Origin of the sequence: Nostoc sp. (assembly GCF_036918245.1) — a bacterium.
In the GTDB taxonomy this organism is placed as follows: domain Bacteria; phylum Cyanobacteriota; class Cyanobacteriia; order Cyanobacteriales; family Nostocaceae; genus Nostoc.
Genome location: NZ_JBALEF010000049.1, coordinates 115,343 through 173,013, shown reverse-complemented (window position 1 = coordinate 173,013; position 57,671 = coordinate 115,343). Strand labels below are relative to the sequence as shown.

At 41.6% G+C, this 57,671-nt stretch carries 54 protein-coding genes and 1 pseudogene (2 of these 55 running past the window's edge); 26 read left to right on the top strand and 29 right to left on the bottom strand.

The annotated features are described in order from the left end of the window. The 3 genes from secA to V7L12_RS13510 form a co-directional block, all read left to right on the top strand. Positions 1–2,040, top strand: the 3' portion of a protein-coding gene (gene secA, locus V7L12_RS13520) for a preprotein translocase subunit SecA (protein WP_335084724.1). 753 nt of this gene lie to the left of the window's left edge; only the last 2,040 of its 2,793 coding nucleotides appear in the window; its start codon lies beyond the left edge, outside the window; the stop codon is at positions 2,038–2,040. Between the two features lie 105 nt (positions 2,041–2,145). Then, positions 2,146–2,604 carry an aspartyl protease family protein gene (locus V7L12_RS13515; protein ID WP_335084723.1) on the top strand — a complete coding sequence of 153 codons (459 nt, stop codon included), beginning with the start codon at positions 2,146–2,148 and terminating at the stop codon, positions 2,602–2,604. A 269-nt stretch (positions 2,605–2,873) separates the two neighbouring features. Then, the gene (locus V7L12_RS13510; protein ID WP_335084722.1) at positions 2,874–3,725 is read left to right on the top strand and encodes a hypothetical protein; all 852 of its coding nucleotides are present in this window, start codon (positions 2,874–2,876) and stop codon (positions 3,723–3,725) included. Between the two features lie 365 nt (positions 3,726–4,090). Here the strand turns inward: V7L12_RS13510 and V7L12_RS13505 are convergent, their stop codons facing one another. The 6 genes from V7L12_RS13505 to V7L12_RS13480 all read right to left on the bottom strand — a co-directional run bounded on the left by V7L12_RS13505 (position 4,091) and on the right by V7L12_RS13480 (position 10,371). Then, entirely contained in the window at positions 4,091–6,634 is a 2,544-nt protein-coding gene (locus V7L12_RS13505; protein ID WP_335084721.1) for a penicillin acylase family protein, read from the bottom strand. 219 nt (positions 6,635–6,853) lie between these two features. Further along, positions 6,854–7,684: an ABC transporter permease gene (locus tag V7L12_RS13500; protein ID WP_335084720.1), complete on the bottom strand. Its 831-nt coding sequence runs from the start codon at positions 7,682–7,684 to the stop codon at positions 6,854–6,856. A 91-nt stretch (positions 7,685–7,775) separates the two neighbouring features. Then, positions 7,776–8,594, bottom strand: coding sequence for an ABC transporter permease (locus tag V7L12_RS13495; RefSeq protein WP_335084719.1), 819 nt, complete (start codon positions 8,592–8,594; stop codon positions 7,776–7,778). Continuing rightward, complete coding sequence (locus tag V7L12_RS13490) at positions 8,591–9,583, bottom strand: ABC transporter ATP-binding protein (protein ID WP_335084718.1); 993 nt, start codon at positions 9,581–9,583, stop codon at positions 8,591–8,593. The genes V7L12_RS13495 and V7L12_RS13490 overlap by 4 nt, the downstream gene beginning before the upstream one ends. A gap of 296 nt (positions 9,584–9,879) precedes the next feature. After that, entirely contained in the window at positions 9,880–10,143 is a 264-nt protein-coding gene (locus V7L12_RS13485) for a hypothetical protein (RefSeq protein WP_335084717.1), read from the bottom strand. A 72-nt stretch (positions 10,144–10,215) separates the two neighbouring features. After that, the gene (locus V7L12_RS13480) at positions 10,216–10,371 is read right to left on the bottom strand and encodes a hypothetical protein (RefSeq protein WP_335084716.1); all 156 of its coding nucleotides are present in this window, start codon (positions 10,369–10,371) and stop codon (positions 10,216–10,218) included. A 57-nt stretch (positions 10,372–10,428) separates the two neighbouring features. Between V7L12_RS13480 and V7L12_RS13475 the strand changes: the two genes are divergently transcribed. The 4 genes from V7L12_RS13475 to V7L12_RS13460 all read left to right on the top strand — a co-directional run bounded on the left by V7L12_RS13475 (position 10,429) and on the right by V7L12_RS13460 (position 14,434). After that, positions 10,429–11,316, top strand: coding sequence for a VOC family protein (locus tag V7L12_RS13475; protein ID WP_335084715.1), 888 nt, complete (start codon positions 10,429–10,431; stop codon positions 11,314–11,316). A 343-nt stretch (positions 11,317–11,659) separates the two neighbouring features. Next, entirely contained in the window at positions 11,660–12,400 is a 741-nt protein-coding gene (locus tag V7L12_RS13470) for an RNA methyltransferase (protein WP_334825970.1), read from the top strand. Between the two features lie 174 nt (positions 12,401–12,574). Next, positions 12,575–14,149 (top strand): serine hydrolase, encoded by a 1,575-nt coding sequence (locus V7L12_RS13465; RefSeq protein ID WP_335084714.1) that lies wholly within the window; start codon positions 12,575–12,577, stop codon positions 14,147–14,149. A gap of 147 nt (positions 14,150–14,296) precedes the next feature. Next, the gene (locus V7L12_RS13460; RefSeq protein WP_335084713.1) at positions 14,297–14,434 is read left to right on the top strand and encodes a hypothetical protein; all 138 of its coding nucleotides are present in this window, start codon (positions 14,297–14,299) and stop codon (positions 14,432–14,434) included. A gap of 29 nt (positions 14,435–14,463) precedes the next feature. On the opposite strand, the gene dprA is transcribed toward V7L12_RS13460, so the two are convergent. Further along, positions 14,464–15,579, bottom strand: coding sequence for a DNA-processing protein DprA (gene dprA / locus V7L12_RS13455; protein ID WP_335084712.1), 1,116 nt, complete (start codon positions 15,577–15,579; stop codon positions 14,464–14,466). Between the two features lie 218 nt (positions 15,580–15,797). Here dprA and V7L12_RS13450 point away from each other — a divergent pair, with 218 nt between their 5' ends. Then, positions 15,798–16,934: an alpha/beta hydrolase gene (locus tag V7L12_RS13450; RefSeq protein WP_335084711.1), complete on the top strand. Its 1,137-nt coding sequence runs from the start codon at positions 15,798–15,800 to the stop codon at positions 16,932–16,934. 95 nt (positions 16,935–17,029) lie between these two features. On the opposite strand, the gene V7L12_RS13445 is transcribed toward V7L12_RS13450, so the two are convergent. From V7L12_RS13445 to V7L12_RS13435, 3 genes are all read right to left on the bottom strand, one after another. Beyond that, the gene (locus V7L12_RS13445) at positions 17,030–17,719 is read right to left on the bottom strand and encodes a YdcF family protein (protein WP_335084710.1); all 690 of its coding nucleotides are present in this window, start codon (positions 17,717–17,719) and stop codon (positions 17,030–17,032) included. Continuing rightward, entirely contained in the window at positions 17,719–18,375 is a 657-nt protein-coding gene (locus tag V7L12_RS13440) for a DUF2301 domain-containing membrane protein (RefSeq protein WP_334825983.1), read from the bottom strand. The genes V7L12_RS13445 and V7L12_RS13440 overlap by 1 nt, the downstream gene beginning before the upstream one ends. Before the next feature lie 331 nt (positions 18,376–18,706). After that, positions 18,707–19,510, bottom strand: a complete 804-nt coding sequence (locus tag V7L12_RS13435; RefSeq protein ID WP_335084709.1) for an SAM hydrolase/SAM-dependent halogenase family protein — start codon at positions 19,508–19,510, stop codon at positions 18,707–18,709. Positions 19,511–19,619: 109 nt separating this feature from the next. On the opposite strand from V7L12_RS13435, the gene pirA reads away from it, so the two are divergent. Then, positions 19,620–19,775 carry an arginine synthesis PII-interacting regulator PirA gene (gene pirA / locus V7L12_RS13430; protein WP_335084708.1) on the top strand — a complete coding sequence of 52 codons (156 nt, stop codon included), beginning with the start codon at positions 19,620–19,622 and terminating at the stop codon, positions 19,773–19,775. Positions 19,776–20,766: 991 nt separating this feature from the next. On the opposite strand, the gene V7L12_RS13425 is transcribed toward pirA, so the two are convergent. The 3 genes from V7L12_RS13425 to V7L12_RS13415 form a co-directional block, all read right to left on the bottom strand. Further along, positions 20,767–22,806, bottom strand: coding sequence for a M12 family metallo-peptidase (locus V7L12_RS13425; RefSeq protein WP_335084707.1), 2,040 nt, complete (start codon positions 22,804–22,806; stop codon positions 20,767–20,769). Positions 22,807–23,097: 291 nt separating this feature from the next. Next, entirely contained in the window at positions 23,098–23,199 is a 102-nt protein-coding gene (locus V7L12_RS13420; RefSeq protein WP_335084758.1) for a hypothetical protein, read from the bottom strand. A gap of 568 nt (positions 23,200–23,767) precedes the next feature. Continuing rightward, complete coding sequence (locus tag V7L12_RS13415) at positions 23,768–23,953, bottom strand: hypothetical protein (protein ID WP_335084706.1); 186 nt, start codon at positions 23,951–23,953, stop codon at positions 23,768–23,770. A 358-nt stretch (positions 23,954–24,311) separates the two neighbouring features. Here V7L12_RS13415 and V7L12_RS13410 point away from each other — a divergent pair, with 358 nt between their 5' ends. From V7L12_RS13410 to V7L12_RS13395, 4 genes are all read left to right on the top strand, one after another. Further along, positions 24,312–26,396: a pentapeptide repeat-containing protein gene (locus V7L12_RS13410; protein ID WP_335084705.1), complete on the top strand. Its 2,085-nt coding sequence runs from the start codon at positions 24,312–24,314 to the stop codon at positions 26,394–26,396. A 190-nt stretch (positions 26,397–26,586) separates the two neighbouring features. Beyond that, a complete protein-coding gene (crtD, locus tag V7L12_RS13405) occupies positions 26,587–28,116 on the top strand; it encodes a C-3',4' desaturase CrtD (RefSeq protein ID WP_335084704.1) in 1,530 nt (509 codons plus the stop codon). Between the two features lie 101 nt (positions 28,117–28,217). Beyond that, on the top strand, positions 28,218–29,324 hold the full coding sequence (locus V7L12_RS13400; RefSeq protein ID WP_335084703.1) for a saccharopine dehydrogenase family protein: 1,107 nt from the start codon (positions 28,218–28,220) through the stop codon (positions 29,322–29,324). Between the two features lie 193 nt (positions 29,325–29,517). Next, positions 29,518–29,946 (top strand): hypothetical protein, encoded by a 429-nt coding sequence (locus V7L12_RS13395; RefSeq protein WP_335084702.1) that lies wholly within the window; start codon positions 29,518–29,520, stop codon positions 29,944–29,946. Positions 29,947–30,132: 186 nt separating this feature from the next. On the opposite strand, the gene V7L12_RS13390 is transcribed toward V7L12_RS13395, so the two are convergent. Beyond that, positions 30,133–31,431, bottom strand: a complete 1,299-nt coding sequence (locus V7L12_RS13390; protein WP_335084701.1) for a cation:proton antiporter — start codon at positions 31,429–31,431, stop codon at positions 30,133–30,135. A gap of 263 nt (positions 31,432–31,694) precedes the next feature. On the opposite strand from V7L12_RS13390, the gene V7L12_RS13385 reads away from it, so the two are divergent. Next, positions 31,695–31,964, top strand: coding sequence for a hypothetical protein (locus V7L12_RS13385; protein ID WP_069069307.1), 270 nt, complete (start codon positions 31,695–31,697; stop codon positions 31,962–31,964). Between the two features lie 539 nt (positions 31,965–32,503). After that, the gene (locus tag V7L12_RS13380; protein WP_335084700.1) at positions 32,504–32,875 is read left to right on the top strand and encodes a hypothetical protein; all 372 of its coding nucleotides are present in this window, start codon (positions 32,504–32,506) and stop codon (positions 32,873–32,875) included. A gap of 74 nt (positions 32,876–32,949) precedes the next feature. Here V7L12_RS13380 and V7L12_RS13375 read toward each other — a convergent pair whose 3' ends face one another. After that, entirely contained in the window at positions 32,950–34,089 is a 1,140-nt protein-coding gene (locus tag V7L12_RS13375; protein ID WP_335084699.1) for a glycosyltransferase, read from the bottom strand. Positions 34,090–34,152: 63 nt separating this feature from the next. Next, complete coding sequence (locus tag V7L12_RS13370) at positions 34,153–35,325, bottom strand: glycosyltransferase family 4 protein (RefSeq protein WP_335084698.1); 1,173 nt, start codon at positions 35,323–35,325, stop codon at positions 34,153–34,155. Between the two features lie 540 nt (positions 35,326–35,865). Between V7L12_RS13370 and V7L12_RS13365 the strand changes: the two genes are divergently transcribed. Next, positions 35,866–38,244, top strand: coding sequence for a hypothetical protein (locus V7L12_RS13365; RefSeq protein ID WP_335084697.1), 2,379 nt, complete (start codon positions 35,866–35,868; stop codon positions 38,242–38,244). Between the two features lie 331 nt (positions 38,245–38,575). Here V7L12_RS13365 and V7L12_RS13360 read toward each other — a convergent pair whose 3' ends face one another. After that, positions 38,576–38,860, bottom strand: coding sequence for a DUF2470 domain-containing protein (locus tag V7L12_RS13360; protein WP_335084696.1), 285 nt, complete (start codon positions 38,858–38,860; stop codon positions 38,576–38,578). 269 nt (positions 38,861–39,129) lie between these two features. Here V7L12_RS13360 and V7L12_RS13355 point away from each other — a divergent pair, with 269 nt between their 5' ends. Next, positions 39,130–39,885: a metallophosphoesterase family protein gene (locus V7L12_RS13355; protein WP_335084695.1), complete on the top strand. Its 756-nt coding sequence runs from the start codon at positions 39,130–39,132 to the stop codon at positions 39,883–39,885. Positions 39,886–39,998: 113 nt separating this feature from the next. Here V7L12_RS13355 and V7L12_RS13350 read toward each other — a convergent pair whose 3' ends face one another. After that, positions 39,999–40,862, bottom strand: coding sequence for a M48 family metallopeptidase (locus V7L12_RS13350; RefSeq protein WP_335084694.1), 864 nt, complete (start codon positions 40,860–40,862; stop codon positions 39,999–40,001). A 392-nt stretch (positions 40,863–41,254) separates the two neighbouring features. On the opposite strand from V7L12_RS13350, the gene V7L12_RS13345 reads away from it, so the two are divergent. Beyond that, on the top strand, positions 41,255–41,788 hold the full coding sequence (locus tag V7L12_RS13345; RefSeq protein ID WP_334818256.1) for a DUF4330 domain-containing protein: 534 nt from the start codon (positions 41,255–41,257) through the stop codon (positions 41,786–41,788). A gap of 110 nt (positions 41,789–41,898) precedes the next feature. Here V7L12_RS13345 and V7L12_RS13340 read toward each other — a convergent pair whose 3' ends face one another. Next, a complete protein-coding gene (locus V7L12_RS13340) occupies positions 41,899–42,795 on the bottom strand; it encodes an alpha/beta fold hydrolase (RefSeq protein WP_335084693.1) in 897 nt (298 codons plus the stop codon). Positions 42,796–43,409: 614 nt separating this feature from the next. Here V7L12_RS13340 and V7L12_RS13335 point away from each other — a divergent pair. Both V7L12_RS13335 and V7L12_RS13330 read left to right on the top strand, forming a co-directional pair. Continuing rightward, positions 43,410–43,994: a hypothetical protein gene (locus V7L12_RS13335; protein ID WP_335084692.1), complete on the top strand. Its 585-nt coding sequence runs from the start codon at positions 43,410–43,412 to the stop codon at positions 43,992–43,994. 186 nt (positions 43,995–44,180) lie between these two features. Beyond that, a complete protein-coding gene (locus V7L12_RS13330) occupies positions 44,181–44,954 on the top strand; it encodes an armadillo-type fold-containing protein (protein ID WP_335084691.1) in 774 nt (257 codons plus the stop codon). Positions 44,955–45,011: 57 nt separating this feature from the next. Here the strand turns inward: V7L12_RS13330 and ftsE are convergent, their stop codons facing one another. Further along, on the bottom strand, positions 45,012–45,758 hold the full coding sequence (gene ftsE / locus V7L12_RS13325; RefSeq protein ID WP_335084690.1) for a cell division ATP-binding protein FtsE: 747 nt from the start codon (positions 45,756–45,758) through the stop codon (positions 45,012–45,014). Positions 45,759–45,940: 182 nt separating this feature from the next. After that, positions 45,941–46,696, bottom strand: coding sequence for a WecB/TagA/CpsF family glycosyltransferase (locus tag V7L12_RS13320; protein ID WP_334818245.1), 756 nt, complete (start codon positions 46,694–46,696; stop codon positions 45,941–45,943). Positions 46,697–47,117: 421 nt separating this feature from the next. Here V7L12_RS13320 and V7L12_RS13315 point away from each other — a divergent pair, with 421 nt between their 5' ends. The 3 genes from V7L12_RS13315 to V7L12_RS13305 all read left to right on the top strand — a co-directional run bounded on the left by V7L12_RS13315 (position 47,118) and on the right by V7L12_RS13305 (position 50,103). Next, entirely contained in the window at positions 47,118–47,837 is a 720-nt protein-coding gene (locus tag V7L12_RS13315; RefSeq protein WP_322660848.1) for a response regulator transcription factor, read from the top strand. Between the two features lie 163 nt (positions 47,838–48,000). Beyond that, positions 48,001–49,674, top strand: coding sequence for a SpoIIE family protein phosphatase (locus tag V7L12_RS13310; protein WP_335084689.1), 1,674 nt, complete (start codon positions 48,001–48,003; stop codon positions 49,672–49,674). A gap of 3 nt (positions 49,675–49,677) precedes the next feature. After that, positions 49,678–50,103, top strand: a complete 426-nt coding sequence (locus V7L12_RS13305; protein WP_094351551.1) for an ATP-binding protein — start codon at positions 49,678–49,680, stop codon at positions 50,101–50,103. 145 nt (positions 50,104–50,248) lie between these two features. On the opposite strand, the gene V7L12_RS13300 is transcribed toward V7L12_RS13305, so the two are convergent. After that, on the bottom strand, positions 50,249–50,680 hold the full coding sequence (locus tag V7L12_RS13300) for a ketosteroid isomerase family protein (protein ID WP_334818239.1): 432 nt from the start codon (positions 50,678–50,680) through the stop codon (positions 50,249–50,251). A gap of 238 nt (positions 50,681–50,918) precedes the next feature. Here V7L12_RS13300 and queG point away from each other — a divergent pair, with 238 nt between their 5' ends. Both queG and V7L12_RS13290 read left to right on the top strand, forming a co-directional pair. Then, a complete protein-coding gene (gene queG / locus V7L12_RS13295; protein ID WP_335084688.1) occupies positions 50,919–51,893 on the top strand; it encodes a tRNA epoxyqueuosine(34) reductase QueG in 975 nt (324 codons plus the stop codon). Beyond that, positions 51,868–52,503 carry an HAD-IA family hydrolase gene (locus V7L12_RS13290; protein WP_292781884.1) on the top strand — a complete coding sequence of 212 codons (636 nt, stop codon included), beginning with the start codon at positions 51,868–51,870 and terminating at the stop codon, positions 52,501–52,503. The genes queG and V7L12_RS13290 overlap by 26 nt, the downstream gene beginning before the upstream one ends. Before the next feature lie 148 nt (positions 52,504–52,651). Here V7L12_RS13290 and V7L12_RS13285 read toward each other — a convergent pair whose 3' ends face one another. Further along, the gene (locus tag V7L12_RS13285; protein WP_335084687.1) at positions 52,652–53,029 is read right to left on the bottom strand and encodes a hypothetical protein; all 378 of its coding nucleotides are present in this window, start codon (positions 53,027–53,029) and stop codon (positions 52,652–52,654) included. 216 nt (positions 53,030–53,245) lie between these two features. Here V7L12_RS13285 and V7L12_RS13280 point away from each other — a divergent pair, with 216 nt between their 5' ends. Continuing rightward, a complete protein-coding gene (locus tag V7L12_RS13280; RefSeq protein WP_335084686.1) occupies positions 53,246–53,776 on the top strand; it encodes an orange carotenoid protein N-terminal domain-containing protein in 531 nt (176 codons plus the stop codon). Between the two features lie 66 nt (positions 53,777–53,842). Here V7L12_RS13280 and V7L12_RS13275 read toward each other — a convergent pair whose 3' ends face one another. From V7L12_RS13275 to V7L12_RS13250, 6 genes and pseudogenes are all read right to left on the bottom strand, one after another. Then, on the bottom strand, positions 53,843–54,607 hold the full coding sequence (locus V7L12_RS13275; protein ID WP_292781890.1) for an ABC transporter ATP-binding protein: 765 nt from the start codon (positions 54,605–54,607) through the stop codon (positions 53,843–53,845). 297 nt (positions 54,608–54,904) lie between these two features. Further along, positions 54,905–55,174 (bottom strand): annotated as a pseudogene (locus V7L12_RS13270) (HNH endonuclease); the annotation flags it as partial. Continuing rightward, positions 55,164–55,394 (bottom strand): hypothetical protein, encoded by a 231-nt coding sequence (locus V7L12_RS13265; RefSeq protein WP_335084684.1) that lies wholly within the window; start codon positions 55,392–55,394, stop codon positions 55,164–55,166. The pseudogene V7L12_RS13270 and the gene V7L12_RS13265, both read right to left, overlap by 11 nt. A 98-nt stretch (positions 55,395–55,492) precedes the next feature. Beyond that, a complete protein-coding gene (locus V7L12_RS13260; RefSeq protein WP_335084756.1) occupies positions 55,493–56,515 on the bottom strand; it encodes a zinc-dependent alcohol dehydrogenase in 1,023 nt (340 codons plus the stop codon). A gap of 107 nt (positions 56,516–56,622) precedes the next feature. Beyond that, entirely contained in the window at positions 56,623–56,817 is a 195-nt protein-coding gene (locus V7L12_RS13255) for a hypothetical protein (protein ID WP_335084683.1), read from the bottom strand. Between the two features lie 55 nt (positions 56,818–56,872). Then, positions 56,873–57,671, bottom strand: the 3' portion of a protein-coding gene (locus V7L12_RS13250) for a glycosyltransferase family 4 protein (protein WP_335084682.1). Its footprint extends 272 nt past the window's final position; only the last 799 of its 1,071 coding nucleotides appear in the window; its start codon lies off the right edge, out of view; the stop codon is at positions 56,873–56,875.

Genomic DNA, 57,671 nt, shown 5'->3' with positions numbered 1-57,671 from the left:
GAAAAAGCTCGTAACGTTCTATTGACAGATGAAGGGTTTGCGGAATCGGAAAATCTTTTAGGAGTCACAGATTTATTTGACCCAGAAGATCCTTGGGCGCACTTCATTTTCAATGCAATTAAAGCCAAGGAACTTTTCCTCAAGGATGTAAATTACATCGTCCGCAATGGGGAAGTAGTAATTGTGGATGAATTTACTGGTCGGGTGCTAGCCGGACGGCGTTGGAGTGATGGATTACACCAGGCGATTGAAGCGAAAGAACACGTAGAGATTCAGCCAGAAACTCAAACTCTAGCGACAATTACTTACCAAAATATGTTCTTGCTGTATCCAAAACTCGGTGGAATGACAGGAACGGCAAAAACCGAAGAACCAGAATTTGAAAAAATTTACAAACTCGAAGTTGCGGTAATTCCCACCAACCGCGATCGCAGACGCGAAGATTTGTCTGATATGGTCTTTAAGACAGAAGCAGGCAAGTGGGGAGCGATCGCTAGAGAATGTGCCGAAATGCACGAACTCGGCAGACCTGTATTAGTGGGAACCACTAGTGTAGAAAAATCCGAACTTCTCAGTCGGCTGCTGAAGCAACTGGAAATTCCCCACGAATTACTCAACGCCCGACCGGAAAACGTCGAGCGTGAGGCGGAAATTGTCGCCCAAGCCGGACGCAAAGGTGCTGTTACTATTGCTACTAACATGGCTGGTAGAGGTACAGACATCATCCTGGGTGGTAACTCCGAATACATGGCACGTCTAAAGCTGCGGGAATACTTTATGCCCCGGATCGTCATGCCAGAAGATGAAGATGCCTTTGGTGTTCAAAGAGCAGCCGGATTGCCTACAGGACATGGTGGTGGTCAAGGCTTTGTCCCTGGTAAGAAAGTCAAAACTTGGCGGGCTTCGCCAGAAATTTTCCCGACTCAATTGACAAAAGAAACAGAAAAACTACTCAAAGATGCAGTAGAAATTGCAGTACGTGAGTATGGCGATCGCAGTTTATCGGAATTGGAAGCTGAAGACAAGGTAGCTATAGCCGCAGAAAAAGCTCCCATCGATGACCCTGTGATTCAGAAATTACGGGAAGCTTACAACCGGGTTAAGCAGGAATATGAACAATTTACTACCCGCGAACATGATGAGGTAGTGGGAATCGGTGGTTTGCACGTAATTGGTACAGAACGCCACGAATCGCGGCGGATTGATAACCAGTTGCGCGGACGTGCAGGAAGACAAGGCGACCCCGGAACCACAAGATTCTTCCTCAGTTTAGAGGATAACCTACTGCGGATTTTTGGTGGCGATCGCGTTGCTGGGTTAATGAATGCCTTCCAAGTGGAAGAAGATATGCCTATCGAATCTGGGATGCTCACCCGCAGTTTGGAGGGCGCACAGAAAAAGGTTGAAACCTACTACTATGACATTCGGAAACAGGTGTTTGAGTATGACGAGGTGATGAATAATCAACGTCGTGCTATTTATGCTGAACGCCGCCGAGTCCTAGAAGGTCAAGATTTGAAAGAACAGGTGATTAAATACGCTGAAAAAACGATGGATGACATTGTTGACTTCTACATCAACATAGACTTGCCCTCGGAAGAGTGGGAGTTAGAAAAGTTGGTTGAGAAAGTCAAAGAATTCGTCTATCTGCTAGCAGATTTACAAGCGAGTCAATTAGAAGATATCACAGTCAGCGAGATTAAAGCCTTCCTCCACGAACAGGTGCGAATTGCTTACGACCTCAAAGAAGCGCAGATTGACCAAGTTCAACCCGGACTGATGCGCCAAGCGGAACGTTTCTTTATCTTGCAACGTATTGATACACTGTGGCGGGAACACCTGCAACAAATGGATGCCTTGCGCGAATCGGTGGGATTACGTGGTTATGGGCAAAAAGACCCCCTGATTGAGTATAAGAGCGAGGGGTATGAATTGTTCTTGGATATGATGGTTAACATCCGCCGAGATGTGGTGTATTCGTTGTTTATGTTCCAGCCTCAGCCGCAGCAAATGGTGCAGGCTTCGTCTGAGATGGTGTAAATAGGGAATATCTCATGCAGAGACGCAGAGGCGCAGAGAGTGCTTTTGCGTCTTTGTGTTTTAAGGCATCTCTCAAAAATATTTTGTTTTCAGGAGTTTGCTGAAATGAGTAGGCTGATACTACCAAATCTTCAGGGTAAGCAAATGGGGCAAGTAATAGTTACCCTCACTGTCACGAATCGAATTGATCGAGTTCTGGCACAACGAGGCTTTATTTCTTCGGGGGAAGTTCGCTCTTATACTCTAGATGATGTTTTAGTTGATACGGGCGCAACTTTGCTGTGTTTACCTGCTAGCATTATTAGTCAATTAGGTTTAGTCCAAGGTGCAGAAGCCCAGGTAGAGACTGCTGCTGGAGTGAAGCAGGGGCGAATTTTCCGAGATGTTGAGCTTAGTATTGCAGAGCGTCAAGGAACCTTTGATTGTCTGGAACTTACAGAAGTACCCTATGCCCTTTTGGGTGTAACACCAATGGAAGTTTTAGGGTTAGAACCAGACCTTAAAAATCGGAAGTTGCGGGTTTTGCCGATGAATTCTGAGCAAACTTATCTGAGTGTATTGTAAGCGATCGCTCTAGATTAAATATTAAAAATATTGGCTAATTTTAGTAGTGTAGTAATTTCTCTTTGGTCAATCTACTTTAGGCGAACCTAATAAATTATAATTTGTGAAAAAATGTGCTGTTTTTCATTTTAGAAGACCGTAGACTAAACGGTTTAACTGCTCACTTCACTAGATAATAGCTTTAAGTATTAGCTATGATATGAGGCGTTATTTGCCTGGGAGCAAATAACTTCTTAATCAGTACTAGATGTATTTATCCAAAAAATAATATGGTTAATCGACGATACTATTCTACACGTACAGGCAAAAATCCAGACGCGGTTCGCTTCGATTTGCCCATGCTTTGCCGTTTATTTCGAGATATATATTTTGAGTTTAGATCAAACGATTATTTTCAAGAGGCTTTCGGTTATGAATGGGTAGACGAGGGAGAAGTAGCAGGTAAATTAGGAGGTGATATTGAAGCTCAAATGTTTAGAAGTTTGCGAAAGCCTAACTTATGGCAGATTCAAGACAAGTGCTTAAATTATAGTGAAGATGATTTCTTCGATGTGATCGAATTATTACATGATTGGGTATCTAAGCCTATTGATGGTTTACATCACACTTATGCTAATTGTGGTTGGCATTATCATACATTTGATAAAAAAGGTGGTCAGAAAGAATTTAGGGATAAAATAAATGATATTATTTGCGACTATAAAGATGGTTATGAACTCTCTGAAAATGGTGAAATTTTAGAACTAGCAGAACAAGGGCTAGATTTACTTTTTGAGGCAGATTTACCTAATTATGATCCAGAAAATGTTGAAAAAAGAGTAGAAACAGCTATTCTCAAATTTAGGCGATATCGTTCATCTCTTAATGACAGGCGTGACGCTATCAGAGACTTAGTAGATGTATTAGAGTTTCTTAGAACCAAAATTAAGCAGGTAATCCCTTCTAAAGACCAGGGTGAATTGTTTAATCTCGCTAATAACTTTGGTGTCCGCCATCATAACGAACAACAAAAGACAGATTTCGATAAAGGTATTTGGTATAGCTGGATGTTTTATTATTATTTAGCAACAATTCATGCTTGTTTGAGGTTGATAGAGAAAGCCGAAGTCAAAAATCTTTGAACAAGTTACTTGAAAATGTAACACATGAGGATAAGCCATGTTATGTCTACGCAAAAATAACACAATTTTCTGAAAAGTTAACAAAATCCGATCGCTTATACTTGGCGTAGTTTTGGGGTTGTCTGTACTGCGATCGCAGTAGTGACTGAAAGTATAAAATTTTGCTTAAATACGCGTTGCATAGGTTTTATGCTCTCCAACTATGTTTCCTGAAAGTTGGGCAGTAGAAATGGATGGTCAGCAAAATACTTTTTCTAAAAAGAATCTTTATTTCTACCCTGTTACTTTATACTTCATTTTTTCGAAATTATGCATGTAATTACACGTAAAATTTTGCATTTTAAATTGTATAGTCATGTTCTCTTTTACTCTGCCAATTTGGGAATTAGCCTCAGTGTGGCACTAGTATTTGCTGTAATATTCTTTAATTCCCATAACATCTGGTGGTATTCAATCTTGCGCCAGGGTTCAACCATATCGTTGTAGTGGTTATGGAAAGCATGGCCTGATTGTCCAGGAGTGTGAATTGCTACTGAGTTATCTAAATTTCCCAAATCTACAATCATCCGCAGTGAAGCAATATCAGTCACCTCAAAGGATTTATTTGCTATCCAGCGGTTAGCATTCACTGTTTCGCCGTTACCCGATGTAGCAAAAGCACCACGATTAAATAAAGCTTCAATCGGTGCAACTCCAGATTTACCCAAGGTGGCATTCCGAAAAGTAATGGTATGCAGCTTGCCCCAATTCCAGTTGTTCGGGTCTTTGCTTTGAATTAGTTCTAGTTCATCCACGGCTTCTGTAAGGGACTGCTGAAGGATTTGGTCGCGGTTCTCAACTTTCGGGGTGTTGCGATTATCCCACCAAGAACTATTGGGCTGTTTGACCAAATTTGCTACCACAGCATACCAGCGATCGCCTCCATCAGGAAAGTACTTTTCAGGCAACTGATCGTGAAATGTATCTGTTAGCAAGTGTTTCCAGAATACTTCAAATAGAGCAGCAGCAGGCGATGTCATTCCCAACTGCAAATTCCAATCTTGCAGCAGTTTTTGGGCTGCTTGTAAGCGGGGAGTATTAACAGTGATAGATTGTAGTAGTGGCACTAATGTCTGTGCATTTAAATTGCGATCGTCACCCTGTATCTGCTGCACATCCTTCAGGGAAATCGCTTCGGTTTGTTGTGAAATCATTTCAACGATGCGCTTTGCTCGGTAGCCATAAACCCAGTCTGCGGTAATCAGGTAAGGATATTCACGTATAACTAAATTATTGGCAGTAGCAATATAACCTTGGGATGGATTAAAACTTTTGGGCAATTTATCAAAGTCAATATAGCCTTGCCATTCATATTCATCCGTCCAACCAGGAACGGGATAACGCCCATCTCCCTTAGCGCGGATGGGGAATTTACCAGGCATTTGGTAGCCAATATTGCCATCAATGTCAGCGTAGACCAAGTTTTGAGCCGGGACATCATAATTGCTGGCAGCAGTGCGAAATTCCTGCCAGTTTTGGGCGCGATTGATTTGGGGAATGGCATACCCTAGTTTGGAAGGTGCTAGGGCTGTCCAGCGCAGGGCTACGGCGTAATTTTGCGGTAATTCTAGCGGCTGACTTGACTTGAATTGCTTCAAATTTGGCGAAACATCAGAGAGAATCGGCCCATGTCGGGTATAGCGCACCGTTTGCACAATTGGCTGACTTCCGGCTACTTGAATCGTCTCTTGTACGAGTTGCATATCAACCCATTTGCCATTAACCTCATACTGATTAGGGTTTTTTGGGTTGATTTTCTCGATGTATAAATCCATCACATCAGATTGTACATTGGTGACACCCCAGGCAATGCGATCGCTATGACCGATAATTACTCCAATCATTCCTGCAAAGGAAAAGCCAGAAACGTTGTAGGGACATTCTGCACTCTTAGGTGTGCAATACAAACCAACCTCATACCAGATAGAGGGTATTTGCACACCTAAGTGGGGGTCATTCGCCAAGATTGGCTTACCTGTTGCCGTCCGTTGACCAGATATTACCCAGTTGTTCGAGCCAATACCTATTCCTGTGGGCCCAATGAGTTGTTCTAAAGCCATCATCGGCTTAGTAATTGACTTTAAAGCAGGTAATACATCTGGATAATTGAGAAGGACTTCAACATTATTGTCCCTCTCTTCCGCTGCTTCCCCTGTTTCTTGCTGCAACTCAGGTAAAATAACTGGCAAGTCTTTAGGGTAAGGTGGAAAAAGCTCCTCTACTTGATTATGAGTAAGAGTTTTGAGCAGGATAGCACGTTCAATTTCGCTCTCGAAATTTCTCCCCAAATCGTAAGCCATTACCTTACCCCAAGTCAGAGAATGCAGTATTTGCCAAGGTTCTGGCTTATACCCAGGATTAAGGAATTTTAGCACAGCGTATTCTAGACTCAGGGCGCTGCCTTGATGCTCTGCCAAATAGGCATTGACACCATCGGCGTAAGCTTCCAGGTATGCCTTCATCTCTGCATTAATTTCTTGAATTTCTTGCTGCGCCACCCTTGCCCAACCCATTGTCCGCAGATATTTATCAGTATCAACCTGAGAAGAACCAAACATTTCTGAGAGTCGCCCAGAACCAATGTGTCGCCAAAAGTCCATTTGCCAAAAGCGGTCTTGGGCGTGGATATAACCTTGCGCCATAAATAAATCGTGGGAGTTGGCAGCATAAATATGGGGAATTCCCCATTTATCACGCTGGACAGTTACTTCGGCTTTCAGTTCAGGTATTTGAATTGTGCCACTCTCTTGCGGAAAGGATTGGCGCACAGTGTAGGTGACAAATCCCACTAACAATAGCCCTAGCACTAACAGGAAAATCAGAGTAATTTTGAATCTTTTACGTAACCAACCTTTCCTGGAGTTTTTCATTTGAGCTTCTTGTGGCATTGTTTAGTGAAATCAGGCAATACTACAAGGTATTAAATCAGAATCTTTAGAAAAGTGCGATCTACCCATTTACAGCTATTTTCAGGTAAATAGACCACACGGTAGGGGCACAGCATTGCTGTGCCCTTACGATAGATGTGGTTCAAATACATGAAAATTGCTGTAAAATTCGCCTGAGTACACAGTTAAAATTTTGTTGTACTAGCTCCCAGTAGAACAATAGTATCGCTCTCCTATTTTCCAAAGCTTGAGCGCAACCATCAGAAAGAGAATGCCTGCGATTGGCGAGACATAACAAAACCACAAAGGCACTAAAAACGCATCTTCTTTTTCAAGTACTGCAAGCAAAGGAAAATAGCTGACGCAAGCAAGCGGTATCAAGAAAGTAAAAAATCGCTGAAACCACTTGCTATAAATTGCAAGAGGATACTGAGCCGTTTCGACTCCTCCATAAGTGAGGATATTCATAATTTCGAGAGATTCAATAGTCCAGAAAGTGATGGTTGCTTGCATAATGACAATGCCAACAAAGAGTGCAACTCCACCAAAAAATGAAGTACCCAAAAGCCATAAAGTTTTAAAAGTTACAGGGATATGGAGTGATGAAAGTGACCACCCCATAACAACAATTCCTTGAAAAAATCTTCCGATTCGTTTCAAAGTAAATTCTTTACCTAAAAGTTGAAGTGCTGTGGTGCGTGGACGAACAAGTAAACGGTCGAAGTCTCCACTTTTAATTATTGTTGTAAATGAGTCAAACCCTTTTCCAAGGGCATCAGCACAGGCAAAAGAAATATTAACTATTCCATAAAAGAGAGCAACTTCATTCAAAGTCCACGTACCAATACTATTAAAACGAGTAAAAAGTGCCCAGACTCCAAAAAATTCAACAGCAGTTCCTAAAAGCTGCCCTATGACTTGCAGCCAGAAAGAAACTTTGTACTGCATTTGTGACTTGAAAGATACAGAAATATATCGAAGGTAAAGTAAAAAATCATTCATAGCCGCTTTGTGATTTTTATCTAAAATCAATTACCTAACTTAGCTTCCTGCTTGACAAAATTACGAATTACGTAGCTTGCTTCTCGCCGGAGGCGAGTATTACGAATTACGAATTATTTACTCATCCTCCCTGAATTACAAGCTTTCTAATGCCATGTTTCACAAGGACACGCCCAAGAATAATAATGGCAGCTATCCAAAAAGTTTGATGCAGCAAAACATTAAACAGGGCATTTGGTTGAAGATTACCAGTAAAAAGACGAAAAGGTTTGTCGATTAGTCCTGAAAAAGGAAGTGCATTCAAAAAAGGCTTGCTCCACTCAGGAAAAAGTGGCAAAGGAACAATCATGCCAGAGAAGATAGTAACAAGAGTAGGTAGAATACTATTAATTCCCTCGCCCGAAATTGTCCACATCATTGATACAGTAAGAAGCATAGTCAATGCAGAGGAAAGTAAAATTGCACCAATAAAAGAGAGAAAAAAGGCAACAAAAGAAGCGAAGGAGGGTGGAACAGAAAGCGACCATTCATAAAACCCAAAAAGGGGAAAAATAAAAATTGTGACACCAAGAAGCGGAATAGCACGAAGTATCAGGGGCGTTGTACGAAGTGCCAAGGCGCGAGTAAACCAAAAATTATAAAGGTCTGTGGGTCGGAGAAGATCGTACCCTACAGCACCAGATCGTATGAGTTCTTGAATATCTCTATCACCTCCCCAAGGAACAATCGCCATCAAAAACGCCTGTCCCAGCCACACATAGCCTACAGATTGTTGAAAAGTTATAGGTTGAGCAGAGGTTGCATGAGTAAAGAATGCCTGTAAAACCATTACTTTCACAAACCCCCAAAAAAGCTGAGTTACAACGCCTGCTAAAGCAGCAGTACGGTATTGCAACAGCAGTATAAATCTAGCAACAAACAATGACCAATATGCTTTCATGGGATAATTCCTGCTGAAATTGCATAAAGTTCAGCAACTATCTCTTCAATGGGTGGATTTTCTACAAAAAGATCCTCTACTTCGTGTTGCGAGGTAACTTGGCTAATCAAAGACGCAGCAGAAAGCTTTGTAGGATCGAAGGCAAGAGTTACGGTGCGACCTTCTTTAGAGATAATACTGACTCCTTCTTTTTCAAAGAAGAAATCATCGTTTGCTAGGTCGATTCTTAAGTAACGACGTGAGGAAACTTGAGAACGCAGTGCTGCTAGAGTTCCATCACAAAGGATCTCGCCTCCACCAATAATAATTATGCGATCGCACAATGCCTCAATATCATCCATATCATGGGTAGTCAGGATGGTGGTTACTTGATGAGTTTTATTCAGCGCTTTGATAAATTTTCTGACTGCAAGCTTTGAAACTGCATCAAGCCCGATAGTGGGTTCATCAAGAAAAAGAATTTCTGGTCTGTGAAGCATTGCGGCTGCAAAGTCACATCGCATCCTTTGACCAAGGCTTAACTGCCTCACCGGAGTCGAGAGAAAACTTCCAAGACCAAGCAAATCAATCATTTCTTCGCGTGTCTGGCGATACTCTGATTGGGGAACGCGATAAATATCCCGCAGCAAATCGAAAGACTCAATCACTGGCAAATCCCACCAGAGTTGTGTTCTTTGACCAAACACTACACCAATGCGATTAACGTGCTTGATTCTATCTTTCCAAGGAGTTCGTCCGCCAATTAGGCATTTTCCACTGGAAGGTACGAGAATACCACTTAAAATTTTAATCGTAGTCGATTTACCAGCTCCATTTGGGCCAATGTATCCTACAAGTTCTCCCCGCTCTAAGGAAAACGAAACTCCTTTGAGGGCATAAACTTCTTTAGTTTTTCGCTGCACAAGTCCTCGTATTGAACCGAAAAGCCCAGAGGAACGTTCAGACACAAAGAAAGTCTTCCTGAGATTTTCGACAAGAATGTGAGACATATTTTGTTAGTCTATTATTGCTTGCAGAAGTGTTTTTTACTTAGAATACATCTACTAACCAGTTTTCAATACTCTGACTGCAAATGAATAAAGCTATTTTCAGGCATGGAGTTCACCGTGCTACAGCCGACCATGTTCATGCAAACCCTCGACAACGGCTGGAATGTCGTGCTTGAGCATGGTTGCTTCTCTGTGCCCTACTCCAAACAAGCCAAGGCGTCCTACGTAGACTACCGCGACGTGGCGGCAGTGGCGGCGAAGGCGTTGATGGGCGACGAATTGAGCTACGGGCATGGTCAACCGTGTGGAACTTGTGGCGATGATGAGCGAGGCGCTTGGGCATACCATTGAGGCGGGTGAACCCCCGTTCGATGAGTGGGCGCAGACCGCGCACGTACCCGAAGGTTCCACCCGCGAAGGTTTGCGTCGAATGTACGCTGACTATGACGAATACGGTTTCCCCGGTGGGAACGCACTCGTGCTACGGGCCATTCTCGGACGGGAGCCGCGATCGCTTCAACAGTACATCCACGAGCTTGCGAACCGCAAGGTGGCTTCATCACCTCTAGGCGATGACGCGTGAACGCAAATAGTCTGTCGTCTGAAACAGCGATACGATACCAGGTGGTGTTTTAGATTTGTTGTTCTACTTTTGTTAACCCTTTGACTTGGTTGAATCCAAACGCCATCAACCACATATCTACAACACCACCGAATCGGCTTTTATCTAGACTCACTGAAGTGGAAATTAAGGACTTCAAGTCAACCCGGTTTTGCAACCTTACCAAGACTGTTTGTTTTCAAGTGCTAACGTCAAATCAATTCAAGACGCAAAGGAGAAAAAAATGGTACAAGTAGCAAAGATAGGTCATGCTGGATTTAAAACGCCAGATGTAGAAGGTATGGTGGCATACTATACAGAAATTCTGGGGTTTACTTTGACCGAACGAGGCTCTGATGGAGCCGTTTATTTAAGCTGTGCAGTAGATCATCATACAATCATTCTCTATCCGTCAACAGAAAGCGGTCATAATCACTTTGCTTTTCAAATTGATGGCAGTCAGATATTGAAAGAGGCAGCGAAACAACTGCGTGACGCAGGCATCCAGGTAGAGCAAAAAACAGATGCCCAACCAGGAATACCGGAACTCCTTGAGTTTTGCGATCCGGAAGGACATACTCTCCAGCTATATTCAACCATTCAACAAGTCAGTCATGGGTTTCGAGAAACAGGCATCGTCCCTGAAAAATTAGGGCACGTCGCCATGTATGTGCATGATGTCCATAAATGTGTTGATTTTTATCAGAATATGTTAGGCTTTCGCGTGTCTGACTGGCTCGAAGATAGGTTTGTCTTCATGCGATGCAATCAGGATCACCATACTATGAATTTTTTGCAGTCTAAACAGCAAAAAATGTTCCACATTGCCTTTCAATTACGAGACTGGGCACATATACAAACCGCTTGTGATTTTTTGGCAAGGCACAACATTACGCTGCTTTGGGGGCCAGTACGCCACGGGATAGGACATAACATCGCTACGTATCATAAAGATCCCGACAAAAACATAGTCGAACTATTTACCGAAATAGATATCATGCTCAACGAAGTAGGATATTTTGAACCCCGACCCTGGCACGAAGATTTTCCTCAAAAACCGAAAGTATGGAAGGATACTCCGCAAGCCGTGGCTCACTGGGGCGGATTACCACCCAAGGAATTAATGGAGTAAATTTATGAGTAAAAAACACCCAAATATGTGAAGATGCAAGCCCTTCAGCGGTGAAGAAACTTATGCCAGAGCGATCTATGCATATAGTTATCTATCTATAGATAACTATATGCTGACTATTCTTGCTGCTTGCTTCTGACAGATGATGTCTTTAAACCCTCTTGTCAATAGCATTTGAGGTATGAACGACTAGCCCAACGGCGGAGATTGCGCTGAACTGTTCAGACCTGATGCAGGCATTCACTTACACAGCTAAAATGATTTCAAGGAAACTCTTCAGCAGAAACATAATGCTGAAAATTAGCCTGTAAGGATTATCTGGTGCGATCGCAGGAGGCAAAAAATGGGCTTGGCTGGATTAAGAATTGTGTTGGTAGAACCAGCTGGGCCGATAAATATCGGCGCGATCGCCAGAGTAATGAAAAATTTCGGGCTATATAATTTAGTATTAGTGAACCCCCAATGCGATCCGCTATCGACGGAAGCTTTGATGATGGCTGTTCATGCTCAGGAAATTATAGAATCTGCGGTATTGGTGGAGACCTTACCAGAAGCATTGCATGGATGTGTACGGGCGATCGCTACCACTGGTCGTGTTCGGAGTTTAGAAACACCCTTAGAAAACCCCCGCACTGCACTACCCTGGTTACTGGAGGAACCAGAAAAACCCGCAGCCCTGATTTTTGGCAGAGAAGACCGGGGATTAAGCAATGAAGAATTAAATTATGCACAGAGGTTTGTTGGTATTCCCACAAGTCAAGATTATGTCGCTCTAAATTTGGCCACTGCCGTAGCAATTTGTTGTTATGAATTGTCACAATGTGCCCAACAACTTGACACTCAAACCTTACCTCAAACTGAACTCGCACCCTTAGATGTTGTGGAAGGATACTACCAGCAATTAGAATCAATATTACTGAAAATTGGTTATGTATATCCCCATACGGCAGCTAGTCGTATGGGAAAATTTCGCCAATTGTATAATCGCGCTCACTTGAGAACTGGGGAGGTAGCCATGCTGCGAGGAATTTTGCAGCAGGTAGAATGGGCCCTGAAAAACCAGAATAATAGTGAAAACTTGTAATTATTCGTTTAATATATACGCAATCATCTCCCTAAAATAATTAATATGGCTTAAACTAAACACAAAAATGCTACTTAGTGGCAAAGTGGAATTTGAGTATTAATATTGCTTAAAGATTAAGTTTGGGGTCAAGAGTCTGCAAGAAAACAGTCAAGTGGGTCACAAGGAGTAACGGTGTCAGAATCAAGTGGCGAACTAACAGCTTTCTCGCGGCGTCAACCCTTAAATCGCCCCCAGCAGGCACAAAAAGTTCAAAAAGTGGTAAAAAAAAGAGTTAAAACTAACAGCCAGCAGCAAGCTACGAATGGACGAGAAGGACCGCTAACACGCCCAAAAAATCAAATCAGTCCTCCCCCAATCCCTGGCGCTACACGTAGGGTAAAATCGGGGTTAGTCATGCCAACGGCAGTAAAACCAATACCTAGTGTCAAGGGAAAAATTCCTCTCTTCCGACCAGGTGCTGTGATGGTTAAAACAGTGCGGATGGAAAAGCCAAAAACAGGCAGACGCTCATCGCGGAAAACCCGGTTAAAGCCAATGGCCAAAACCATATTGTATGTTTTGCGTTTGTTGATTGTGGGTGTTGGGATGGGTGCAATTGTGGGCACTGTATTGTCAGTATTAGACCCAGCCAATCGCATTAGCACAAATTCGGCATCGCAATCTAATAGTAATGTTAGTAATGTGGCGCGATCGCAGCCACAACCTACCCAAACTCCCCCAGCCGCAGCTTCGAGTTTATACCTATCTCAGGAAATTACCTCTTTGAAAAATGCCGTGCAAAATTTGGCGGCCACCAACCCAAATCTCACACCTGGAATTTTCTTAGTAGATTTAGATACTGGTAATTATGTAGATATCAATGGCTCTACCAGTTTTCCGGCGGCTAGCACGATTAAAGTGCCGATTCTGATTGCATTTTTTCAGGATGTGGACGCAGGGAAAATTCGCCTAGATGAAATGCTGACCATGCAACAGGATATTGTAGCTGGCGGTTCGGGAAATCTGCAATACAAACCACCGGGAACTCAGTACGCTGCTCTGGAAGTCGTCACTAAAATGATTACAATCAGCGACAATACGGCGACAAATATGCTGATTGCCCGACTGGGAGGAATGGACGCTTTAAACCAGCGTTTCCGTAGTTGGGGATTGACAGCCACAACAATTCGTAATCAACTCCCAGATTTGCAAGGGACAAACACCACTAGTCCCAAGGAACTAGGGAATTTGATGGCGATTGTGAGTCAGGGAAATTTAGTCAGTATGCCATCACGCGATCTCATGCTCGATATCTTGCGTCGTACCCAAAAAGACACTCTGCTACCATCAGGTTTGGGAACAGGTGCAAGAGCATACCACAAAACGGGTGATATCAGCACAATGTTGGCAGATGCAGGTTTAATTGTTGTTCCAACTGGCAAGCGCTACATAGCCTCTGTCATGGTACAACGCCCCGAAAACGATCCTCGTGCCGAAAAATTGATTAGCTCAATTTCTCGTGCTGCCTACCAAGAGTTTAGCCAAAATCCTGTCACACCCAACACCATTACAAACACTGTACCTACAAATGGTTATCAGCCCCAGGTTGCGAATCCTGCTTTACCTAACGGTACAACAGGCACTGCGCCCATGAGCATTTATCAGCCTCCTGTTGTCAGCCCTGTACCCAACGGTATGGGAGGTACTGTGCCGACAAATGGTTATCAATCTCCAGTGATAAATCCTCAGTATTACCTTCAAAGATAATTCATAATTCATAATTAAAAATGGTTTCATTCCTCTTATTAATAACGATAATTTCGTTATTAGCGGGGTTTAAATATCTATTTAAAAAATAATTATGAATTATAAATTTTTTAATTGCAAGTCCACTATCAGCTCAAAAGTATGTAAATGAACGCTGAACTAGAGTTTATTGCCTGTCAACCTCATCCAATTGAGAGTAAAGGTTTTAACCTTAATGCCACTCTGCCGTATAGCTGCACAATTGAACACATTCATTTGGCAATGAATGATTTTGTAGAATTTTAAAGCTAAATAATGTTGTTCTCTTTTAACTCTTAACTTTTTTGATACCGCATTCCTGGTAGTTGCGAAATGAAACCCATAAGTTCCAGTTGTAACAAAGCACTGGAAACTAAGCCAGCAGCCATGCCAGTTTGTTGGACAATAAAATCGAAGGGTAAAGCTTCACTTGCCATTGCATTCATTACCGTTTGCAACTCTGGCGATAAAGTTGGCATTAACTGTTCTGGTGCTGTGGAAGCCTCAATCGCATCAATTTGTGGTATCGCTCCTAGCATTGTTAACAGTTCGTCTAGTTCTTTAAGAATGAAGGAAGCTCCCTGACTCAGTAACTTTAAGCATCCTTGGGATGGATAATCGTCTAGTCTCCCAGGTAATGCATAGACATCTCTACCAAATTCATTTGCGTAGGTAGCAGTAATTAAAGCACCAGATTTTAATGGCGCTTCCATTACTAGGATGGCGCGGCTTAAACCCGCAATAATTCGGTTGCGACGGGGAAAGTGAGTCCGATCGGGTGGGGTTTTTGTGGGGTACTCACTTACGACTAACCCCGCCGTCAAAATTTGCTTGTACAAATCCCGATTTTTATGTGGATAGATGACATCAACGCCAGTTCCCAAAACTGCGATCGTCCTTCCACCTGCTTTCATAGCGGCGATGTGGCTTTCGGTGTCAATTCCCTCTGCCATACCAGAAACAACTGTAAAGCCATTTTTAGCCAAAGCTGTACTAATTTGGCGAGTCCAACGGATGCCATATTCTGAGGGTTGGCGGGTTCCGACAATCCCAACCATTGGTTTTTGTCCAAGATTTTCTTGGAGTTCGACTTCACCACGATAGTACAAAATCGGCGGTGGACTGGGAGTTTCCAACAGTAAACGGGGATAATCTGCATCTGCTGGTGTCCAGAAATGAGAGTTTTCCTGCTGGTGCTTGGTGAATAGTTGTTCTGGGTGCAAACGCGATCGCTGTTGTACTACTTTTTCTAGTGTTTGGAAACCCAAGCCTTCTACCTCTCCCAACTGTACCTTAGTAGCGTTCCAAGCAGTTGCCAGCGTGCCAAAATGCTGTTGCAGCCGTCGCAGTAATACCGGACCAATTCCCGAAATTTGCGCCCAAGCTAGCCAATATGCGCCTTCTTCTACCACAGTTCTATCCTCACACCACTGGATTGAGTATTCCCAAATTGAGATTGGTTGTTGATGGCGAGGAGGAGTGGGGGCAATACTGTTCGGTTAAGGCAAGAGACGCAATGAATCGCCGTCAAGACAAACAACTTCTGCCTCCTCTTTCCCAATTCCCCTTGACTTTTGACTCTTGACTCTTGACTATTAACTATTGACTATCTATCTTCCGATCTTGTGTGATGAAATATTTCTATCGTCTTCTAATAAGCCTATCTGGGTGCTTAATATTTTTACTGCTGCATAGCGGACTTGGTTTATTACCTAGTTTGGCAGCCGAAAAAGTTACCGTCAGGTACGGATTGTTTGAGCAATCGATCCCGGTGGCAGATATACGCAACTATGGCGAGACACAAAAGGTTTCTGCCGATCTGCAATCTTTTCTAGATTACCTCAACGCTAAGGACAAACAGAAATTTCAAGAAGCCCTTCAGGTGAAAATGTCGCTTGATATTGTGGCTTTAGATAAGCTGGTAAACACAGGAATGGGCAAGCAAATTTTATCTTTTGCTTCCCAAGCGATCGCCCGTCGCGATCAAGCTAGTATACAAGCACTACGATCGGCCATTATCATCGGAGCAAGATCGCCAGAAGGTCTAGGAATAGCCAGCTTTCTACAAGCCTATCCCAGTAATCAATTAGTTGTTGACGTGTCAAAAATTCAGAAGCTGGTCGGTATGGCAAACTCCTCTTCTAATTCTGCTGATGCACCACCAAAGGATAATGTAAGTTCTTCACCTTTAGGGAAAATTGCACTACAATATCAAACACTCGCCGCCCAGGATAAAGAGTTCTCAGGTTGCTTATTTGGCGATTCTATTTCGGCTGGACTTGGCAATACCCTTGGGAGTGATACTTTTAATTTTGGATTAAATGGTCTGAGTACAATCTCATTACTAGAACAACTGAAAAGTTTAACTCCTACCAAGGTGAAATGCGAAAAAGCCATTATTGCCATAGGTGGAAATGATGCTTTGTATAAAATTAGTGATGAATTATTTAGCAAAAATCTCCAAGAGGCGATCGCACTTGTCCGCACAATGGGAACTAAAGAGATTTTTCTGATTCCGGCTTTTTATTCGACAGTGGCAGCAAGCTCAGATCCTACTGTAGCAGCCCCACTTGCTAGAGTTGAACAAATTAATGTTCTGATTAATCAAGTAGCTGAAACAGAAAAAGTGCCAGTTGCCGCAGCCGGACTAGCACCATTGTATGAAAATAATGTTCTTAAAGAAAATTTGACCAGTGATGGCGACCATCTAAATGCAGAGGGTCTGAAAATTTATCGACAAGCATTATTACAAATCCTGGCTAAGTAGGTCAACCTAATTAAACATAAAAAGCTAAGTAGATAGCTCCCCAAATTATTTGAGAAGTCGGGGAGCTATAAATTACGAATTACGAATTACGACTGTTAGGCTTTCCAATTCAAAAACCGTGCATAAATATAAGCGATGCCTTCATCAAGAACTGTTCGCACACCTTCGCTATAACTCCACCATTTGTTTGGATTATAATCTTGCGTTTTAGCGGCGATTACACCAACATTAATTTCAGGAGTAAGTATTTTTTTAAAAAGAAACCAACTCCTACGAGCATGAACGTCCAAGGAAAAAAGATTAATTGATTCTATCTTTAAATTTGAATTGGATAGCCAACGTTCAAATTCAGCAGCAGATGCATAACTACGATCCTTAACTACGAAAGGTGTCGGAACAGCTACCACTTTTTCTGCTTCTAAACCGAGTTTTATGAATGTGGCAGCTGACACGTCTGCAAAGTTCTTATATCCGGTAAGATAACTTCCTTTTTCTAATGTGCCTCCGGTAGTAATTATTTGATGATAAGAACCGGTTTTAAATTCAGTTAAAGCTTCTTCTATAGCGTAATCTGGTAGCCATCCTTCAACAACTAATACTTCTGCTGATTCGATCGGGGAAGTTACGGCGAGAAATGAGTGTACATGAGTAAAAATGAAAAATATTAAATAAGCAATCAAAGCGATCGCAATCGCCCACCCTTGAGCCGTAAGTGTCCACATTTCTTGGCGTTTGATTAGTTTGATTTTGGGAAATTTTTGACACCGACGATTTTTTCTCCACATTAAACCTTAGCTAAACGTTGTTCTTTCAAGTAGGTAAACACAGACTTGTCTCCAATATCAGCAGGAATTGCTTGGACTGTCTTTCGCAGGGCAAACACCAAAAATAATATCGCCCAAGTTCCTAATAAAATACTTTCTCCCTGAGTTGGTAAAATTCCCACCAAATGTCCTAACAACAGTAGCGGAACAATTGGGGTTAATACTTTGGTTTCCAGGCGATTGAAGCAAAAAGCCTCTTTAAAATAAATACCTGTCAAAGCTACGAAAATAAAACCAACTCCAAATAAGGTAATTGGCTGATTGTAAACAGCAAGAACCAAAGGTTCACTACTAGTGATTGCCAGAATCACTGATGCGATACTACCGATTGCCCAAAAAACTTGCAACGTTCGGTGCAGTGATGCCATATAGATATGGATGGTAAATAAACTTACACCAAGAGCGAGACTAAAACAAGCATATAGAGGTGTCAGTAAAGTTACAACTGTTGGGTTATTGTTGAGTAAAATCAAAGCGCTGCCTATGGCAAAGCTCAGTGCTGCTACCATCAATCCAGCACGATAGATAATTACGCCAGTGCGATCACTCTGAGTAATTGTAAATTCCCCAAACTGACCTTGATAAACTTCTGGTGCAGAGAGTGTTTGTGTAGTCATAGCTAAGAATATAATTATGATTCTCTAGTAAAGTACAACAGGAAATTGCTCAAGGGTTACTTTTATTATTATGAGCAATAAAGCGAACTTCATGTCATCATTCCTAAAGTTACATCTTTTAGCAGTTACTTTCTGGAAATTTTTGTCGAATCGGCACTGCCTATGGTGAATGAAAATGCTTATTTTTAAGTGGTGTGCAGTTGCCCAACCTCCGTTTTATATCTAGAATTTTCCCCTTTCTTTGCCTTTGGCACAAATCAACAACAGGCACTTTGCAGCCTAGTGGTTTTTCACTGTCTTAACTTTAGCAATATTCACTTGTCTGATTTTCTTAAAAAAACAAGACTTTTAGCGCATCTTGTAAATTAATCTGTAATTGTGAGTGAGCATATCCGCAATTAATAGCAATTTCTACCCAGCCGTGACTGCCAACTAAGGCTATTATCTCTCCCACTTTGACATCACTGTAAGTTTCACAGCCTGGTACACTCAATTCAGCAACTTGCACATACCAACTTTTGCCTTGCACGTAACTCGCTGGAATGTTACTCACTAGGTTGCCAAAGTGGTCAATATATTGAATGCAACCCACTACACCAGTTATTGTCTGCTTACAGTTGCCTATATCCAGGTTTACCAAACTTGCTGGATCGATTTGTTGTCCTAGCTGTTTGAAGGGGACACCACTAGCAAGATTAGCTGCCACAGGTGCAAAGATATCTCTACCGTGAAAAGTCTTGCTTGGTTGAGGAGTGCGCCAATAATTAAGATTTGTAAGTTCGACGGCTGCGATCGCCGGACTTTGACTGAGTACGCCACTGAATATACCATTATCTGGCCCGACCAAAAACCCTTGAGCAAATTCTACTGCGATCGCTCGTCGCTTGCTTCCCACACCTGGATCTACTACTGCCAGATGTACTGTCCCAACTGGGAAATGGGCATAAGCATTCATCAGGCTGAACCTGGCTGCGGCAATGTCTTGCGGCGGAATTTGGTGCGTTAAGTCTACCACCGTCAGTCTGGGGTTGATTTGGGCTATGACTCCCTTCATTATGCCTACATAAACATCGCGATCGCCGAAATCGCTCAGTAAAGTCACGAGTGGTTGTTCATCTATCTGGTTATTAGACATATTTTGGTAAAAATATATAAAAAAGATATTTTCTGTAGCAACAGCTACAAAATATGTGTTATGTTAACAATACAAGACATAAATTGAAAGATTAAACCAGGTAATCATTATGAATCAAAATAGACTACAAAGCATAAGCAAATCACAAGAAGCTCACAGAGCCAATATTCAAAGAAGCCTAGAGCATCGCTTGGAAATAGCTAGAGCAAAAGGCGACGAACAGCTAATTCGTCAACTGGAAGCTGAAATGAGGTATTCCAGCTAAATCAAGTTTTCATTGTTCATAGTTTTGTTGTGCAACCCGCTACGGCGGGTTTTTTCTTTTTAGAGAGTTTCCTGGAAGTTTCGCTCTGACAGCATTTTGCAATTATATAATTGAATTATTCCACTCCTTACCCGCATTTCTCACAAGCAGTGCGTAGCTTGCCGCCGTAGGCATCGCTATTACCCAAACCTTTATTGAGCTTAGATTTTGAGCGTTTTAGACACTAGTATCCGCTCAATAAATCGGGGTAGTGGAAAAAAGAAAAAATTGAGCCGATACAATAATTTCACATTATATACAAAGGGAAAAAAACCCATAACACCCGAAGGCTGGGTTTTGCATACACAGGAAGGTAGAAAAGCCATGACACAGACAGCAACAATCACGGAAGCGATTATACCAGCTTAACCGATGCCCATACTCGCTTCGGTTTAGTCCGAATTGAAGACAAGTAGTTTTTCTCAGAGTGGTCTGAAGGCTTACCTAAAATTACTGAAGCTGAAAAAATATCCCTAAATGTACCTCGGCCAATAAATTCGATAATCTTGCTTATTTTGGCTCCAAGTTCAGCATTCATTCGCCATTTTTTCAAACTTGCATCTGTAAATGTACTTTCAAACTTAATGGTTCCGTTGGCTGGACTATTAGATGTAATGTTTTTAAGTCATTTAGCAGGTGTGGCACTAGCAACAATTTTGTTCAATTACATTTATTGGACATTCGGTTTCTTACCCATGGGTACAACCGGAATGGTTGCACAGGCAATAAGACGTAAATATAATAGACCTCTTGCACGAATACAAAAACTACCCTCAACAACCCCTTCTCCCAATATTGGGAGAAGGGGAGTAAACTTCAAAGTCCCTCTCCCAAGTTTGGGAGAGGGATTTAGGGTGAGGGATCTTGATTCATGCAAGAAGTCTAATCAATCAGTTGTGTTGATTGGTTTACAGTCTTATTGGCTATCAATTTCATCCCAAAGTCTGGTTTTTTATATGAGTATATCGATACTAGCTAGACCCCCATCATTGAAGACGTTGACTAAATCATCTCTCCCGTCTGCGTTAAAATTGCCGACTAGCCATTTTTGAGTATCCCTAAACCCGCCTTGGCCAGTTACCCATCGCTGGAAATCAAAACTCTCACCATTAGATAAGTGAGCATCGATACTAGCTAGACCCCCATCATTGAAGACGTTGACTAAATCATCTTTCCTATCTGCGTTAAAATCGCCGACTAGCCATTTTTGAGTATCCCAAAACCCACCTTGGCCAGTTGCCGATCGCTGGAAATCAAAACTCTCACCATTAGATAAGTGAGTATCGATACTAGCTAGACCCCCATCATTGAAGACGTTGACTAAATCATCTTTCCCATCTGCGTTAAAATCACCAACTAGCCATTTTTGAGTATCCCAAAACCCGCCTTGACCAGTTGCCGATCGCTGGATATTAAAACTCTCACCATTAGATAAGTGAGTATCGATACTAGCTAGACCCCCATCATTGAAGACGTTGACTAAATCATCTTTCCCATCTGCGTTAAAATCGCCGACTAGCCATTTTTGAGTATCCCAAAACCCACCTTGGCCAGTTGCCCATCGCTGGATATTAAAACTCTCACCATTAGATAAGTGAGTATCGATACTAGCTAGACCCCCATCATTGAAGACGTTGACTAAATCATCTTTCCCGTCTGCGTTAAAATCGCCGACTAGCCATTTTTGAGTATCCCAAAACCCACCTTGGCCAGTTGCCGATCGCTGGAAATCAAAACTCTCACCATTAGATAAGTGAGTATCGATACTAGCTAGACCCCCATCATTGAAGACGTTGACTAAATCATCTTTCCCATCTGCGTTAAAATCACCAACTAGCCATTTTTGAGTATCCCAAAACCCGCCTTGGCCAGTTGCCCATCGCTCAATATTAGGAAAGTTTAAAGTACCACTGATAAAGTACTGCCCCAAACTGCCGTAATCCGTGTAGCCAGTTGAAAGAGGATTTTCTTTTCCTATACCATCAATTTTGAGGTAATAATTTCCAGCAACGACATTTGCTGTAATACTTGCAGATAGTAAATCTGTTGGATTGGACGATGCAATTAAGGTACCAGCAGAATTGTATAGCTCTGCCAAAATGTCTAAGTTTGGCCCTCGACTAAAAGGATTCACTATCAAGCTAATCAGACCAGTATCTGTGACAAAACTATAAAAATCTAGGTCTGTATTGCGCTCAATGATGCCACTATCACTGATAGACGTACCAGAAACGGTTAGTAGCTTTGCTGTCGCAATTGTATCACCACAATCATCGGCTCGGTAGGTGAACCCATTTTGGGTTGTAATAATTTGCAAATCATCCTCAGTATTGTTAGCAGAAGCATACTCGCCTTTACTCCACTGGGTTAGGTTTTGGTAATACGCTGATCCCATGATCGGTGCCCAGCCAGTCTCTCCACTACCATGTCCTTCGTAGTAGTCTTCAGCGGGGGTTATTTGTCCATCATGCTCGAGTCCCAGCATATGACCTACTTCATGAGAGATAGCATCAGCCGTATACTTCTCATCACCGTTTATCGCATTTTCAGCAAAAACAAAGGCAGGAGTATCACTATCCCAGTTGAAAGAACCACGCTTGGTGACTCCTCCCACTCCTTTACCATACCAATCGTAGCTGCTACCGCCGATCGCAACACGCACCCCCCAGCGAGTATCATTACTGCCGCTCTTAATCAGATCGTTAATATCTGCTGGAGCCTGCGTTGTGACATTAACATTAAACGGGCTGAAATCCTCAGCGACGCGCTGCCAGATATACTGAATTGTTTCAAGTTCAGCCGAGCTAAAGGATGCTGTATTGCCGTCGAAGTCGAAGGCAGGGGTGATAATGTTAGCCGGACGTTCACTTGTGTTCCAGGAAGTACCAGAGGTGATATTGCCGTCGAAATCTAAATAAATTGTCTGATTAGCTCCTAGTAAGCTGTTGAGGAAGAAAGTTTTAGACAGGTCTAAAAAAGCTGATACTGACATATAATTTCATCCTTAAAGGAAACTTCTATTAATTTCTCTGTATCAAGCAGATAACTTTACGTACTTTGCTATGCAATCTTTACAAAAAGTTATAATCTGCTCTCACCGATACTGGAAATATTTGCATTTCATCTCGCAGGATGGTATCAACTAACTAACAAACTGCTGTTGATATACCATAGCTAGTATTTCCTTTGCGTTCAAAAATGTTATAGCCTTGTTTACGAGTTAACTGTGCGTACTCTTGCTGAATTTGTTCTAGCGTTGCTCCTTGTGGTGTGGGAAATTCAGTTAACGGAATTCCCCAATAAATGCACTAGACCAAACGACAAATTCACTGTCTCCATGCTCTTTAATCACATAAGCATGAACGTCAAGTTTTGCAACATTCAGTCGCTTTCCAAGTTGATATCTCCGTCTGGCAGTATCAAAAACAGTTCCCGAACCGAAAATTAGGTTTTCTGCTCTAGTGGAAGTAGCGATGTCTACGACGGGCTACGCCTACGCAATCCGCGTAAGTACATCCACTCTTCTTGCTAACGATAAGTACGATTGAATTCGGTGCAACTCGATCCAATTCTTTGAGCGTCAAACCTATAATCTGTGCATTGTCGCTCAATGTATCTAATTGGTAAGTAGAGATGTAGATAGTAGTCTTTGTATACTATATAGGGGGATAAAGACAGCGATGGCGTGGTATGGATGTAAGCAATGACAGCGCCTGATCGTAACGTTAAGTTGACACCAATGGGCACTGCTGTGCCCCTACACATGGTGATGTAATATTGTACAGCTAGAACGATTTACCAGCCTTGGAGAAATTGCATGGGAAGAAGTTTTGAGTGAGTTGTTTACTTTGTATTCAGAACCAGTGAGTGATTCGGCTGAATTCGGTCAAAACATTAAGTTGGCAAGTACAACTTGATAGCGCATACTTTGCTTCGCTTAGAAAAGCATATCTTTAATTTAACTCTCCTGTAAGTTGTGAAACCACTCCCGTAAGTTGTGAAACTGCTCCCATAAGTTCGGGAGCAGCTCCCGTAAGTTGTGAAACCGCTCCCATAAGTTCGGGAGCTGCTCCCGTAAGTTGTGAAACCGCTCCGGTAAGTTCGGGAGCTGCTCCCGTAAGTTGTGAAACCGCTCCCATAAGTTCGGGAGCTGCTCCCGTAAGTTTGGGAACCGCTCCCGTAAGTTGTGGAACCGCTACAGTTGCAATATTGATAACTACAGCTTAAGTATGGTGACAGCAACTTAAATATTGCTAATGATGACTTAAGCATTCAAAGGTAAGGGTACCCAGTCATGCGCCTCTACCGCATATTGCATTCAAAATTTTTATATTTTCTTTATTTTGCCAAAATCCGAAATATTGCACAGCAAACTTGTATAAAATCTCAGTGATATCAATTCTCTAAAATCCGTTACCAGATTCAAACTCCCAAACCCAGATTTAATTTGACTTTCTTAATTACGAATTACGAATTACGAATTATGAATTAGTGATTATGCCGCCAGACTACTCCGGTCAAAATCTTCGAGGTCGCTCTTTTAAAGGTCAAAACCTGACTGGGGCAAACTTTAGCAAGACAGATATTAGAGGAGCAAACTTTACCAACGCGATTCTTAAAGATGCTGACTTCAGAGGTGGTAAGGCTGGACTACAGCGACGTTGGACTATTGGGTTGCTTATAGCCTCATGGCTGCTATCGGGAATATCAGGGTTTTTCTCAATCTTAGTTGGTGTATTGGTCGCATATATTTTTGATATCAAAAGCACTCAAAACGTCATCATCGGGATAGTTTCCCTAATTGTGATACTGGTTTTTTTTATTATTACCATTCGTAAGAGTCTAACAGCAGGTTTAGTAGCCGGAGTCTTCGCCGTAGCCTTCGCCGGAGCCTTCGCCGTAGCCTTCGCCAGAGCCTTCGCCGGAGCCGTAGCCGGAACCTTCGCCTTCGGCTTCGCCGGAGCCGTAGTCGGAGCCGTAGCCGTAGCCTTCGCCATAGCCGGAGCCGGAGCCTTCGCCGGAGCCTTCGCCGTAGCCGGAGCCGTAGCCGGAGCCGTAGCCGTAGCCTTCGCCATAGCCGGAGCCATAGCCGGAGCCTTCGCCTTCGCCATAGCCGGAGCCTTCGCCGTAGCCGGAGCCTTTACATTATTTAGCGCTTACATTGGCTGGCGTAGTTTAACGGGAGATGAAAAAGATGCTTGGATTCGCTCATTTGCTCTCGCCTTTGCTGCGACAGGTGGAACTAGCTTCCGCAATGCCGATTTAACCGATGCTGATTTTACTGGTGCAACCCTGAAAAACACAGATTTTAGAAAAGCAAACCTAACACGCACTCGTTTTTATGAAGCAAAAAAACTTGACTTTGCCAGAGTTGACGACACCATATTAACTAAATTAGCTGTTATAAAATTACTCGTCACTGGTAATGGTCGAGGAAAATCTTATGCTGGTGCAAACCTGAAAGGCGCTAACCTGATAGGTGCAGATTTAAAAGAAGCGAATCTAAAAGATGTTGATATTACAGAAGCCACCTTCCAAGGCGCTTGTTTAGAGCGGGCCAACCTAACTTTAGCTCAAGCTGTAGGTACTAACTTCACCAGCGTCCAAATGACAGGTGCTTGTGTCGAAGCGTGGAATATTGAAAGTACAACCAAATTAGATAATATAGATTGTCGCTTTATCTATCTTTTAGAATATCCCAAGCCTGAAACAGACGACCGCGAACGCCGTCCTAGTAGTGGCGAGTTTCAACCAAGAGAATTTACCAAGCTATTTGAAGAAGTTTTAAATACTGTTGATTTAATTTTCCGCAATGGTATTGATTGGAAAGCTTTTGTTAACGCCTTCCAAACAGTGCAAGACCAAAATGCAGACACAGAATTAGCTCTACAGAGTATTGAAAATAAAGGTGATGGCGTAGTAGTCGTTAAAGTTGGTGTACCTGATGGTGGTGATAAAGAAAAGATTCATAGCGACTTTACGCAAAATTATCAACTGGCATTGCAAGCCGTAGAAGAAAAATATAAAGCACAATTACAAGCTAAAGATGAGCAAATAGTCGTTTATCGCCAACAAAGTGCAGAGATGACAGAGATTGTAAGATTATTAGCTAATAAACCGATTAATGTTCAAGTTGACAACAAAGTTGAGAATAAAAATATGACTAACAGCAATGATGCCAGCCGCAAAATTGAAATTGGCAGTGTTGGCAGAGACTTTAATGCCAGTGGACAAGCTTTGAATTTGGGTGATATTAGCGGTACGGTAACAAATACCATCAACGAGTTACCAGCGTCTCCCGAACCAGATAAACCAGGAATTAAGGAATTGTTGACGCAATTGCAAGCAGCAATTGAGGCTGATACAAACTTACCGCAAGAAGATAAAGCTGAGGCATTAGAACAAGTGAAAGCTTTAGCAGAAGCGGGGAAAAGTCCTCAAGAGGGGGCAATGCAAAAGGCGGCGAAAACGGCTATAAAGATTTTAAAAGGGACAATTTCTAGTTTACCCAGTGCCACAAAGTTGGTTGAACAGTGCAGCAATCTATTGCCGTTGATTTCAAATTTTTTGGGTTTAGGTTGATCCGCCCGTGATTCACTTTGACCTCTCTCCAAACCTCTCTCCTAAGAGGAGAGAGGCTTTGAATCTTACTCCCCTTCCCTTATAGGGAAGGGGTTGGGGGTTAGGTCTCTTCGCAGTATGCTGGGCACAGATGGCGCAGAGAAGGTAAAATTATAAGTAAAAGTATTAAGAATTTTAAATAAACTAATCAATGTCCAGCATTTCTCTTGACAAAAGTAACTCTCATGTCGTTGTTATCGGTGCCGGAATAGGTGGACTGACTGCTGGAGCATTATTAGCTCATAGAGGTTACAGCGTCTTAATTTTGGATCAGGCCCTCGTACCCGGAGGCTGTGCTTCGACGTTTAAACGGCAGGGATTTACCTTTGATGTGGGAGCAACTCAGGTGGCTGGGTTGGAACCAGGGGGAATTCACCACCGGATTTTCTCAGAATTAGAAATAGATTTACCGCCAGCAACGCCTTGTGATCCTGCTTGTGCGGTGTATTTACCTGGGGAAAGCACACCGATTAATGTCTGGCGCGACCAAGAGAAATGGCAAGAAGAACGACAAAAACAGTTTCCTGGTAGCGAACCGTTTTGGCAATTGATGGCAACTTTATTTAATGCCAGTTGGGAATTTCAAGGACGCGATCCAGTACTACCACCACGTAATTTATGGGATTTATGGCAGCTAGTGCAAGCGGTGCGTCCCAGTACATTAATTACCTTACCCTTCACCTTGTTTACGGTAGGAGATGCTTTACGGTTATGTGGATTGGGAAATGACCGACGACTGAGAACTTTTTTGGATTTACAACTGAAGCTATACTCCCAGGTGGATGCAGACGAGACAGCATTGCTTTATGCAGCAACGGCGTTGAGTGTATCCCAACTGCCCCAAGGATTGTTTCACCTTCAGGGAAGTATGCAAGTATTAAGCGATCGCCTGGTACAATGCTTAGAAAGAGATGGCGGCAAATTGTTGATGCGCCACACTGTAGAACAAATCAAAGTAGAAAACGGCAAAGCTACTGCTGTAGTCATTAGAAATCAGAAAACTGGCGAAGTCTGGACAGAAGCAGCCGACCACATAGTTACCAATGTCACCGTGCAAAACTTGGTGCAGTTATTGGGAGAACAAGCGCCATCTGGTTATCAAAACCGGGTGGAAAAACTGCCCCAAGCATCGGGCGCGTTTGTGATTTATTTGGGTGTAGATGCCAGTGCGATTCCGCCTGGATGCCCTCCCCATCTGCAATTTCTGTATGATGTCAATGGCCCAATTGGTGAGAATAATTCCCTATTTGTTTCCGTCAGTCATCCTGGAGACGGCCGCGCACCGGAGGGGAAAGCGACAATAATTGCTTCTTCATTTGTCGATCCTGCACAGTGGTGGCAGACTGAAGATTATGAAGGACTAAAAGAAAAGTTTACCCAAGAAGCGATCGCTCGTCTTGCCCAATACTTCTATCTCAAGCCAGAAACGATTATTCATCAAGAAGCCGCAACACCCCGCACCTTTGCTCATTTCACAGCCCGCGATCGCGGTATAGTTGGTGGCATTGGTCAAAGAATTCCCACCTTTGGCCCCTTTGGGTTCGCCAATCGGACACCAATCCAGCATCTGTGGTTAGTTGGTGACTCCACCCATCCCGGCGAAGGTACTGCTGGAGTGAGTTATTCGGCGCTAACGGTAGTCAGGCAAATTGAGGCGCAAAAACTGCTCAATTACCAGTAATTGAAAAGCCCTCCTTCGTTGGCAGGCAAGTTATACTTATAACTGATGACAAACGGGACAGAAAACTGATGAAATAAGATTAGTGTTGCTAATCTGGAGTAATGACAGACAGCGTTTTAATTATTGGCGGACGAGGGCGGATTGGTAGCACTGTTGCTCAGGATCTAGCTACCCATACGCAGGCACAAATTACGATTACTGGACGTTCTGCGGAGTTTGGGAAGGCTGTTAGCTTGTCTTCGGGAGGACAAGTGCAGTTTTTGGTGTTGGACTTGGCAGAAGTTGACAAGCTGCGAGATGCGATCGCAAACTCTAACTTAGTCATCCATTGTGCTGGCCCATTTCACTATCGAGATACTAATGTTCTCGAAACCTGTATTGCTCTAGGCGTTAACTATGTAGATGTCAGCGACCATCGTTCCTATACTAGCAAAGCTCTCAAGTATAATGAACAAGCTGCTGCTGCTGGTGTGACAGCAATTATTAATACTGGCATTTTTCCTGGTATTTCTAACAGCATGGTACGTCAAGGTGTTGAACAATTTGATCAAGCAGAAAAGATCCATTTAAGTTATTTGGTTTCGGGTTCTGGCGGTGCTGGCATTACAGTGATGCGGACAACTTTTTTGGGGTTGCAGTATCCTTTTGACACTTGGATAGATGGAAAATGGCAGCTAATCAAGCCTTACAGTGAAAGAGAATTAGTTGAGTTTCCACCTCCCTATGGACGCAGCGGAGTTTACTGGTTTGATATGCCAGAAACCTTTACACTGCCCAAAGCTTTCCCATCAGTAAAAACTGTAATTACTAAGTTTGGCTCTGTTCCCGATTTTTACAATCACCTAACTTGGATTGCGGCACACGTTTTTCCCAAGTGGTTAATGCAGCGTCGTTACATGATTGAATTTCTGTCTCATGTCAGCCATTCAATGACAGATGTCACTAATAATTTTACTGGAATTGGGGTAGCAGTTCGTTCAGAAGTTACAGGGCAAAAAAATGGTGAAACCGCCGTTTATTGTTCAACTGTAGTGTATGAAAATACAGCGATAGCTTCTGGTTGCGGCACAGGTAGTATTGCCCAATTATTGCTAGAAGGTAAACTCAATAAACCAGGTGTTTTTGCTGTGGAAGAAGCACTACCAACAAATTTATTTGAAGAGGTAATGCAAAGCCGAGGAATTAAAATTAATCAAAGTTGGTTATAGCTTAATACGCTTGAGTTAAGCACACTAAGCAAAAATTTCATCTGATTTCACGAAATATTCAGATACATAGATGGGGGCGTACATTTGTACGCCTTTACTATAGGTAAAAATTAATATACCTTACGGTAGAAGGAAGAACTGTACGTAAACACTTAGGATGCCTGTGAGCCTTAAATATTGAATATATTTATACATGACCAAGGCTCATAAAATAAAAAGAGGAGATTTTTTCATGCAAAAAATTTTATTAACTTTAAAGCAAGCATTACGTTCCAGCTTTTTGGTTCTTGCCTTAATAATTTTCATCAGCTTGTCAGCTTCCTTCATTTTCGTTCAAGAAGCTAGTTATGCAACTACTCTTGAAGAATTAAAGCTAGTACCTCCAGATTATAAACCAAATTCTCAAGAAAAAATTAATCGCGCTAACGAATATGACCCAGGTGTTGGTGTTCAAGAAGAAGAACGAGAAGAAGCTTATGAGGAAGCAATAAAAGATTCAAAAGACCTTAATACTATAGAGAAGGCTTACGAAAGGAATTTAAAGGCTGAACAACAAGGAAAGCCCCAAGAAAGTTTTGGTGAAAAAGCGAAAGAAGTTATTGAAAAGGTTACAGGTAAATAGTAAATATAAACCTAGCCCCTAACTCCTTCTCGACAAAAGACGCAAAGTAAGATTCAAAGCCTCTCTTCGGTTTGAAGTCAGGTTTAGAAAATTAAATTGTAGGGTGTGTTATGCCAAAGGCTAACGCACCTTAAATTATTCATGATGCCCTACTCTCGGCGATAACGCACCCTACAAAAATTGTTTTTACTCAAATTCATCTATTGTGGCGCGAGGAGTAGTCTTTCTCTCATTAGCAAGATTGCGCTCATACCACTTCATTAATGGAGTTGTACTAATTCCATGCACAATCACCGAAACCGTAATAGTAGTGTAAGTTATCCAAGCAATTTGTTCGCCTGCTTCACCTTTTAAGCCATGACCAAACGCATAGGCAAGGTAATATAAAGAACCTACACCGCGAATCCCAAACCATCCAAATAACAACCGAGTTCCTGGGTGCAAGGTTCGACGGTGTGATTCTAGAGGACGTTTACCTATTGTACTAATCCAAACTCCTACAGGTCTGATTATCAAGAATAACAAAATTATCACTATCAAAGATTGCCCAGCATAATTGAGCATTGGCTTTAATAATAATATTGAACCTAATAGTAAAATTGTCCCAACTTCCAGCAGCTTTTCAATTTGCTCAACAAATTCCAATTGTGCTAGCGGCTTTTCATGATTTCTGTAACTGCGTTGGACAACTAACCCAGCAACAAATACTGCCAGAAACCCATAGCCATTCACCATTTCTGTTAAAGAATAAGTTAGTAGAATTGTGCTTATAGCAACAAAATCTTCCATTAACTCATCAGTAGCATGGCGTTTTTGGATTCTTTGTTCAATCCAAACTATAGATTTGGCAACAACAATTCCCATAACAATACCAGCTGCGATCGCCCAAATTAAATCAACCGTAATCCACTGTTTAAACCAGTTACCCCAGTTGTCATCTTCTAATGCATGAATGCCAAAATAAACGAAGGGAAAAGCTAAAGCATCATTTAACCCACCTTCAGAAGTTAAACCAAATCTCAATTCATCTTGGTCGTTTGTATCGGTCAGTTGTACTTCTGATGCTAAGACTGGATCGGTAGGTGCGAGAATTGCTCCTAATAAAATCGCTTCTCCCCAATTCATCCCTAAAAACAATTTACCCACAACAGCCAGAGCCAAAATTGAAATTGGCATCAGAAATACAATCAATCGCACCGTAATATCCCAAACCCCCAACTTTAGAGGACGAACAATTCTTAAGCCGCAGCTAAACACAGAAATAATTACTACAAGTTCTGTTATTTTCTCCAGCACTTCGGCGTTGAAAACTTCATCTCGACGTAATTGAACCAGCCCAAAGCCGTTAGGGCCTAGAAAAATACCAACTAGTAGGTAGATAATCGCAAAAGAAAGAGGTAAGCGAGCAATCCAACCTGACCCTAATGTGACCATCAGCAGAAGTAGACCAATCACAAATAGGTCAATAATATAGATATCTACCATATAGCAATTTATATAAATATAAGGTGTTGCTCTGTCAGCTTAGTTGCTATAGCTTTGTATTAAATTTACCTATGGGCAGATTTTCTGGGATTAGAATTCAGAGACACCACCAAATTGAAGAAGAAAGGAATAGATAAATTTGGCGTTGGCTTTGCCCAATTTAGTACAAATATACTATAATGGATATAGCGTCCACAAAGCCTAGCCAAATACATAATGGCTCTGTGAAAACCTTCTGGAAGATGGATTCAAGGGTTAGTTCGATGATGAAGCATTATATTCTCAACCTCAATCCGACAGCCAAGCATGAATGGGATCGGTGTATTTTACGTGACCCGCTGACTGCCAAACGCCCAGACATTGCTAAACTAATTGCCGAAGCAGTTGGTGCTGATACAGGTAGTTATTTGGTCAGCGTGAATATTGAAGTTCAAGTTTTGCAGCAAGCGGCAGTACCTCAAGCCGAACAACTCTCGCTTTCATTTCCAGAGGTGAGTGTGCCCTCACAACCACAACTGCGGGAAGCAGCTTGAGCTAGAGTGCAGAATTTAGCAGAAAATAATAAGCCTGCTTATGCAGGCTTACTTTGTTAGCCGTAGACTTCAGTCTGACGGCTAAATAAGTCATGGGTATATGAGTAGACTTAATCTTAAAAGGTAAAATTAATGGTGTTATTCAAAAGACATCTCTAGAAATTAATAATGATCTACATTCATTTTCACTCATATCTCTAAAGCTAATTTGAAAAACTTAAAAAATTGGCTGATACAGAGTATATATAAAGATGAAGGAGCTTTAAATTTAAAACTTTTTGAGAGTTTATTTGAACTTAATTTCCGCTAAAATTTAGGAAACTGACTGTAAATAATTAGTGGAAAATAATTGCCATACTTGCACTTTAGACATTGCTTTTCCTCCCCTAATTCAGTACATTTGGACTATAATATATATATAGCGTCCACCAAGCTGATTTAAGTGTAAAACTGCTCTGTGACAGCCTTTTGGTAAATGGATTCAAGGGTTGGTCTTATACTTAAATACTACATTATTGACCTTAGAGGAAAATTATTAAATGATGCAACTGAGTCATTATCCAGCTGCGATCGCACAAGCTGCCCAACGGGCTAATGAAATAGACTCTCAGTTGATGGCAGTGCAGCACCAAGTTAACCGATTTGAAGGCAATGCAGACCGCACCGCCGCCTTTGAGATGGATTTGAAAAATGATGCTCAACGTAAGGCTCGTCGCTTTGAGGTGTTGCTTGTAAATCAGGAATATCAAAAAGCAATAGACACTCAAATTCGACTAACTGTCGATAAAGCAAATGCGATCGCTCATTTGGAATATCTGCGTAACCAGTTTAGTGTAGCTAAGTTGGAAACAAGATTAGCGATCGCACAACAACTTTCTGATTTTGAATCTCGTGAATTAGTTGGTTTGTAATCACAATCATAAACCCCAGACGTGAATCTGGGGTTATCCAAACAAAATCGGTGATTGTAAGATTAGGGAAGTAATTATAATCTGTGGGACAGCAATTGGGAAATTTGCTGATTAATAGTTGCAACATCAAAACGCCCACTAGCAGTAGCCCTGGCATTATTGGCTATAGTCGCAGTTATTTCCGTCTCCTGTAAACAAGTGATAATTACTTGTGCAAGTTCCTGGGGTTTTCCTGGTGTCACTAAAAAACCATTAAGTCCATGTTCTACTAACTCCATTGCACCCCCAGCTTTGGCTGCAACTACAGGTTTTCCACATAACATCGCCTCTACAATAACTCTACCAAAAGGTTCTGGCGAAGTAGAGGTATGTGCCACTAAGTCACAAGCTGCCATTAACTGGGGAATATCAGAACGAAATCCTAAAAATTTGACGCGGTTTTCTAATCCCAGTTCCCTAACTTGTTGGTGTAACTTTTGGACGTAATCTTGTTCGTCAAACAGTGCATCACCCACTAAAATTGCTATCACATCATGCGGACATTTAGCAAGGGCATCAATTAAAATATGCTGGCCTTTCCAAGGTGCAAGACGGCTAAAGTGTCCAACGACAAATTTTCCTTCTAATCCTAACTGCTGCTGTAATTTCTGAATGTCAAACTCATCAGTTTGATAAATTTTTGGATTAAAGCCGTTATAAATAACTTCGATGATATCTGGGCGTCCTCCTGCTTGTACGAAGGCTGTTTGACTAGCTTGAGAATTAGCAATTACTAATGATGCAAAACGATTAGCTAAGTTAACAGCAATGCGAAGATTAGTTTGGCTAAAATGTTCTTTGGAAAGAATATCATGTAAATGATAAACCAGAGGGCGACGACTGAAAAAACTTGCCAACGCTCCGACAACTAATGCTTTTTGGGTATTGGCATAGATTAAATCATATTCACGCGCTTTTTTAACTACCTTAGTAATCAAAGGTGCAAGTTGTCCCAAACTCTTGAATCCTTGTAGCAAACTGCTTTCTTTGCGAACTTGGATTGGTTGAGTTGCGAGGACTTCTACTGGGATATGATTTTGCTGTAATAAATGTTTAAATGACCCATCTGCAAATAAACCTACCAAAGCGCGATCGCCATAAGGTTTAGCAATATCTATTAAACATAATTCCGCACCACCTGGTTTACCGCTTTGGTCTAGGAAAAGAATTCTCATTAAACCTCTATTTTATCTAGTTTTATTCATGTAACACACCTAAAATTTCTGAGATTAACTTATTTAAGCTAATAAAACATTCCGTACTTGCTGGGCAATTTGATTCCAGTCGTAGTGTGTGGTGGCGTACTGGCGACAGGCCGATCGTGAAGGTATGGCGATATTTACCAAAAGCACTTGTTCTAATTTTTCAGCAATCGCTGAGGCTTCTGTTGAAGTCGTAATTAAATCGGGTGAAAATTCTGATAAAATTTCTGGCATTCCCCCAACTGGGGTACATAAAACAGGAGTACCACAGGCTAAAGACTCGATTATTACTAATCCAAATCCTTCAAAAGATTGACTAGGCATAATAGTCAATTCAGCAGCTTGGTAAGCCATAGGTAATTGCTCATCAGGGAGAAAACCTAAAAATTTAACGTTGTCTTCTAGTCCTAATTCTGTAGCCTGTTGTTGTAGTGCAGCTTGGATGTGACCACGACCTGCGATCGCTAACCAAACATCTGGTATTCTGGGCTTAATTATAGCCAGAGCTTGCAATAATTTGTCAACTCCCGTTCGATGTACTAAGCGGCGTGATGTAAATATAATCCGACGATTATTAGGCCAGCCTAGCTTTGCACAAGCCTCTTGGGGTGATAAATTTGGTTGAAACCAATTAATATCAACTCCACCGGGAATAACATTAATTTTGCTCCACGGTACTTGATATTGCTCGTGCAAAATTTTCCCAAAAGCTTTGCTCAAAACAATGAAGCGATCGCAGCGATTATAAGTGTTTTTTTCTATTAACCAATGCTTGATTAAAAGACTGAGGTTTTTATTAACTACCTCTTGCTGACTTTCAGAAGCCCAAGGGCCATGAAAGTTAAAAGTAACTGGTACTCCCTTTGGCAAAATATCTAAAATAGGAAAGCTGTATAATGCAAAGTGCAAATTAATAGCATCTGGTTTGCTCGTTCTTGTTTTCTGAAAATTATTACGAATCGACCATAATCTTTGCCAAATAGCACTATCGGGAGAAGCCAAGTTAGTCAGCTTAATCGGTGAATTTAGTTCAGCCTCAGGTAAACCGACTCCGCATAATTCAATCCAATCTTGATTTGCGGCTAATTTATGAGTTAGTTCATAAATATACCTTTCTAGTCCTCCGGGACTTTTGGGAAACCAGCCTAATCCAAGGGTGAGAATAGATGCAGATGCAAAATTCAAACTTCTTTTTTTATTAGCTTCCATAGATATGTCTCCTATAAATGTATTAAAACAGTAGTGGCACACAGTTGTGCGCCTTCACTGCGTGTTGTATCCAAACCCGAATCACTATAATTTCGGAATACACATTACTAATAAGAGTTTTTTTATGGAACACCAATTTATAAACTATTTATATGCCAACGTCAATAATGAATTAAAACCTGTATTTTTATTAACTAAGTAACACGGAGTACGATAGATATTGTACTTAAAATTCACCAAGCTGTATGCTAGATATACCAATAAAAAACTACTGATTAACAATTATTACTGTATTAATATTTACAATAGATACAGTAAATATTAATATTTCTAAAGTATTACTTGAGATTTTAAATAATAATGTGGGTTTGATAAAGTTTATGTAAATAGTACATTTTTAATCCTGATAGCTTTTTATTGATTTGTCATCAGATGTCTCACTCCGAAAAAATTGTATCTTAGTGAATTAAAAAACAGTCATATATTGTGCGGATTTCATAAAAGGTAATTGTATATAAATAATTAAAAGCTGAAAAATATATGATAAATAAACTACTGGCGAAGTTAGTAAAACTTCGTCATGAACTCAATCAGCAGGTAAAAAAATTATCTAAGACTAGATATTTACAAAGAAGTAAAACTTTAAATTTTTTGCTCAGTATGACTGTTGCAGTCCTTGTTACTAGCATCGTAATTACAACAGATTGGGCAACAAGAGAAACAGCGACAATTACATACAAAGTATCTCCGAGAAGTAATACTATTGACAATGCAAATCTGCGGTTACAAAACAATACTGAAACACCCAAGCTTAACTACAAAGCATCGTTGATAAGTAATACTAGTAACAGTAAAAATTTGCTAGTAGAAAACAATACTGAAACACCCACGGCTGACTACAAAACATCGTGGATAGGTAACACTATTGGCAGTGGAAATCTGCGGGTACAAAACAATATTGAGGCCATGTATGTTGCTCCTGATGGCACAGTTTATACCAACAGCCATTGGGATGAAGCAGCAATGGAGGCAGGAATATATAAAGATGGTAAGGTTATTGCTGCCCTTGGGGATACTCACGGCTGGAGTCGTGGCGGTGGTAAAGCTGTAACAGCAAATAGTAAATATGTTTATATTGCCATGACTCAAGGTTCGAGGGGCAATATAAAAGAAGATTACCCACCAGAAGGAACAACTTGGTATAGCGTTAGACGCTATGACTTGTCAGGAAAACCTGCACCATTTCCAAATGGGCGTGGCTGGGATAAAAGTATGTTGATTACCAGCACTAAAAGTGAAGTCACTGGATTAGCAACTGTAGGAAGCGAGTTGTATGTGAGTGATTTTGCTGCTAACCAGATTCGTGTTTATGATACTGATACGATGAAGGAACTCCGCAGCTTTACCTTTGCTAATCCGGGAGCAATAACTATCGATCCACAAAAAAATCTGTGGATTATTCAAAGTAAAAATGGTAGTAAGCCTGCAAAAATTTTACATTATTCCCAAAGTGGAAAACAATTGCCTCAACAGATTGCAGATATTGTAGAACCAACAGCGATCGCTATTAATCATCAAGGTAAACTGTTAGTAGCAGAAAATGGCCCGCGTCAGCAAATGTTGACTTATGAGATCAAAGATCAGCCAGTGCAGGTGAGTAGTTTTGGTTCTAAAGGCGGTATCTATGCAGGAGTTCCTGGTGAAATTCGAGATTTGAAACTTTACGGACTTACCGGAGTTGGTACAGATGCTTCAGGCAATATCTATATAAATAGTAATGGTTTCAACAAATCAGGAACAGATTTGCGGAAATTTTCGCCATCGGGAAAATTAATGTGGCGATCGCTAGGATTAATATTTGTCGATAATGCAGATGCCGATCCTAAAACCGATGGTGTCGATTTATTCACCAAACAAGAACACTATCTGATGGATTACAGTAAGGCTGCTGGTAAACAATGGACTTACAAAGCCTACACCTTAAATCCTTTCAAATATCCTCAAGATCCACGTCTGCATACATCCCCAGATGGAACCTTTGTTCGCCGCATCCAAGGGAAGCCGTTTTTGTTCCTCACAGATATGTATAACAGCTTTCTGCAAATATATCGTTTTAATCCCGCCACAGATGGTAAAGTTGCCATACCCGCCGGAATGTTTGTCAGTACTAATAGCGCAGATAAACCATTTATCACTGGAAATTGGCCACCGCATCAACCAGAACAAGGGGAATGGATCTGGCGCGATCGCAACGGTAATGGCAAATTTGAAAAGAACGAATATGATCGCAGCAAAGATTATCCTTATCTCGGCGGTTGGTGGGTAGACAGCAAAGGAGATGTTTGGAAAGCTTTGCGAACAGAAGATGGCATTCGACATTATCCTTTACAGGGAATAGATCCTAAAGGCAACCCCATCTACAGCTATAGTTCGATGGAAAAGCAAACTACTCCCAAAATATTTAACGACTTGCGGCGGATTGAATATTTCCCTGAAACAGATAGTATGTATTTGTCAGGTTTTACGGTAGATCGCCCTGCATTTAGTGACGATGCTGGAGTTGCTGGATCTGAGATTGCCCGTTTTGACAATTGGAGTAAAGGAAATCGTACTCCCAAATGGCGGATTGTAATTCCCTACGACAGCACCGGGAAGCGTGAAGTGTCTACAGCAGCAATCAGTGTGGCGGGAGACTATGTATTTGCTGTGACAGTCAAAACCGCAGAGGTATATGTCTACAATGCCAAGACGGGAGCGCAAGTACAAAAGTTAAAACCAGGCCCAGAAGTGGGCGGCGAAAGTGGCTGGATTGATATACCCTACGGTATTCGCGCTTTTCGGCGTTCCAATGGAGAACATCTGGTATTTGTGGAAGAAAATTGGAAAGGAAAAGTGATTATGTATCGGCTGGCGGCGTGAGTATTTACAGCAATTATATCAAGTTCGGATAATCAGTTATGATTCCTACAGTCGTTGCACCCCACCCCGCCAAAGCTGTGCTTTGTCTCCCCTCCCCTTAGCAAGGGGAGGGGATTAAGGGGTGGGGTTCTGCGGGTTTAATAAGTAATCAAGTGAACATGATATTACGACATAACACAGCTTTGACTCTAAGCTTAACCAAGCCGCAGATCCCCGACAACTTGTACAAAGTCGGGGATCTTGTTTTTCACAAATGATTTAGTATTGCTATATGTACAAAAATATGTGATTAAATGTATCGCAGATTTAGTGTCAATTACTTTGTCATTTCCTATTTAGCCTTCATCCGCGCCTGCTTCACCATTGCGATCAAAGTTTGATGGGCATCTTCCGCATCTACTAAAACACGATCAAATTGAATGCGAACTGGTACAGCTTCCCCATTTACTTGCGCTGTTAAATCCATACCCTGTGCATCAATTGACAGCATTTCGGCTGCGAGCGCATCTGTTACACCACCAAAAGCTTTAGCATAAACAACTACAGCATCAGCATGATCGTCATTCATGTGCTTGCAGATGCGCGAACTAATTTCAGCAGAGAAACCATTAGACATTGTGAACTTAAAAGAGATGAATATGGCAAGAGCCTAAATTATCGGCTAAGTGTTCAAATTAGCAGAAAAAGCTAGTTTTACGCCATCATTATTATAAGTTATATCTGAAAAACAATTGTCGTTGTATATATTTGATAACTTAAGTTTATTATTCGTACAAAAATTAAATTAAAATAACCATTATCCAGTATTTTTACCTTTCATTACGGAAAGCAGACAGCGTAAACTGTATCAGAAGTATTAGCCAAAACTATTGCAGCTAAGAGACAATGAGCGAAACTAGCCCCAGACGAATTGTAATTGGGGATGTGCATGGACACTATGAAGGTTTAATGACATTGTTGGAGGCGATCGCCCCCACCTCAGAAGATCGAGTCTATTTTCTGGGAGACTTAATTGATCGCGGACCTCATAGTGCACAAGTAGTTAATTTTGTCAAACAAAATAATTACTCATGTTTGTTGGGAAATCATGAGCAGATGTTACTAAGCATTCTGACCAATGAAAGGACTTCCTCCTCGACAATGCAAGCATGGCTGTTTGGTGGAGGGCAAGCTACCGTGGCCAGTTACCAGGAGGCTCCAATTCCTGATGACCATCTGGATTGGTTAAAAGCTTTGCCTACATACCTTGACTTGGGGGATATTTGGTTAACTCATGCTGGTGTTGACCCTTACAAGTCGGTGATAGAACAAACTGCCGATGAACTGTGCTGGATACGAGAGGAATTTCACAGCATTGAAAAACCCTACTTTCCAGATAAACAAATTATCATTGGTCACACCATTACCTTTACCCTGCCGGGTGTTTCTCCTGGGAAACTGGCTCAAGGCAAGGGATGGCTAGACATAGATACTGGCGCTTATCATCCTCGGAGTGGCTGGTTGACTGGACTAGATGTCACAAATCAGTTGGTTTATCAAGTTAATATCTTTAAAAATTATATCCGTATGCTGCCTTTAGAAGAGGTTGTAAGTACGGTTGATCCAGCCAAAATTAAAGTCGCTCGCCGCAATAAGAATTGAGCAATATTTGAAATGAGGGGGAGTGGGGAGAAATTAATTCAAAATTCAAAATTCAAAATTAAAGAACCTCTGCCTCCTGCCTCCTATGAGCCAATTCCCAATGCCCAATTTCCTCAAGACTTCGCTAATGGTCGAATATTAGCTTTATAACTAGCATTATCCAAGCCATCTTTTCCATTACTAGGTTGAGAGTTAATTGCACGTCTAAGGGCTTCAATGCGATCGCTGGTTCCGGGGTGTGTACTCAAAAATGTTGGAGTAGAACCACCCTTTTTCAGCAGCTTTTGCATAAAAGAGACCATTGCTGACTGGGCATAACCAGTACGTCTCAAAGTTCGTAGTCCTCTTTGATCGGCTTCAAATTCGTTTTTACGACTACGTGGTAAGTCTCGCGCTAACTGTACACCAATTTGCACTGCGGTACTTCGATCTAAGCCAGCCGCCGTTAATAGACCACTTTCGAGGGCTTTTTGCTGCATCTGCTTGACTACGTGTTTCCCGCCAATGTGACCAATTTCATGGGCAAGAACACTTGCCAGTTCCGCTTCATTGTCTGCGGTTTTTAGCAAACCTGTATGGACATATACATAGCCGCCCAAAGTCGCAAAAGCGTTAATAGAGTTATCCTCAACTATCTGGAAATTATAGGGGAGATCGGGGCGATCGCTATTCGCTGCTAAACGCCGACCAACTTGTTCTACATAACGATTCACTTCGGTATTGCGGTAAAGTCGGACTTGACTCCCGACCAATTCCTGATTAATCTGCTTACCAAGATCAACTTCTTGATTAGGGGATATATTAGAAAGCTGAAATGCCTGAACTCCTTGGAGTAGAAGAGGCAAGAAATCTAAAGTTCTTCCAGGTAAGGGTGTACTCAGGCACAGACTCAAGGCGACTACCACTGAAATTAGGGGATAAAACCAGCGACGCCGCCATACACGGTAATTTACAGCAAAACCTTTCCAATTGAACATAATACGCTTTGAAGATTATTTCGGGAGAACATAAAATGAGGGGACAAATTATGAGACGGATTTAGAGTATTCTAAGTTGCATTCTTAACTCAAGACTAAAGGAGTTGTCATGCAGATAATCTTGACGCAAATCTACCGAATTGCGGGAGGCTAGGGATTCTCTCCAAAGATAGGCTTAAACACTAGATTTTACTTTCTAGGCGCGTCAGTATTAACAGGTAAAATTTTCAGGGTTAGCTGCCGTTCCTCGGAAATTACGAACTCATGATAAACTGTCGCATAACTGCAACCCCAAATACTTTGAGTTATTACTAAATAGGAAAAATCGCCGATTTCATCGAAAAATCTCTTGCTACAATCCATTACTTCGCTATTACCTTGGAAAACTTTTTATGGCTATTTTAGATTCAAAAGGTCGCTTGTTTGGCAAAATCAATCTTCTAGATTTAGGTGCGGCGCTAGTAATTTTGCTAGTTATCTTTGGCATCTTTGTTTTTCCTGGCACTTCTGGTTCCGTTGCCCAAGTCGGTGCGAAAACAGTACCGATAGAAGTAGACTTGGTAGTTCGTGGTTTGAATGTACGTGACCCAGAAAGATTAATCGATAATGGGTTCAAAAAAGGTGAAAAAACCAATGTGATTATCCGCAATCAACCATACGGACAGATTGAAATTAAATCTATTCAACAGCTACCTAGAACAATCAATGTTTTCCAACCGGATGGCACTGTTAAAGAACTGCCAGATCCAAAAAGAAACAATTATAGTGCAGATTTTCTTTTGACTTTAGATGGCAAAGCCCAAGTTACTGAAAGTGGGCCAGTTTTGGGTAACAGTAAAGTGAAAATTGGGATGCCATTTGAGTTAGAAGGCTTTAACTACAACTTCAATGCAACTGTCATTGATATCAGATTGAAAGATAAATAGTATTATCACTTTTGTTGATAATTTTCTTTAGCAATCTTATTAAACATCTGGTGAAAAAGAATGTAGAGATGCGTTAGCGCAGCGGGGCGAACGCGTCTCTACGACTCATGTTAATTAAGCAAAGGCAAAAATTTGCGAATTAACCCGATTGTCACTGCTGGCAATTCCAACTGTGGTGTTAATCCGACATCTTCCAACTGTTGAAAAAATCGGATTGCTTGAGGATTGATTTCAGCAAGGCGGCGACCAATTGAGGGGCCTGTGAATTCTGACTTTTGTCCCCAAATAATGGCGCTGGGAGTGGTTAATTGTTGAATGTAAAGGGATAAATCAAAGCACAAATCGCCACGAACAAAGGACAGTGCTGCATACTCAGCATTAGGCTGTTGGGCAGATTGTAGATAAGCATCTACAATTTCTTCGTAGACTCGATTGGATTGAGCAAATTGCCTTTGTTCTAAGAAGCCGCGAATACCACCACTAGTAGCAACTCCAGTGTTGTAAAGTAAACGATCGACAATGGGAACGCTAACTAACTGGGCAAAAAAACTACGGGAGTAGTCTTCGCCAAAGTCAGAAAGTCCAGCGGGCGTCGTAAGAATTAAAGACTTGAATAAATCAGGACGATCTGCTGCTACCCGAATTGTAAATCCTGCGGTTAAAGAAGAAGCGATCGCTGTTACTGGCCCAGTACAAGTCTGCTCGAAAAACTCCCGAATCGTGGTCAAATAATCATCAATCTTGTAACTCCGTGCTGGATGTTCAGACCTACCCCAACCGAGCAAATCTGGTGCAATGACTCGATATTCAGCCGCAAAAGCCGGATAAACTTTCGACCACTCATAAGCAGAAGACCCACCACCAAAGCCGTGCAGGAATACCAAAGTTTCCCGATCGTCTTTGGCAGTTCCATCATCCTGCCAAGGTGCACCAGTAGCAGTGTAATATACCATTCTACCTAGTGAGGTATCTATAGAGCGTTGTTCAAATCCTAGTGGTTGAAACATAAGTATTTTTTCGTTGACTGTAGTTATTCGTTGGCACAAGTAAGACAAGATACCTGGGACGCAGGTACACGAAGAAAAAATTTGATAATTTCTCCGCCTTACCTTCAGTCACCCAAGATGTTTACTGCACTCAGCGCTGAGTAAATTAACAAGCACTTAATATCTGTGTACTTAGTAAAAGCAACGTCCCTTGTAGGCAGTCTTTTAACTCAGCACTCTTCATGTGTTTAGTTCAAACTCCCCACTCATTGTTATTATCAGCGAACCAATCACTCTCAGACTTCTCGCTAGCGTCAGATTAAGTAGATATAAAATTACTGGATTACTTGTAAAGATTTGGCGCTTTTTTTCATAAAAATAAAGTGACTTAACGTTGAAATTACTGTTTTATAAGGGTTTTTCATAGTAGCGACGATCACTCCAGCGTGAATCCAGCATAAGTTTTTATGGTAGTCTATCAAAAAACCCATAAATAATTTTGAGCGTCAACACGTTAACAATAGTTAAAACGCTTATTTTAATAAGCTGTTAATTCTGCTTATATATGTAGAAAAAACAGCCTTTAATGTATAACTAATCTGATTATTATCTAAGTAATGGTAAGGTGGAATGTCATGGTAAAGCAGGCTACTCTTCAATCAAATAAACTAGCAACGATTGAAGACGCTAAATTTGCGCTTGACAACTTTAATATACAAAACGAAATTAAAGCTTCAGCTAGGCGGGGTCAGGTCGAGCCAGTTCTTGATGCTGCCAGACTTACTGTACCTACTTGTATTTGTTTAGACTTAGAAGACTTGAAGTGTTTTGAAGCAGTAGAGCGCCAATATGAACGTTGGGGAGTCATTTTTCACAATTCTCTAGCAATACAGCCATCAAATCCAGCATTTCCAACCTATTCAGGGCTAATAGTCTTAATGGGAGCGCCCAAAAGCGGATTTTTAGAAGCTAGTTTCTTGCGTCCAGTTAATTCGGTTAGTGCCTTTGTCACTAGTTCGCAACGGCTAGTGCTTTCCGCCTACGATCGCGATCGGCAACTACTCGCTCAAACTGCACTACCAGGCTCTAATCTTGCCAATTCCAACTCGCCAATTTCCCCCAATACCTTATTATCTATAAATGTGAATAACATTTACAGGGTTACCTTTTGTACTTTTGATGGTCAATTCACCCTTGATAACTTTCGTTTTTGTCTTTAACTAAGACTTACGTACAAAATGCCCTTGCTCTGAGCGATTGAAAATGGTATCTTAATTTGCGCTGTGCTGTATTAGTCTACTATCCGTCTATAAAATCGGGCATTTTATGGTTTGAGCCTTCATCCTTTCTTCATCCATAGTAAAACTTATACAATAGGTAATTTCATAATCAAGTAGGTAAACACTGTGGCACAGGCTTCGTCTTCTTGGCAGCAATTGATCAACCAAATCCCCAACTGGAACTGGTCGCTTCCAAAATTCAAGACAAAGGGAGCCATAAAGCAGCAAACATTTAAACGTTTCTCTGGCCCTGGGGGCTTTCTTGGGTTCCTGACAATTATCATTGCCATGTTGTTGTGGAACTGGAAACTGCTACTGGCTCTCTTAATCGGCATTGGAGTAATGGTATTGGTTTACTCAATGCAGGAGTGGGACTGGCAATTGCGCTGGTCAAAAATACGTAATTTCTTAAACAATTCAAATCGTCGGTTAGCTTTAGCAGTCATCAGTGGTGGTATTGCTACTGTCAGCACTTACATGGCAGCGGCAATATGGGTTGACTCTCACAGTAACTGGATTGCTGCTGGTGCGATTGTGCAAGGTGTGGGAACCCTATTAACTTTAATTTTATTGGTATGGCAAATTGTCAACTTCTATGAAAATCGAGAAGAAGACCACCTCGATTGCTTGTTGGTGAATTTAACAGAGAAAGATCCATTGAAGCGGTTGATTGCCCTACATCAACTAACTAAATTGATCAGTCGTAAGCGAGTTGATTCTTCAGTGCAGCAAGATATTGTCGAATGCTTGCAACTCCTACTCAGTCGAGAGGAAGAACTTGTAGTGCGAGAGGCAGCTTTTAAGAGTTTACAAGCCTGCGATCGCCTACAAGTGCTACCCCCGAAAACAGCAGTACCTTTCGTACCCGTATCACCAAAAGTCAAACACCACGTTTATTAGTTATTTGTCCAAAGTCCAATTGCAAATGACCAATGACTAATGACTAATGACAAATAACTATTTTCGAGACAACCTTCCATTACGAACTTGCACTACCGGATGATTGCACCGCCGTACCAATTGTTCATCGTGGGTGGTAACAATTACTGTAGCCCCAAAGGAATTTAACTTCTGGAGAATCTGGATTACTTGCCAGGAATTATCTGCATCGAGATTTCCAGTCGGCTCATCCGCTAACAGTAGAGGTGGTGTACCAACGATCGCACGGGCAATACTCACCCGTTGCTGCTCTCCTCCAGACAGTTGATCTGGAAAGCAGTCAGCTTTACTCAGCAAACCTACCAGCTTTAAGGTTGGTTCTAAACGTCGTTGAATTTCTTTACGGGTATACCCTTGAGCTTGCAGCACAAAAGTGACATTTTCTGCTACTGTTCGTTGGGTAATGAGTTTGTAGTCTTGAAACACAATACCAATCCGTCGCCGCAATAATGACAAGCGATCGCCCCGCAAATCCGCTACATTACATTCATCAACAATTACTTCTCCCTGTGTAGGCAACTCCTGGCCATACAGCAGTTTCAAGAGCGTTGATTTTCCAGAACCACTTGGCCCCGTGATAAACAGAAATTCTCCCTTTTTTACCTCAAGGTTTGCATTGAATAAGGCGTGAGAGCCGTTAGCATAAGTCTTGGTTACAGATTGCAATTGTACCTTTGTAGTAGTATTGCTACCGTGCTGTTGAGTTTCACTGTCCTCTCCATGAACAGATTTGTCTGTCTTAACTTGAGTTGTTAATACTGGCATTGTTAAATTTTCCTCATACCCACACCCAAACAGTTTGTCAGCTTAGATGTGACATTCCTCTCAAAAATAAGGATTCCCAGGTTTTGCCTGGGAATTTAAAATTCAACAAAGAAAATTTAAAATTTTTTCAAGACTTTAATACTAACTAAGTAAGAACACTCGGAATTCAGAACTCAGCACCCTTAACTAATTGCACCCCTTGCTGTCAAACGATAAACAAACGCTTTCACAGCAAACGCTGGCAAAGCCAACATCCGCCGCCAGCGCCAAGGTTCTTGATAAAGGCGATACAACCATTCCAAATTATTATTTCCTAACCAGGCGGGAGCGCGAGTTTTAGTTCCCGACCAAATATCAAAACTGCCACCAACGCCAATCCAAATTGCTTGAGGACACAAATGGCGGTTTTCGGCAATCCATAACTCTTGACGCGGCACCCCCAAACCGACAAAAATCACTTGTGGCTGCAATTGAGCCAGAGTTTCTCGCAATTGTGCTTCTTCTTCTGGGGAATGGTAGCCTGAGTGAGTGCCTACTACACTCAAATCTGGAATTTGCTGCTGCCAAAAATCTGCTGCATTTGCCGCTACTCCAGGCGCTCCTCCATAGAAAAATATCTTTGTCCCTGTCTTTTGTTGCCCAAGTGCTTGCAAAAGTTTTTCTGCTAATTCAATCCCTGGAAAACGCTGCACTTTTTGCCATAACAGCCACCGTAAATACAGAACAACCCCGGCTCCATCTGGAATCACCAGTTCAGCATTTTTAATCACCTGAGCTAATAATTGATTTCGCTCTGCCTGCATAGTCATTTCTGCATTGAGCGTTACGACATGGGTTCCTCTGCCTGTGTGCAGGCATTCTAACAACCAGCCTGGATAGTCAGCCATCACATGAACTGGTATTCCCAACACTGAAAATGCTTGATTGCCGTTAGACATAGCCTATTCTTAAGTAATACTCACACCAGATTTTGCATGAATGCTAAGTTTATCAAATTTTTTTATATTAGAACTTAGGCAAAAGAGATTCCCCTTTGCCCTGCAACGAGAGAAAGCATAATTAAACTAAATAGACATAAGAGTGAAAAAGAATGTATATATAGCAGTGCTACGTATATATAAGTGTTTCAGATAACACATAATTAATTTAACTCCTATGTCTATTAATCTTGGGCGCTTGTACTTGGGCTTAACCAGTCCAACTTTTATTGTTAAAGTGTAATATTCACTCAGTATAAAACGCTCAACTCGCAACCCTGGTTCCGGGAATAGAAGCCCCCACTATACTGCTTGCAGTTAGTGTGGGAGTATGTCACGAAACTCGACTTTATGGTTATAGTGTAACGGGCTGAAGTTGGCTATGAGTAAAATTCGTATCGCTCTAATTGAAGATCATGACCTAACTCGTGTGGGTATTCGTACAGCACTACAGCAAAAGGATGAAATTGAAGTTGTAGGTGAAGCTGCTAATGCTGCTGAGGGTCTAAAAATGTTAAAAATGCTACAACCAGATATTGCCATTGTTGATATTGGTTTACCAGATAAAGATGGCATTGAGTTAACACGGGAGGTAAAATCTACTACTAATGGACAGCAGCTACTTACCAAGGTGTTAATTTTGACGCTGCGGGATAACAAAGAAGCGGTGTTGGCAGCTTTTGCCGCTGGTGCAGACTCTTACTGTATGAAAGATATCAAATTTGATAATTTGCTGGAAGCAGTACGAGTAACTTACAATGGCAACGCCTGGATCGATCCGGCGATCGCTCGGATTGTATTACAACAAGCCCAACAAAATCCTCAAAAGTTGGAATCGGTTTTGGTCGATTCTAAGACTATTGCTCCTAACCCAGATTCTTTTGAGAATCTGGAAGGAATTCAACCTTACACCCTGACAGAAAGGGAATTGGAAGTGTTACAGTTGATTGTCGAAGGTTGTAGTAATGCAGTAATTGCGGAAAGACTTTACATCACAGTTGGCACTGTTAAAACTCACGTTCGCAATATTTTGAATAAGCTATGTGCCGATGACCGTACCCAAGCAGCAGTCCGCGCCTTGCGTTCTGGGTTAGTTGGATAAATTTAATTTTGGTGTGGATCAATTGAAGATAATCAAGGGAAACTCATGACTTTGAAAATATAACTTTTCAAAGTGAATGGCTTCTCTGATTTTCTCTTATTTATTAGGTGGGATAAACATCATATTATCTCGCCATTCAAATATATAAAAACAAAAGTCAAATATGGCTGAGATTGGTACGGACAAACTTAAGCTCATGGTGGTAGATGATGAGCCAGATAACCTAGATTTACTCTACCGCACTTTTAGGCGAGATTTTCAAGTATATAAAGCTAATCATGCCTTTGGTGCTCTGGAAATATTGGATCAATTTGGCGAAATGGCGGTAATTATTTCTGACCAAAGAATGCCAGAAATGAATGGGACTGAATTTTTTAGTCGCACTGTAGAACGCTTTCCAGACACGATTCGGATTTTGTTAACTGGTTTTACTGATGTCGAAGATTTGGTAGATGCGATTAACTCCGGTCAGGTATTCAAGTACATTACCAAACCCTGGAATCCAGAACGGCTGAGAGGGTTAGTTGAGCAAGCCACTGATACATATCGTCTAGTAAAGAAGCGCACCCAAGAGTTGCGTCGGGCCCTACGGCGAGAATCTTTGTTTAATGCGGTAACAACAGCAATTCGGGAATCTTTAAACTACGATAGTATGCTGCAAAAGATTGTCGCAACTATTGGAGAAACATTTGAAGCTACCAGTTGCTTGCTCAAACCAGTAGAGGGCGATCGCCTCACAGAAGACGAGTTTTTCTACCACGATCCGAAATCTGATGTATTAGATTGCTTCTTCGACTCCAGTGTTTTAATAGAAAAGGTGCTGGAAACCCGTCATTATCAACTTGCTCAAGATATATATAACGGTAATCCTAGTCACCACCTAGTTGTGCCACTTAGCTACCATCAGCATCTGTTGGCTGTGCTGACCCTCCACCAATGGGGACGCCATCGCCCTTGGGAAGACGAAGACATCCAACTAATTGCAGGTGTTGCTGAACAAGCAGCCTTAGCCCTCTCCCAAGCAAAACTCTACCAACGCCTCCAAGAAAAGCAACAGCAGATTCACACTGAGTTAGAGGTGGCTCGCCAAATTCAATACAATCTGCTACGCCAAAGTTTACCTGACATCAAAGGTGTGAAGGTACAAGCTTGCTGCTATCCGGCGCGAGAAGTAGGAGGCGATTTTTTTGAAGTTTTTGTCCATCCTAAAGGTGACTTGTGGTTGGCAGTGGGTGACGTTTCTGGCAAGGGCGTCCCAGCAGCTTTATTTATGGCTAGTATTATTTCAGTTTTGCGCCGAGAATTATCTCAAGAGACACCAGCAGAGCCGAATGTGGTCATGCAGAACCTCAACCACGCTCTCAGTGAAGATTTAATTAGCAACAATTATTTTGTCACTCTTGTGTTAGCTTGTTATACCCCTAGCACTAAGGAACTGGTCTACACTAATGCCGGTCATATCTATCCGCTTTTATGGTCACGTTCCTCGGCTTTAGCCGAAAATCCCAATTACCTGAAAGTTCGCAGCGTTCCTTTGGGGATTTTGCCTAAATGGCAGGCACAGTCTGGTCGCTTGGTTCTCGCTGCTGGAGACACATTGTTACTAGCCAGCGATGGCATTACAGAAGCAATGGTATCAAATAATCCTGATTCAACAGTAAAAACTGAGGCTGGGGTTGAGTCAGTGAACCGTTCGATGCTGAATCAAGATGGTCTTTGGCAACTCTTACAACAAGAGCAACAACCACTTTCTCTTAACCATTTACTAGCTCGCATCCAGGCAGATAATCACGTTCAAGAAGACGATCAAACTATACTTTCACTGGAGATTTTATAAGTCATGAAAAGTGAGCTTCATGTACCAAGCGACTTGAATTTTCTGAATATTGTTGAAAACTGGTTGTTGGGATGTTTGAAAATTCAGCTAGGGGAATCTGTGGATTGGTCACGCCAATCAAGTCGTTTGAGACTGGCTTTAGTGGAAGCCTACTCTAATGCAGTCCGTCATGCCCACAAGGATCAACCAAATTTACCAATCTTACTACGTTTAGAAGTGAAAGACCGGGATTTTGCCTTAGAAATTTGGGACTACGGCGAAGGCTTTGACATGTCTAACTACTACGCTCCAAACCCGATGGAAAAGCAAGAAGGTGGTTATGGTTGGCTGATTATGAATCGTCTCATGGATAAAGTAGATTACAAGTTGCAGGTTAATGGCGCCAACTGTCTGAAGTTAGAAGCTACTTTACCCGAATTAGTCCAATAGACAAAAGTTACTATTTTTCAAGTCATGCTATTTATGAGGAAGAATTCAAAATTCAGAATTCAGGAGCCAGAATAAAGCCATGAATCCTGTGTGACTGGGTGAGAAATATTGGTTTAAAACTTTGCCCTTTGTAGTTATTTGCTACTTACTTTTCACGACGTAAAGAAAGTAACTCTTTGGGGGAAGCTAAAAGTTTGATTCTAGTATAAGAAATTTGCTGTTGTTGGTTGAGGATAAATAGCCACAAGACATTGACACTACACCACGAAGTTTGTGCTTTGCCTGTTACCTGGACTTGGATATCTCCATTTTCTACAGTCTCGGCTATTCCTGTGTTGGGGTAAGCTTTAATGTTTTGACCTTCTTGTTTTAAGTAGGCTGCGATCGCATCTACCCCCACAATATCAGATTCAAATGGCGGACGCATTACACCATCGATCGCAAATAAGGCAGCAGTTGCCTCAAATTCTCCTGCATTTAAGGTTTCAAAATAACGCAGTACGCTTGGTTCTGTAATTCCCTCAATCTGGAATTCTTCTTTAAACTGGGCTGGCGATATAAATTCAGCAGAGGTCATAAAATTACCTGTATTATGCTATCTGAATATTAATTTCAATACAAAAATAAGTAAAAAAAAAGCTGCTGTTGAGATAGATTGCTACATATTAATAAATCTTCCTAACGATAGAAGTCTTGAACTGCTACGTAGCTTAAGACAGGCTATATGTCGGATAAGTAACAAATCTTAATTAAAGCTATTGGCTACATAATGTATAGTTAAAACGCCTTTATTTGGGCAAAATCCAGATAAAAAAATGAATCAGTATTCTGTAACGAGCAGCAGTCTGGTGAAAGAAAAAGCTAGCGAGTTGGGCTTTCACAAAGTTGGAATTACTGCTGTAAATCGGGTAAATGCCACAGAAGCGCAGAGGTTGCAAGCATGGATTGAACTAGGTTATCACGCTGATATGAAATGGATGGCTAATCCAAAGCGTCAGGATATCCGCTTAGTGATGCCAGAGGTGCGATCGCTAGTGTGTGTAGCGCTGAATTACTACACACCACATCAACGTCCTGAAAGTGAGGAATACGCCAAAATTTCCCGTTATGGTTGGGGAAAGGATTATCACAAAGTGATGCATAAAAAACTCAAGCAGCTATCTATATGGCTAAAATCACTTGATGCAGGCGTATTAGCTCTTTATTATGCAGATACTGGCCCAGTGCCAGATAAAGTGTTGGCTCAAGAAGCTGGAATTGGTTGGATTGCCAAGAATGGTAATGTGATTACACGGGAATATGGCTCTTGGGTATTTTTAGGAGAAGTGTTGACCAATTTAGAATTAGAGAGCGATCGCCCACACACAGAACACTGCGGTAGCTGTACTCGTTGTCTTCAAGCTTGTCCCACAGGTGCAATTACTCAGCCTTTTGTTGTCGATGCTAATCGTTGCATTGCTTATCATACAATTGAAAATCGTGACAAGGAATTGCCAGAGACAATCGCACCTCATTTGCAAGGCTGGGTTGCTGGTTGCGATATTTGCCAAGATGTTTGTCCTTGGAATCAACGTTTTGCCCAAACAACTGATATTGCAGAGTTTCAGCCTTATCCTGGGAATATTGCTCCCCACCTGCTAGAATTAGCCCAAATCTCAGATCGGGAGTGGGATAAACGATTTCCAGCATCTGCCTTGCGGCGGATTAAGCCAGAAATGTTACGACGCAACGCCCTAGCTAATCTTGACGCATCCAGGCAGAAGAATGACCCAGAAAGTAATTATTTTTGATTTTGATGGCACAATTGCTGATACAGTAGATGCCCTTGTAAGTATTGCTAATCGTTTAGCTATAGAATTTGGTTATAGACAAATAAGCCCAGAACAATTAGCCTTCCTCAAGAACTTAACATCTAGGGAAATCATTAAGTACTCAGGAGTTTCTCTATTTAAGATACCTTTTCTAGTTAAAAAAGTTAAAGGGGAATTAAAAAACAAAATACCAGAATTAAAGCCAATTCCAGGCATTAAAGAAGCATTAACAGAACTCCAAAATCAAGGATATAAACTGGGTATTATCACTTCTAATTCTAAAGAAAATGTTACACGATTCCTCACAATCAATGATTTAAATCACCTATTTGATTTTATCTACTCAGGAATTACAATTTTTGGCAAAACAACTATCATCAATAATGTCTTGAGGCAAAAGCAACTCAAACCTCAAGAGGTTATTTACGTAGGAGATGAAACTAGAGATATAGAAGCATCAAAAAAAGCAAATATCCAAGTGATTGCAGTGACTTGGGGCTTTAACTCACCGGAAGTACTAGCCAAGCAAAATCCAGATTATTTAATTCAGCAACCTAGCGAACTACTAGAAGTGATGAACAGTCGTTAATTAATAGTCAAAAGTCGATAGTGAGAATTTTAACAATTGACAATCGATGAAAATAGTAGAGTGGGCAATGTCTACCAATGGCGATAATTTCAATTATCTTATTTTGTGACATTACCCATCTTACAAAATAGTAAGATATCAGGGAAAATTAATTTTTCCGTTCGCCCTTTTCCAAAGCTTGTTTTACTAAATCATCACTGACATTAGTTGCACTCCCAGTCTGAGAATTCCCAACTTCTTTTGCTAACTCTAGAAAATCATCAGGATTGCCAGTTGACTGAGTTTGAGTTTTTGTCTCTTGTGGCTGAAAGGTTTTCTGGTTAGGTGCAGTCGCTGCTTCGGCTGCTGCTGCACCTTCACCTGTGCGATCAACTTCACTAACGCTGAATTTTTGTGCAGCTGCATAATCAGCATCAAAATTCACCGTTGGCGCTTCTTCTTCACCACTAGCTATGTTTTCGGCAGCTAATTGTGCTTCATGGGTGGAAGCTTCATTTAAATTGGGCTTCACTTCTTGATCAGGCATAATTAAAACCTTAGGTAAATTTTTTATTGCTAGGGCAATCATAGCGAAGTAATGTGCTGCTTTCTTGCTTCCTGAGGGAGACTTTTACCTCTATTAAAAGGTAGATTAAAACGGCAATTTCCAATTAATTTAACTATTTCTATAGATAGTAGAATCTGGGACTCAAACTTTGGTACGAGTTAGTTTGGCCTGTTAAATTTCCTTGGAAATAAATTTATGACTGCAAGTTACGATAAAAGTATTTCTCAAGCTCAGAGCAATGAAACTCAAAAATTGGTGGATGCGTTTAACGCCTTAGATACCGATGCCAAATTAGCCTGGTTCTATTTTGTTTATAAAAAAATGGGTGATTCGATCACACCAGCTGTTCCCGCTGCGGCCGAACCAGAGTTAGCACCACTTCTGCTAGGAGATTATTTTAAATTATCCGATGAGCAGCAACTAGATATTATGCGGGATATTGTTAACCGCAAAGACACAGAATATTCTCGTGCTTATGGATCGATAAAAGAAAATAACCAGCTGTTAGTTTGGTATGCTTGGGCAGTAGCTATGGGAGACACGGTGGTTGGAATACCAGCTAGCTACCAGCCAAGTAAGGCAGTTAACGATCTACTTTCCCAAATTGAAGGACTAGATTTTGAAGAGCAAATGTCAGTGTTTCGGACAATAGCTGGTGAAGTGGGTTACACCGATGTCAAGCCGATCGCAACGCAAGCAGAAACTGGGAAAACTTCAAGTTTGTAATCAGCTTTGGCGACTAGAAGTCGCTCTTACACAACCTAAAAGTCCGCACAGGCGGACTTTTATAACCTACGAGACAGCTAACTGACTCAAGTCGGCTGGAGTGAGGTTGGAGTGTACTACTTGACCATCACGGAACCAAACGATGCGCTGGGTTTGACGGGCAACTTCTGGTTCATGAGTTACCATGACAACTGTAATTCCACTGGCATTGAGTTCGCCAAAAATATCTAAGACTTCTTGGGTTGTGCGCGAATCAAGTGCGCCTGTGGGTTCATCGGCGAGGAGTACCACGGGACGATTGACGATCGCACGCGCGATCGCTACTCTTTGTTGTTGTCCACCAGATAGTTGAGTTGGTTTGTTGTTGAGGCGATTTGCTAAACCTACTCGCGTCAGTGCAACTGTGGCGCGATCGCTTCTTTCTTTCGGACTCACACTAGCATAAACCATTGGTAGCATGACATTTTCTAATGCTGTGAGTTGGGGTAATAAATGGAATTGTTGGAAGACAAAGCCCAGCTTTTTATTACGGATGTGTGCCAAAGATTTATCATCCATTTGTGCTACATCAATATTATCTAAGTAATAATGTCCGCCTGTGGGTCGGTCTAGACAGCCGATAATATTCATAGCTGTGGATTTACCTGAACCAGACGGCCCCATAATTGAACAATATTCGCCCTCGTGGATAGTCAAATTCACATCGTTAAGTGCTTTAACTTCAGTTTCGCCACTGCCATATATTTTAAAGATATTCTCCAAACGAATAATTGTTGATTTAGGGACGGGATTAGGAACTAGAGAATCGGTAATTGAAATAGTGTTTGCCATAAGGATTTAGTTATTAGGTGCTAGAGACGCAATTATAGCGATCGCTCAATTAAATTATAAGAAGCAGAAAAATTCTTCCTAGCTCTTGCTGTGATAACTCTGTAAGGTGATGTATTAGAGCAAATAAAAGCTAACTATTATCTAGCATACTGAAGGGGGTGGTTGTAGTGTTGTCATGTTTTAACGTAGCAGATTACTTTATCTGGTTAGCAAATGAAACAGGCTCTTTTATCAGTAATCTAAAGCTGCAAAAGCTTGTGTACTACGCTCAGGCTTGGCATCTTGCACTCAATAACACTCTACCCACCGTTGCTGACGAGGATTGAATAAGGCGACTTGTTGCTGAGTTTGAGCATCAACGCCAGTTGTGAAGTTGTAACGACGCTCATTACAGCGACGACAAGCTAGAGCTAAGTTGTCATCTGCATCTGAACCACCTAATGATTGTGGAACAAGATGATCGATTGTGAAGCGATCTGAACTGGAGCGTTCTGGAGAGTGGCAATATTCACACAGATATTTAGCTCTTTCGCGCACAAATTGCCGAGTGCCATCTTTAACACCCACGACTGGCAATCAGTTTAGCGTTAACAAAAGTTAGGATGCGCTCTAGTTCAGCAATTCCAGCATATTCTGCTTCTTCTTCAGGAGTCAGCAATCCAGATTTTCGTTTCTCAAGCAATTCTTCTAGACGAGTATGTAACTCATCTGTGAACTTAGCAAGGTTAACATTATCAACTTTCTCAATGGTAATGCCAGAGCGGAGCCATGATGAAGGTTCAATCATCAATACTGGGGTAATGACTTGAGGAGTGATAGTGCTTTAGCCTAAGTCTGTGGTGCTATAGTCATTGTAGTGTGCCTTGTGAATTGGCTGCCAAAATACTAAGGAATCATTGCTACCTTAATTACTTTACGCGCCTTCATATCAGAAAACACCTGTTCTAAATCTTTTAATGGTCGTTGTTCACTAATAAGTAATTCAAAGGGAATTTTGCGACTAGCTATGAGTGCAAGGGTCGATCGCACATAGTCTGGTGTATTATGAAACACGCCTTTGATGGTAAGTTCGTTATAGTGTAGCTGTTCTGTACTGACGGTAATGCTGGTATCCCGTGGACATCCACCGAAGAAGTTGACTGTTGCACCAGGACGGGCGCAAGCGATCGCCGTTTCCCAAACACTTGGGACACCAGTGGCTTCAATTACTACATCTGCACCCCATCCTTGGGTAAGTTCTTTCACTACACTGGGAATCTCTGGAATTTGATGATAATTAAAGGTCTGGGTTGCACCCAATTTCTGACCAATTTCTAGTCTGTGGTTATTACCTCCCCACAGCAAAACTTCAGCTTTCTCACTCAACGCCGCCACAAACATCAACCCGATCGCCCCATCTCCCAAGACGACTACTTTATCTTTAGACTTAATATTAGAACGCGCTATACCATGCAACACACAAGCTAAAGGTTCTGTCATCGCTGCCAATTCCCACGGCAACTCATCAGGAATCTGCAACATATTATGCTCTACTATCGGTGCAGGAATTTTCAGGTATTCGGCAAAAGTCCCATTATTCCAGGTCAAATTTGGACATAAGGAATATTCTTGGCGTTGACAAAAAAAACATTTCATGCATGGTGCAGAATTATTCGCGACGATGCGATCGCCTACTTGCCAATTTGTCACCCCTGTACCCAAGGCAACAATTCGCCCAGCAGCTTCGTGACCAAACAGCGTTGGCGGTATCAGCATCCTGGCATGACCACCACGCCGCCAGACTTTCAAATCTGTACCACAAGTTGTTGCTGCCCCCACTTGGATCGTGACTTCGCCAGCCGCCGGAGTGGGGTCAGGAACTTGCTCTAGGCGTAAATCTTCTTGACCGTAAAGTAACGCTGCTAACAAAACTTTAAACCTATCAATTAGCTCCATCCGATTTTACCAGTTGAGGCTTATTGATAGGTTTAAACTAAATCAGTATTGATTTTTAGTAGGTTTTACATGTTGAAAAACTAGGTATTCACGGCTGGCTGGGGAACCACTCCGGTGTTCCGGGTTTCCACATTAGCCACATTAGGCAGGCGAGTAGCAGTTAATAGCGGTACTTCTTGTCGGCACGACAGGCAAAACCAATATAGTTCACCATGACGGGCATGACGCAGGAGGGAACCACCGCAGCATGGGCAAGTGTTGGCTCTCGTACTCATACCAATGTCCTCCTTAAAAAAATTGTTGTTTTAAACTAAGTAAAAAAGCAGTTGATTAAAATTGGATGTTAGCTGCATGAATCCGGCCATTCGATTCTATGCGGTCTTTAATAATTTGTCTGTAAACAGCTTCATATCCGTTAACCATTTGGCTAACACTAAAGTTGTTTTCTACGTGTTTTCGACAGGTTTGACGATTGAGTTCTAAAGCTAGTGGAATCGTTGTCGCCATTTTTGCATAGCTATTGCAGATAAAACCTGTCTTCCCGTGGGCAATAACTTCAGGTACGGAACCGAAATTCATGGCAATCACTGGTGTACCAGTTGCCATTGATTCAATCATTACTAAGCCAAAAGGTTCTTGCCAGTTAATAGGGAAAAGAGTTATGGCAGCATTGCCCAGAAGTTCAATTTTTTCGGTGTGGTTAATTTCACCGAGATATTCGATTTGCTGACCATCTATGTGGGGAGCAATCTCTTGTTCAAAAAACTCAGAGTTTACTGCATCAACCTTTCCTGCCATCTTCAAGCGCCAACCACTCTGTTTAGCAATGGCGATCGCATGTTGCGGGCCTTTATCTGGCGAAAAACGACCTAAAAACGCTAAATATGCCGGTTCTGAGGGTTGGGCTACGAATGGGTAATCTACTAGCTCAATTCCGTTATAAACCGTGCCAACATAATTAAGATCGATTTGACGCTGCGAGTTACTAATGCTGATGTATGGTTGCTTTTGGTAGTAGCTAAATGCGTGACGGTTGTCAGTTGTAAAATTATTGTGCAGGGTGTGGACTGTAGAAGTTGCTGTTATCAAACTCGCTAAAGGTAATGCCGAAATCCCTATATGAGAATGG

Bases quoted from the DNA above. Each gene is read 5' to 3' on its own strand.
- V7L12_RS13515 (WP_335084723.1), top strand. From the start codon at position 2,146: ATGAGTAGGCTGATACTACCAAATCTTCAGGGTAAGCAAATGGGGCAA.
- V7L12_RS13510 (WP_335084722.1), top strand. From the start codon at position 2,874: ATGGTTAATCGACGATACTATTCTACACGTACAGGCAAAAATCCAGAC.
- V7L12_RS13505 (WP_335084721.1), bottom strand. From the start codon at position 6,634: ATGAAAAACTCCAGGAAAGGTTGGTTACGTAAAAGATTCAAAATTACT.
- V7L12_RS13495 (WP_335084719.1), bottom strand. From the start codon at position 8,594: ATGAAAGCATATTGGTCATTGTTTGTTGCTAGATTTATACTGCTGTTG.
- V7L12_RS13490 (WP_335084718.1), bottom strand. From the start codon at position 9,583: ATGTCTCACATTCTTGTCGAAAATCTCAGGAAGACTTTCTTTGTGTCT.
- V7L12_RS13485 (WP_335084717.1), bottom strand. From the start codon at position 10,143: ATGAAGCCACCTTGCGGTTCGCAAGCTCGTGGATGTACTGTTGAAGCG.
- V7L12_RS13475 (WP_335084715.1), top strand. From the start codon at position 10,429: ATGGTACAAGTAGCAAAGATAGGTCATGCTGGATTTAAAACGCCAGAT.
- V7L12_RS13470 (WP_334825970.1), top strand. From the start codon at position 11,660: ATGGGCTTGGCTGGATTAAGAATTGTGTTGGTAGAACCAGCTGGGCCG.
- V7L12_RS13460 (WP_335084713.1), top strand. From the start codon at position 14,297: ATGAACGCTGAACTAGAGTTTATTGCCTGTCAACCTCATCCAATTGAG.
- V7L12_RS13450 (WP_335084711.1), top strand. From the start codon at position 15,798: ATGAAATATTTCTATCGTCTTCTAATAAGCCTATCTGGGTGCTTAATA.
- V7L12_RS13445 (WP_335084710.1), bottom strand. From the start codon at position 17,719: ATGTGGAGAAAAAATCGTCGGTGTCAAAAATTTCCCAAAATCAAACTA.
- V7L12_RS13440 (WP_334825983.1), bottom strand. From the start codon at position 18,375: ATGACTACACAAACACTCTCTGCACCAGAAGTTTATCAAGGTCAGTTT.
- V7L12_RS13435 (WP_335084709.1), bottom strand. From the start codon at position 19,510: ATGTCTAATAACCAGATAGATGAACAACCACTCGTGACTTTACTGAGC.
- pirA (WP_335084708.1), top strand. From the start codon at position 19,620: ATGAATCAAAATAGACTACAAAGCATAAGCAAATCACAAGAAGCTCAC.
- V7L12_RS13425 (WP_335084707.1), bottom strand. From the start codon at position 22,806: ATGTCAGTATCAGCTTTTTTAGACCTGTCTAAAACTTTCTTCCTCAAC.
- V7L12_RS13415 (WP_335084706.1), bottom strand. From the start codon at position 23,953: ATGGGAGCGGTTTCACAACTTACGGGAGCAGCTCCCGAACTTACCGGA.
- V7L12_RS13410 (WP_335084705.1), top strand. From the start codon at position 24,312: ATGCCGCCAGACTACTCCGGTCAAAATCTTCGAGGTCGCTCTTTTAAA.
- crtD (WP_335084704.1), top strand. From the start codon at position 26,587: ATGTCCAGCATTTCTCTTGACAAAAGTAACTCTCATGTCGTTGTTATC.
- V7L12_RS13400 (WP_335084703.1), top strand. From the start codon at position 28,218: ATGACAGACAGCGTTTTAATTATTGGCGGACGAGGGCGGATTGGTAGC.
- V7L12_RS13395 (WP_335084702.1), top strand. From the start codon at position 29,518: ATGACCAAGGCTCATAAAATAAAAAGAGGAGATTTTTTCATGCAAAAA.
- V7L12_RS13390 (WP_335084701.1), bottom strand. From the start codon at position 31,431: ATGGTAGATATCTATATTATTGACCTATTTGTGATTGGTCTACTTCTG.
- V7L12_RS13385 (WP_069069307.1), top strand. From the start codon at position 31,695: ATGATGAAGCATTATATTCTCAACCTCAATCCGACAGCCAAGCATGAA.
- V7L12_RS13380 (WP_335084700.1), top strand. From the start codon at position 32,504: ATGATGCAACTGAGTCATTATCCAGCTGCGATCGCACAAGCTGCCCAA.
- V7L12_RS13375 (WP_335084699.1), bottom strand. From the start codon at position 34,089: ATGAGAATTCTTTTCCTAGACCAAAGCGGTAAACCAGGTGGTGCGGAA.
- V7L12_RS13370 (WP_335084698.1), bottom strand. From the start codon at position 35,325: ATGGAAGCTAATAAAAAAAGAAGTTTGAATTTTGCATCTGCATCTATT.
- V7L12_RS13365 (WP_335084697.1), top strand. From the start codon at position 35,866: ATGATAAATAAACTACTGGCGAAGTTAGTAAAACTTCGTCATGAACTC.
- V7L12_RS13360 (WP_335084696.1), bottom strand. From the start codon at position 38,860: ATGTCTAATGGTTTCTCTGCTGAAATTAGTTCGCGCATCTGCAAGCAC.
- V7L12_RS13355 (WP_335084695.1), top strand. From the start codon at position 39,130: ATGAGCGAAACTAGCCCCAGACGAATTGTAATTGGGGATGTGCATGGA.
- V7L12_RS13350 (WP_335084694.1), bottom strand. From the start codon at position 40,862: ATGTTCAATTGGAAAGGTTTTGCTGTAAATTACCGTGTATGGCGGCGT.
- V7L12_RS13345 (WP_334818256.1), top strand. From the start codon at position 41,255: ATGGCTATTTTAGATTCAAAAGGTCGCTTGTTTGGCAAAATCAATCTT.
- V7L12_RS13340 (WP_335084693.1), bottom strand. From the start codon at position 42,795: ATGTTTCAACCACTAGGATTTGAACAACGCTCTATAGATACCTCACTA.
- V7L12_RS13335 (WP_335084692.1), top strand. From the start codon at position 43,410: ATGGTAAAGCAGGCTACTCTTCAATCAAATAAACTAGCAACGATTGAA.
- ftsE (WP_335084690.1), bottom strand. From the start codon at position 45,758: ATGCCAGTATTAACAACTCAAGTTAAGACAGACAAATCTGTTCATGGA.
- V7L12_RS13320 (WP_334818245.1), bottom strand. From the start codon at position 46,696: ATGTCTAACGGCAATCAAGCATTTTCAGTGTTGGGAATACCAGTTCAT.
- V7L12_RS13315 (WP_322660848.1), top strand. From the start codon at position 47,118: ATGAGTAAAATTCGTATCGCTCTAATTGAAGATCATGACCTAACTCGT.
- V7L12_RS13310 (WP_335084689.1), top strand. From the start codon at position 48,001: ATGGCTGAGATTGGTACGGACAAACTTAAGCTCATGGTGGTAGATGAT.
- V7L12_RS13305 (WP_094351551.1), top strand. From the start codon at position 49,678: ATGAAAAGTGAGCTTCATGTACCAAGCGACTTGAATTTTCTGAATATT.
- V7L12_RS13300 (WP_334818239.1), bottom strand. From the start codon at position 50,680: ATGACCTCTGCTGAATTTATATCGCCAGCCCAGTTTAAAGAAGAATTC.
- queG (WP_335084688.1), top strand. From the start codon at position 50,919: ATGAATCAGTATTCTGTAACGAGCAGCAGTCTGGTGAAAGAAAAAGCT.
- V7L12_RS13290 (WP_292781884.1), top strand. From the start codon at position 51,868: ATGACCCAGAAAGTAATTATTTTTGATTTTGATGGCACAATTGCTGAT.
- V7L12_RS13285 (WP_335084687.1), bottom strand. From the start codon at position 53,029: ATGCCTGATCAAGAAGTGAAGCCCAATTTAAATGAAGCTTCCACCCAT.
- V7L12_RS13280 (WP_335084686.1), top strand. From the start codon at position 53,246: ATGACTGCAAGTTACGATAAAAGTATTTCTCAAGCTCAGAGCAATGAA.
- V7L12_RS13275 (WP_292781890.1), bottom strand. From the start codon at position 54,607: ATGGCAAACACTATTTCAATTACCGATTCTCTAGTTCCTAATCCCGTC.
- V7L12_RS13265 (WP_335084684.1), bottom strand. From the start codon at position 55,394: ATGATTGAACCTTCATCATGGCTCCGCTCTGGCATTACCATTGAGAAA.
- V7L12_RS13255 (WP_335084683.1), bottom strand. From the start codon at position 56,817: ATGAGTACGAGAGCCAACACTTGCCCATGCTGCGGTGGTTCCCTCCTG.